This window comes from Microbulbifer maximicatervae (SeqCode), from assembly GCF_052467825.1.
In genome coordinates this window covers 7,501-63,621 of record NZ_CP174327.1, presented here as the reverse complement: position 1 = coordinate 63,621, position 56,121 = coordinate 7,501, and the positions used below count along the sequence as shown (strand labels likewise).

Sequence of the window (56,121 nt, the reverse complement as noted above, 5' to 3'; positions counted from 1 at the left end):
CCTCTCAGCAAGATATTGCCCAAGTTTGCCAATATCGATCCGCGCTGCACGCCAGGAAAATGCTACGGCTACCAGAATGTGTTGTTCAGTCTTATTGAAGATGTGATTTTTGAGGCGACCGGGGTCTCCTTTGCCAGCCAGCTGAAAAAGCGAATTTTTGTCCCGCTGAAAATGCAGAACGCATCGGTCGGCTGGGAGAGCTTTATGGCCTCCGACAACCGTGCGGCACCCCATATTCAGACAGGCAGCGGCTGGCGCCCGGTAAAAGTGGAGAAGGAATACTACTTTGCTGCACCGGCGGCGGGAGTGAATGCCAGTATTTCCGATATGGCCCAGTGGTTGAAAGCGCAGATGGGCTACTACCCGAAGGTGCTGTCACCGGAAGTGATCGCCGATATGACTACTGAGCGAGTCGCTACCCAGCGCCATATGCGCCATCGTATCTGGAGAGACTACCTGTCTCATGCAGGCTACGGCCTGGGCTGGCGCCTCTATACCATTGGTGACGATCGTATTATTTACCATGGCGGTTGGGTTGCGGGTTTCCGCGCGGCGGTGGCCTATTCGGAAAAGTTGAAAGTGGGTATTGCCATCCTGATGAATGCGGAGTCCCGAGTGATCTCAGATCTCACTGCCAATTTCGTGATCGATATTACTGGCAAAGGTAATCTCGCTACCGCTCAAACCAGTGGAGATCGCTGATCTCCACTGGTAAGTGATTGTCCCTCCCCCCTTGAAACCTGCTGGCTGATCCCAATATTTGCTCCCTGTTCCGATTGACGTTTACGGGGAGACCGAATAGATGACCGTTGAGGCCCAAAAAGAGAGCCATGGATTCCAGACGGAAGCCAAGCAGCTACTGCACCTGATGATTCACTCGCTCTACTCCAATAAGGAGATTTTCCTGCGCGAGCTGGTATCCAACGCTTCTGATGCCGCCGACAAGCTGCGTTTTGAATCGCTGTCCAAGCCTGAGTTACTTGGCGAAGATGCAGACCTGCGTATTCGCATCGAGTTTGACAAGGAAGAAGGCACGCTCACCATTACCGATAATGGTATTGGTATGAGCCGCGATGAAGTTATCGAAAACCTCGGTACTATCGCCCGCTCCGGCACCTCTGCATTTATGCAGCAGCTGACCGGAGATCAGAAAAAAGATGCGCACCTGATCGGCCAGTTCGGTGTGGGCTTTTACTCCGCCTTTATCGTCGCTGACAAAGTGGACGTATTCACTCGTCGCGCCGGTTTGAGTTCCGACCAGGGTGTGCACTGGGAGTGTCACGGTGAAGCGGAATACTCCGTAGAGACTGTTGAATGGCCCCAGCGTGGCACCCGGGTGGTTCTGCACCTGAAAGAAGAAGCGAAAGAGTTTGCCGATAACTGGCGCCTGCGCTCCATCATTAAAAAGTACTCCGATCACATCGCCATTCCGGTGGAAATGCTGAAAGAGGAAATGCCGGCGGCGGAAGAGGGCGAAGAGCCGAAAGAAGAAAAGGCGCCTGAGTTTGAAGCAGTAAACGCTGCCCAGGCCCTGTGGACTCGTCCCCGCTCCGATGTGAAATCTGAGGAGTACAAGGAGTTCTACAAGCATATCTCCCACGATTTCGACGATCCCTTAACCTGGAGCCACAACCGCGTAGAGGGTAAACAGGATTACACCAGCCTGCTATACATCCCTGCGCGCGCACCGTTTGATCTGTACCAGCGTGATGCCGCTCGCGGCCTCAAGCTGTATGTACAGCGCACTTTTATCATGGACGATGCGGAGCAGTTCCTGCCGCTGTACCTGCGTTTCGTGAAAGGTGTTCTGGACTCCAACGATCTGCCGCTGAACGTATCCCGTGAAATCCTGCAAAAAGATCGCAATACTGATGCGATCAAGAGCGCGCTGACGAAGCGTGTTCTGGATATGCTGGATAAATTGGCGAAGAAAGATGGCGATGAATACCAGAAGTTCTGGGATCTGTTCGGCAATGTATTGAAAGAAGGTCCGGCTGAAGATTTCTCCAACAAAGAGAAAATTGCCAAGCTGCTGCGCTTCGCCAGCACCCATACCGATACCGAGAAACAGGATCAATCCCTGGAAGACTATGTGGGTCGCATGAAGGATGGCCAAAAGGCGATCTACTACGTGTGTGCCGACAACTTCGCTACGGCCAAGTCCAGCCCCTACCTGGAAGTATTCCGCAAGAAGGGTATCGAAGTGCTGCTGCTCACCGATCAGGTGGACGAGTGGTTCGTGGGCCATATGAACGAGTTCGACGGCAAGCAGTTCCAGGACGTGGCCAAAGGTGCGCTGGATCTGGGTGAAGCCGAGAGCGACGAAGACAAAGCTGAGCGCGAAAAAGTTGAGCAGGAGTCCGGTGCCCTGGTTGAGCGGGTACAGGAAGTTCTGGAAGGTCGCGTTGAATCCGTACGCGCAACCACTCGTTTGGTGGACTCCCCAGCGTGTCTGGTGGTGAGCGAACAGGATATGGGCCCGCAAATGCGCCGCATCCTGGAACAGGCCGGCCAGGCCCTGCCAGATGCCAAGCCGATCTTTGAAATCAATCCGTCCCACCCACTGGTACAGCGTCTGGACCAGGAGGCGGATGAAGATCGTTTTGCGGACCTCACCAATATCCTGATGGACCAGGCTAATCTGGCTGCCGGTAACCAGTTGGCAGATCCGGCGGATTATGTGCGCCGCCTGAACACGCTGTTGCTGGAAATGCACGGCTAAGTCAGCGCTATTGATTGGTGCTAAGTGATGGCCAGCGGAGTTGTTTTAGATTTTGCTGGTCCCAGAAGCGGCCCCTGCCGGATCGAGCGGTGTTTTATCGGTTGGTCAAGGCAGAGGGCCGTTTTTGCTATTTACTGTGCCGTTTCGCACAATTGGCAGAAGTTTAAAACAAATTGACCCCATTGGGCTCAGCGGGTCATGCCTCTATAATCCGCAAGTCTTATAAGAAGCTTTATCGGTGTGACAATGCAAAAAGAAACTTCCAACCCCCTCGCTATTGCCGTATTGGGCGGCGGCAGTTTCGGAACCGCGATTGCTAACATTGTGGCGGGCAACGGCCACGACACCCGCCAGTGGATGCGCAATGCGGAGACGGCGGCTGAGTGTCGCGACACTCGAGAAAACCATAAATACCTGCCCGGCGTGCCGCTGCACCCGGAATTACAACTTACCAGCGACCTGGAGCAAGCGGTCGATGGTTGCAGTATCGTTTTTGTCGCGATACCCAGTAAATCCTTTCGCGAGGTGGTAAAAAAAGTAGCCCCGTTGTTGGCGCCGGGCACCATGCTGATCTCCACCACTAAGGGAATCGAGCACGACAACTTCCACTTAATGAGCGATATCCTGCGCGAGGAAACCACCGACATGCGTGTCGGGGTCTTGAGCGGACCAAATTTTGCAAAAGAAATTGTTGCGGGGCACTACACTGCAACGGTGGTGGCCAGTGAAGATGAGGCACTTTGCAAAGCGATTCAATCGGCACTGCACTCGGAGACTTTCCGGGTTTATTCCAGTAGTGATGTGTTTGGAGTAGAGCTTGCCGGTGCGCTAAAAAATATTTACGCGATCATCACTGGTATGGCTGCGGCACTGGAGCGCGGGCAAAATACCATCAGTTTATTGATCACCCGCTCCCTGGCAGAAATGATGCGTTTTGCCGAAGCGATGGGTGCCGATCCCATGACGTTTATCGGCCTCGCTGGTGTTGGCGACTTGATTTTGACCTGTTCCTCAGATCTCAGCCGAAATTACCGGGTGGGGTATATGGTCGGTAAGGGCAAGCCGCTCGATCAGGCTGTCGCAGAAATTGGTCAGGTGGCCGAAGGTGTGAATACGGTTCGTCTGATTAAACAGAAAGCGGACGAAATGGGTGTCTACATGCCCTTGGTTTCCGCGATTCACGCCATATTATTTGAACAGCGGCCGATTCCTGAGGTGATTCGCAATTTGATGTCGGGCGCACAAACTTTTGATGTGGCCTACTCGGCCAAGCCTTAAATGGAAGCCTCATATGAAAAATGACGATCTAAAGCGCAATCTTACTTCCGGCAACCAGTGGGTGCGCCTTATCTATATGGTGCTGTTTGCAGTGTGCCTTCAGGTTGCCGCGTGGTTACTGATGGCGGTAGTGATACTGCAATTCCTGTTTTCGATTATCAGTGGGAAATCCAACGATAATCTGCGTCGCTTTGGCGATCAGCTCGCCTCCTATGTTTACCAGGCGATCCAGTTCCTGATCTACAACTCCGACGAAAAACCTTTCCCGTTTGCCGAGTGGCCTGAATCTGAAGTAGAAGATTTGTCCGGTTACGAGGGCGCCGAAGATGTTTCTGCAGAAGTGGTTTCTACGGAAGTAAAGCGTGAAAAGGACAAGGCTGAAGACGAAGCCGAGGATGCCATTATCCTGGGTAGCTCCGAGCCCGAGAGCAGTGAAAAGCCCGAGCTGGTTGAGGAAAGTGCCGACGACGCCGACAAACCTGTCGACAAGAACTGATCGCTTTTCCTATCGCTAATTTATCCGGTGCCTTATCCGTGGGCACCGGATAAATATCTGCTGCCCTCCCTGTGAATATTCCCGCAGATATCAACAAAGTCACAACCTACCCTTGAGGAAGCCCCATGCAGCTGTTTATTTTGCGTCACGGTAAAGCCGAGCCCATGCTCGCCAATGATGCAGAAAGAGCCCTGACAGAGCGCGGGCGCAGGCAGGTTGCACAGGTTTGTAAAAAGCGCGCCGAGGAACTGGCAGCGGTAAAGGCTATTTGGGCCAGCCCATTTGTACGCACCCAGGAAACCGCTGAGATTGCTGCCGCCCAGTTGGGGTTGCCCGTTATTACCGAACCGCTGCTCATCGGCAATACTTACCCACAGCAACTGCTCGATCATTTGCAAACCCAGGATACCTTTCCGCTTCTGCTGGTTAGTCACCAGCCTCTGGTCGGCAGCCTGCTCAATGGCCTCTGTGGCAGCGGTAACGAGCACCCGATGGGCACTTCCAGCCTCGCCTGCGTTAGTGCGGATGTATGGGCTAATGGCTGCGCTGACCTGGAGTGGTTGCAGCACGCAGAGTAATTTTTCCGGTTGTGTCTGCCAGTAAATCCCTATTGCGCTGATCACAACTGTCATTGCGGATGTTGTTGGTGGGCCGCACCATTTCACCACCTGTTTTTAGTCACTATCCGGTGGATATCACTTTGGCGATAAATCAAATCACTCCCCGTGAAATCACCCTTGAGTTTGATCACAAGTCGATTGCTGCACGCCAGTGGGGCGATCCAGAGGGAGAGCCGGTAATTGCTCTTCACGGCTGGTTGGATAACTGTGCCACCTTCAGTCGGCTGGCTCCCCTGCTCAGCGGAATTAATCTGGTAGCGATAGATATGCCGGGCCACGGACGCAGCTATCACCGCTCACTCGATGCCAACTACAACATCTGGGAAGAGGCGGAAGATATTTTTGGGGCGGTGCACGCGCTCGGCTGGCGCAAGTTCTCCATTGTGGCGCACTCCCGAGGTGCTATCGCCGGGGTGATAACCGCTGGTGCTTTTCCCGATCGGGTAAAGCGCCTGGCACTGATCGATGGCCTGGTACCTCCCTCCACCGAAGATGAAACGGCTCCGGAGAACCTGGCCAAAGCTATTGCCCAGAGAGCCCGTTACGGCACGCGCAAGCTGCGGGTTTACGGTACCTTCGAAGAGGCGGTCGAAGCGCGCAAGAATGGCATGTTTCCGCTAACTGAGTGGGCTGCGCAGGTATTGACCGAGCGGGGCACCCGGGAAGTGGAGGGTGGCTATATGTGGAGTAATGATCCCCGGCTGATGGCGGCTTCCACGGCCAAGCTCAATGAGCCACAGATTAAAGCTTACTTATCCCGATTGAAGATGCCGGTGCAGTTGGTTCTCGCTGAAGACGGTATCGCAGATATGCTCAAGCGCCTGCGCCCTGTACTGCAAGAGTTTCCGGGTATTGAGGCGCGTGAGATTCCCGGAAGCCACCACTTACACCTGGAGGAGAGTGGTGCCCAGGCGATTGCAGAGTGGTTTGGGCCTTTCTTGCGCGGTGAAACCGCTTAGAAGGGAACCCGCTTGGAATAGCAGCTGGCATCCATCTCCCGCACCTCTACCGAGACTGCGGGAACTCCCTCGGCAAATTGGCACAGGCTGTTAAAAACCGCCGAGCTCAATGCCTCCCTTTCCCGCGTAGAGCGCCCTTCAAGCAAGCGGATCTCTGCGTGGATAAAGCTGTTGCCATTGTCCCCAGCGATAAATTGGTCGTAGGACTTGGCGCGGGTCTTGATATTGTGGGAGGCGAACAAACCGGAACGGTGCATCGCCTCCTGAGCCGAGCTGACCAGTGCAGCGACAGAAATCTTCTCTTCCAGATTTTTCGCATACTCTATGATCAGGTGAGGCATAGCGGTCACTCCTCGGTCAAAGCGGCCCTGGTGGCCGCTGGGTACCTGTGGCGTTTACTGGCGCAGCAGGGAGAGGAACTCGTTGCGGGTGGCCTGGTTGCTGCGGAAAGTACCGAGCATAGCCGAAGTCTTCATCACAGAGTTCTGTTTTTCCACACCGCGCATCATCATGCACATATGCTTGGCTTCGATGATCACGCCGACACCGGCAGCACCGGTAACGTTTTGCAGGGTCTCGGCGATTTCTACGGTCAGCTGCTCCTGGATCTGCAGGCGGCGCGCAAACATATCCACAATGCGTGCTACCTTGGACAGGCCAACGACCTTGCCATTGGGAATATAGGCTACGTGGGCGCGGCCGATAAACGGCAGCAGGTGGTGCTCACACAGGGAGTAGAGTTCGATATCCTTAACCAACACCATTTCGCTGCAGTCGGACGGGAAGAGCGCGTCGTTGACTACATCTTCCACGGTCTGTTTATAGCCGCGGGTCAGGTATTCCATGGCTTTGGCGGCGCGCTCCGGGGTGTCTTTGAGCCCAGGGCGTTGCGGATCTTCGCCGATTGCTTCAATAATTCGCGCGTAATGTTCGTTCATGCTGCTCTTTCCAACATCTCAGCCCGAAGGGCGGGTGCGCTACCCTAAGCGTTTGTAACCCGAGAGTAAAGATCCACGCGGCCCGAGGAGCTTGTTAGCTGTTATTTGACGACCACTGACGAAGGCTATTTTGTTAGCAGGGCGGAGCGAAGTTGGGCGGAAAAATGGCTTAGGGCCTTTAGGTAGCCGCTGTAAAATGGCCACTTAACCTTACTCGTCGCTTATTTGGTGTGAGCAAACTACACTCCCCGGGCATTGATTGGCCCCTCTGCAGCAACAACAGAGGGCACCTGCTAGTGATAGTGGGCCCCGACGAGATACAAAGCACTTAAGGATAGATTGATGATAGAAAGGCGTGAAACAAGCCTCCACGAACTGACCACGGTTTTGGACTATATCCGCTGGGGGACCAGCCGATTCAATGAGGCCGACCTCTACTACGGCCATGGCACCGACAACGCCTGGGACGAGGCCGTTTTACTGGTGACCCACGCCCTGCATCTCCCCCCTTACAGTAAGCCGGAGATACTCCAGGCCCGTTTGACCATGGAGGAGCGCCGCGACGTACTCACTATCCTGGAGCGGCGCTTTAGCGAGCGGGTACCGGCGGCCTACCTGACCAAGGAAGCGCATTTCTGCGATATGACATTTTATGTGGACGAGCGGGTACTGGTACCCCGTTCACCGATTGGCGAGATGATTCGCCACAACTTCCAGCCCTGGCTCAATGTTGAGCCCCTGGCGATTCTGGACCTCTGTTGTGGTAGCGGCTGTATCGGTATCGCCTGCGCCGAGGCCTTCCCGGAAGCGCGTGTCGATGTGAGCGATATTTCCGAGGACGCGATCGAAGTTGCACAGATCAATATCAATCGTCATGAGTTGAACGAACGCGTGCGCGCAGTGCAGTCGGACCTATTTTCCGGCCTGCACGGTATGAGTTATGAGTTGATCGTGTGCAACCCGCCCTATGTCGATGCCCACGATCTGGCCGAAATGCCCAAGGAATACCACGCTGAGCCGGATATAGCCCTGGGCTCTGGTGATGACGGTCTCGATTTTACCCGCCGCCTGCTGCGCGAGGCTGCCAACCACTTACAGCCCGACGGCCTGTTGATCTGCGAAGTGGGCAATAGCTGGGAAGCCCTGGAAAAAGCCTTCCCGGAGGTGCCGTTTATGTGGCCCGAGTTTGAGGATGGTGGCCACGGTGTCTTTGCAATCAGCCGGGAAGAACTACTCGCCTATCAACCCTACTTCGAAAAGGAATAATTCCTTTTGCCTCCCCGGCAATCTCGGTTGCCGGGTTATGGGTACAAGCCCGGTTCTGCGGACACTTGTGCTTTTTGCCCCAGTCTGCGCACTGGGGCGGGCAGATCATTTATAATGCGCGCCCCTATTGTGGGCCATCCTGTTTTACCACCTACTAGCTGGAAAAGTCGTCTATGTCGGGCAATACCTTTGGCAAGCTGTTTTGTGTCACCACCTTTGGCGAAAGCCACGGCCCCGCGCTCGGTTGTATCGTCGATGGATGCCCTCCGGGTCTGGAGATTAGTGAAGAAGAAATTCAGCGAGAGCTGGACCGCCGCAAGCCCGGCACCTCCCGTTATACCACCCAGCGCCGCGAACCCGACCAGGTAAAAATCCTTTCCGGTGTTTTCGAGGGAAAAACCACCGGCACGCCCATTGGCCTGTTGATTGAAAATACCGACCAGCGCTCCAAGGACTACAGCAATATCGCTGAACAAGTAAGGCCAGCCCATGCCGATTTCACCTATTGGCAAAAATACGGCATCCGCGACTACCGTGGGGGTGGCCGATCCTCCGCCCGTGAAACTGCCATGCGGGTTGCCGCTGGGGCCATCGCCAAAAAATGGCTGAAACAAAAATACGGCATTGAAGTGCGCGGTTATCTCTCGCAATTGGGCCCGATTAAAGTACAAAAACTGGATTGGGATCAGGTAGAACAAAACCCCTTCTTTTGCCCGGATGCCGATCGGGTCCCCGACATGGAGACCTATATGCAGGAGCTGATCAAAGAGGGGAACTCCATCGGTGCGCGTATCTCAGTACACGCCAGCGGCGTCCCAGCCGGACTGGGTGAACCTATTTTTGATCGCCTGGATGCAGATCTGGCCCACGGCTTAATGAGTATTAACGCGGTAAAAGGCGTGGAAATTGGAGCTGGCTTTGACAGCGTGGAGCAGAAGGGCACTGAGCACCGAGATGAAATCACTCCAGAAGAGGGGTTCCTGTCGAATAATGCTGGGGGTGTCTTGGGTGGTATTTCCAGTGGCCAGGACGTCATTGCCCATATCGCCCTGAAGCCGACTTCCAGTTTGCGCATTCCCGGCCGCAGCGTTGACCGCTCCGGCAATCCCATTGAAGTCGTTACCAAAGGCCGCCACGACCCCTGTGTTGGTATTCGAGCAACGCCTATCGCCGAAGCCATGATGGCCCTGGTTCTGATCGATCACGCACTGCGCCACCGCGCGCAAAACGGAGATGTAACACCGGGATAATTCGATCGGCTTTTTTCTATTGGATACCGGCGAAAGCCCGGTATCCAATCTCTTCGCTACTAAGATGCAGCCAATAAGCCAAGCCCCTGGGCTTCCCCCACCTTGCTCCCAACAAAATAGTTAGCTCCAGCCTCCTCAATTTTATTAATGTTGCGCAGTCGGTCTGAAGGGCTTAAAACGCCTTTATTTCCCCGATTAACGACATGGGTATAAATTTCAGTAGTACTAACATCCGAATGCCCTAGCAGTTCCTGAATCGTGCGCAGGTCATAACCCGCTTCGAGCAAGTGAGTCGCAAAGCTATGGCGAAATGCATGGCAACGAGCCGGTTTGTTGACTCCCGCTAGCTTGACAGCTATACGAACCTGGCGCGCTAAAGTTGACGCGTGCATATGGTGCCTTCTGTTTTCACCGGAGCGAGGACATTGGCCGATGGTGCTGGAAGGGAAAAGGTATTGCCAAGCCAGTTGTCGGCTTGCACTTGGATACTTTCGTTCCAAAGCGTTAGGTAAATAAACCGAACCAAAACCAGCCAAAAGATCTTGTTGGTGTAATAGGGAAACAGACTCCACCTGCCTATGTAGCTGCACAATTAACCCATTAGGTAATATCGTAGTGCGATCCTTATCCCCCTTACCACCTCGAACAAAAATATTATTGCTGTCGAAGTCTATATCCTTTATACGCAAAGAAAGCAGTTCGGCGCTGCGAAGGCCGCTACCGTACATTAGCTCAACCTGTAATCTGTAAGTGCCTTCAATATGATCCAAAATTGCTGATATTTCTCTACGGCTATAAACCACAGGCAAGTACTTTTGTTGTTTTGCCAGTTTAAAGTCCAATGCTTGAATATCCCTACCTAAGAATCTCTTGTACAGATATATCAAAGCGTTCAGAGCTATTCGCTGTGTATTTGCTGAGCAAAGGCCCTGAACTGCAAGGTGAGAGAGAAACGTCTCAATCTCAACAGCTCCCATATCGTCAGGGTGCTTCTTTTTATTGAAATGAATAAAGCGTTTAATCCAATGGGTGTAAGTTTGCTCTGTTCGGTACGATAGTCCTTGTTTTCGAATATGAAATCGCAGATTGTCCATAAATCGTTCAGGCTTACCTGGGATTTTGTGGCGAATGTCGTCCATGATATTGCCCTTAGACTGTTTTTATATACAGTGTTTACTCTTTTGTCTTGCTGTCAATATCAGAATTCAAGAGAAGCTTCTCCTATTTCTGGAGGTGACGATCTATCTCTTTGATTTTTATAGGGTTGGTAATGTTATAAAGAGCAGAAAAAGCAGGTAGATATATAGCGCCTGCTATATATCTACCTGTTGAGAAATATGCCAAAGTTCTTAACTTTTTGATATTATTGGGTTTTTAAGGTTATCTTGAAAGAAGTGAGTAGAATTATATAGAAGGGTGATATAAAGATGCTTCTTTTGAATTAACTGTTATTGTGGCGGTCGATTTTATTGATTTTTCGTAGTAACTGAAAGTTTAGCGCCACTAAATAGCAGCCAGTATTGAGCAGTTTTTATTGATTGCTATTCAAGCAGTTTCGCTCCTAGAGCGTTCGCTCAGATGTTGTAAAAAGAGGCAGTCCGCAGCAATTTCGTGGAGTGCCAGTAAGATAGGAATTGGTTGGGGAAAGTGCGGTATTCTTTCTTCGCAAATATTGAGCAGTGGCCAGCCAAAGTTGGCTGGCAGAGAGCAAGTAGGTTGTTCAGTGCGCGCCAGCTATAACCAGGCCAAGCAGGCTCGCCCAGCCCCTGTGGGGCTAGGCTGGACAGCCTACGCAGCGCGCTTCGCACGCCAAACGCTCCGGCTGCCCCTGTTGGCAACGTTATGTGGCCACATGAATTACTACATACTTTCAAAAGATTTTTACATAGGTCAATCGAGGCTGGAGCATGCTGATTTAGGTGTGGGCATGGTTCATGGACGTTTTATACAAGGTCCTGACTATCAAAAAGTAAAAAGTGTTTTTAAGCTATTCGCCAGCGAGCAATATGATGAGTATTATCAAAAGAGAGATGATCTGGAGTTGATGCTTCAAGATGAGTCAGGTAATAAAATTTCCACTGACTTTATTCATATTGAAGATTATTCTCCAGAATTTGAAGAGATTAGTGTAGAGGTCAAGTTAGTAAACGGCCAGTCATGGGCAGGTATTGAAAACACATAACTAGGCCAAGCAGGCTCGCCCAGCTGATAGCTGGGCTGGACGGCCTACGCGCTGCTTCGGCCGCCCCTGTTGGCAACGTTATTGTGGCGGTCAATTTTTAGATGGTTTGTAGTTGCTGCAAGTAACAATCTATACCTGAACACGCTTCGCCAGAAAGTTTTCCTGCAAGCTGGCACCGCAGTTTCGATCAAGTGCCGTCGTTTTAAGTCAACAAGCCCTGCAAGTCAGTTGCACCATTGTGAAGTGCCAGTCAGTTAGTTAACTGGTGGGGAAAGTATGGTATTTTTCCCAGTAAATTTATCGGGCAGTGGCCAGCCAAAGTTGGCTGACAAAGAGCAAGTAGGTCGTTCAGCGCGCGCCAGCTATAACCAGGCCAAGCAGGCTCGCCCAGCCCCTATGGGGCTAGGCTGGACAGCCTACGCGGCGCGCTTCGCACGCAAACGCTCCGGCTGCCCCTGTTGGCAACGTTATGTGCTTCAACGAAGAGATATGAACTTTGAGTAAATGGCTTTACCTAATAGTTGTTTTTGTCATGGCCGGTTTGCTTTATCCAATAATCTATCTCCTGGGCCTAGAAAGGTTAGGGGGCGGAGCTTTACTGAAGGTCCCGGAGTTCATCTTGTATAGCGTGCTAATAGGATTCTTCTTGTATCCGTTCATGGAGGGTTATAGACGCTATAAAATGGGTAGTCACTCATTGGCTGTTATTTTTCTTATCTCCGGAATAATTTTACCAGTTATAAGTGGCGCTTTTTTAATAATTTTATTTGAATCTATGTTGAAGTCTGGAAGCCATGGATGACACAGCAGCACATAACCAGGCCAAGCAAGCTCGCCCAGCTATGAGCTGGGCTGGACGGCCTACGCTACGCTTCGGCCGCCCTTGTTGGCAACGTTAAGTGAAAAATGAATATCTGGGAACTATACAACGAAGACGAAAAGTTGGCCGACTTAACACAAACAGACCTTGATCAGCCTTGGTTCATAGGTGTGTTGGTTCCAACTCCGGCTTTTGATGAATACCGTAATCTCTTTGAAAGAGCTCAGCGATTTATAGAAACCGAAGAATTCGATTCTGAAGAATCAGAAGATACCTTTGTCGAAATTGATAACTTAAAACTGCGATTGGTGCGTATGTCGGATAAAGGTGTATTTAAAGACGTAATGCTATGTGTATCTGGTGATGAGGTATGGTGGCGTATTTAGTAACTATATGTGAGTCACTTAACAAACGCAGGCACAATCGCACACTTCGTGTGCTGGACCTCCGGTGCTGCGGGCGTTAACTTTCCAGGAGATAAAATGGACTTCGGCAAAATCATCAAAAGCGATGGTGATATACAGCTTGCTCAATGGAGTAGCATAATCTCCAGTCATCAAGCCCTCGAGCAAGCTCCTGATAAGAAAGGAACTAACCCTTTTACCAATGAGGAGGTTCTTTTCTCTGGTGAAGGCATAGCTTTCTATCTAGAAGGCGGGGATAAAGTTGGCAATATAAGCCTGGAGAATGGTGTTCTACTGACCAGCGGGGTTCCTATGTCAATATGCTCTGAACTTGCATATTCCCTCAACGCGGAAGCTTTCGAAGATGACCGCAGTTAACAAGGGCCAGCACAATCGCCAAATGCAAAAAACGCATTTGGCTGGACTCGCTGAAAGCGCTCGCCTGTGTGGCCGGCGTTATGTGTAAGTACAGATGAAGAACATTAGCCTTGCATTAATTTTTGTCTCGGTGATATTTATTGCCAGGATGTACTCAATTGAAGAGGTAACTGTTTCCAATGTCTTTGGCTGGCTAGCTTTTTCAATTGCAGTTGGCTCTACGACATATTTCATGGTGTTCGCGCCATTTGGATTGCGAACTCATACAGAAGTATTTGGTCGTCGGCAAAAATATAGACATCCCGTAGCTGAAATCCCAATTAAGGTTGTGGGCCTAATATTGGTTCCGGTTGTTCTATGCTTGGCTCTTAGTTTTTGGTTCTACGCATATGCCACCTAAAACACATAACAAGGCCATGTTGCATCGCACCAGCAAGCTGGTGCTGGACCTCCATTTCGGCGCTTCGCGCCTACATTACGGCCGCAAATGGCGGCGTTATTGTGGCGGTCGGTTTTATTGATTTTTCGTGGTAACTGAAGGTTTCGTGCCACTAAATAGCATCTGGTATTGAGCAATTTTACTGATTGCTATTCAGGCAGTTTCGCTCCAAGAGTGTTCGCTCGGGTGTTGTAAAAAGGGGCAGTCCGCTGCAATTTCTCGGATTGCCAGTAAGATAGGAATTGGTTAGGGAAAGTGCGGTATTCTTCCCTCGTAAATATTGGGCAGCGGCCAGCCAAACTATGGCTGGCAAAGTGCTAGTAGTCGGTCTCGAGCGCGCCAGCCATAACCAGGCTAGGCAAGCTCGCCCAACCCCTTCGGGGCTGGGCTGGACAGCCTACGCGTTGCTTCGGCTGCCCTTGCTAGCGGCGTTAAGCACCAGAGAGAAATATGGTCCAGGCTATTGATCTAACAATGTTGCTAACCATCTACGGAGGTTCTGCGTACTTGGCATATCGCTATGCTTTGCGTGGCCTACTCGCTGGCGTCATCTTAGTTTGGTTTGGTGGTATTCTCTCAATGGAGGTCTTGATACTTCTTGATCCAGACTACAGTCCCGGGGTGTTGGGAGCCGCAAAATTTCTTTTTGGTGGGGTGGTTGGTTTACTTTGGTGTGCCCCTTTTTATGCAATTAACATTGCGGTAAAAAAACTAATTAAGCGCAAGGCAAAAAGGCATGCTTAACAAAGCCAAGCACGGACGCCAGCAAAGCTGGCTGGACCTACATTCCGCAGCTTCGCTGCTTCATTTCGGCCCGTGTTGGCGGCGTTAAAGTGCAACTATGATCAGGAGAGCAGCGAGTAGAGCGTTTATTATTTGTGGGGCCTTGCTCATACTAGCAATGGTCATAGCCACAATTTACGCAGTACTATCTGACACAATTACTGGTCGGGATATATGGGCAGCGCCTCTTCTTGGCTTCTTCACAGGGATTTATTACTTTATCTTTGTTTACCCCTGCGTCTTCGCTGGTTTGCTCTTATATAGTTTCATTAAAAAATAGGTAAGGCAGTGAATTCAAGCAATAGCACTTTAACAAATGCAGGCAACAGCGCCCCTTCGGGGCTGGACCTCCATTCCGCAGCTTCGCTGCTACATTACGGCCGTTGCTGCAGGCGTTAATTGTATGAAGGGACAGAGCTATTGATTAAGAGAAATGCCTTGATTGTATCGCTAGCTTTGGCGGTTTATCTAGCAGGTAATATGATTGGAGTTATAGGGATATTGTTAGCAATTCCATATTTCACCCTTATTACTGGTAGGCTTTACTTGTACAAGAAGAGAGGAAAGCTGTTGCATACATATCTGATGCTTTTCATATCTATCACTTCGTTGATTCTTCTGTTCTTACCAATCTGGGGAGGGCATCCAAGTGTCGGTAGAGACTACAATGGCCAACCTTATAAAGAGCATTCTCATTTCATTTGGCAAGTTGGTCACATACATTGAGCGGTATACAATTAACAAGTCAATCAACTTCGCTCCAGCTGCTACGCAGCTTCCGCCGGACAGCCCACGCTTCGCGCGGTCTGCCGGTTATTGAGAGCGTTATGTGCTTCAACGAAGAGATATGAACTTTGAGTAAATGGCTTTACCTAATAGTTGTTTTTGTCATGGCCGGTTTGCTTTATCCAATAATCTATCTCCTGGGCCTAGAAAGGTTAGGGGGCGGAGCTTTACTGAAGGTCCCGGAGTTCATCTTGTATAGCGTGCTAATAGGATTCTTCTTGTATCCGTTCATGGAGGGTTATAGACGCTATAAAATGGGTAGTCACTCATTGGCTGTTATTTTTCTTATCTCCGGAATAATTTTACCAGTTATAAGTGGCGCTTTTTTAATAATTTTATTTGAATCTATGTTGAAGTCTGGAAGCCATGGATGACACAGCAGCACATAACCAGGCCAAGCAAGCTCGCCCAGCTATGAGCTGGGCTGGACGGCCTACGCTACGCTTCGGCCGCCCTTGTTGGCAACGTTATGTGTAAGGTCACCCATGATCGATTCGAACCAAATTAAAGCCTTGTACGAAAGTGAAAGAAGACAGGACCTTCTTGATCTATTGCTAGAGGAATCCCAATACACGATTCCTTTGAGGGATTATGATGGTGATGAAACAAGGCTGACGTTAGAAGAAAAAGAGTTGCGTGGATGTGCTATCGATCATTTGCGATTCGTCATCAGCTATGGTTTCGTACAAAGCGTGGTAAATGATAATGGTAAAATATACGCACCACGCTACCAAGAGTTCGAGAATTGGTTAAAAGCTGGATGTCCGGGGCTAATCAGCCTAGAAGTAGAAGCGTATTTAAATGATAACTCAGTCAACACATAACAAAGTGCAGCACAGCGCGGCTGCGCCGCTCGGACAAGCTACACTGCGTTTCGCTTGCCAGTGTGCACGGCGTTATACGAAAAAGAGATTATGAGATTTAGCCAAGCACTTGAAATAGTATCTAAATGGGTTGAAGTAACTACTGAGGGTGTAGCCGAAGTTAGTGCCGTTGAAGATAAACCTTATGGCTGGGTGTTTTATTATCAAGCTAAGAATTACAATCCGAATGATATTTCAACTTATCTAGGCGGCAACGCGCCCATAATTTTCGATCGTATAGATGGAGAAATTCGTGTCACAGGCACGGCCTATGAAACAGAGCAATACCTTAAAGAATATGAAACAACATTGCCTGAAGCTCGGCTACTAATGTCGCCAGAAGTTTCAGGATTCAAAAACAAGTATGAGTAATCGTATAACCAGGCCAGGCAAGATCGCCCAGCCGGAGGCTGGGCTGGACAGCCTACGCTCCGCTTCGGCAGCCCTTGCTGGCAACGTTATGCATACAGAGATCCTAAATGACCAACAAAGAGATTGATTTTTTCTTAAGTCTAAAAAAAGACATTAAATATGCACCATTTATGGCGGGATTCTTTATCATACTTTTTATTTCAAATGCATACTTTGAGTTTAGTTCTGTAGTTAATAGATCAGCGTCCATTGTTGGTGTTGCCGCACTCCTACCTTGGTTCGTTCAAAGTATTTTAAGGGAAACGAGCAGCTCAAGATCCTTCGCAATTATTGAGAAGTTTGTCAATAAAGACCCAGAACTAATTGAAAGAGTTAATAATCGTCGGAGTAACAAACGCAGAAATGCATAACCAGTCAATGAACTTCGCGCCTACGGCGCCCGACAGCTTACACTCCGCTTCGCTGCGTTCCAGCTGCGGGTTATTGAGGCGTTAAGTGTTAGTCATGTCAGAACAAGAGATAGTTTTTTTACTGGTTGCTCTAGTTTGTTTTTTATGTGTCACAATATATGCTCACAAAAAGATCAGCAAACCATGTGAAAAGTGTGGTGGAAAAATGAGTCTTGTAAAGATTAGAGACCCAGCTGGCATTAATATAAAGCCAAAAATTACTCTGTCATTTTATGTGGGACCAAGAAAGTACGAAGAAACTTGGAAGTGCAAAAATTGTGGGGCGTCAAAGTTTATAAAGTACTGGGGGAGCTAGCAAGTGCTTTCCACAACACTTAACAAGCACCAGCAATCCGACATTTATTCCGGTGCATGTTTTTTGTTCGCTACGCTCATAACACAAAACATGCACCTCCATAAATGCGGTTGTGGTGGGCGTTAAGCACAATATGAAATCTGCATTTTTACTACAGCACTTACACGTCATCGCAGAAGATAATGAATGTGTAAAAGTCATTGGTCTCTACGCAAGTAAAGAGGATGCCCTAAGCGCCATTGAAAGGTTAGCTTCTCAACCAGGGTTCTCTGGTTGCCCAAAGCTAATTGATCCTCTTGAGGACGATGAGGAAAGTGGGTTTTATATTGATGAATATGAGATAGGCAAAGATCATTGGTCCGAGGGGTACGTTACAGTCTAATGCTTAACAAGCCAAGCACGGACGCCAGCAAAGCTGGCTGGACCTACATTCCGCAGCTTCGCTGCTCCATTTCGGCCCGTGTTGGCGGCGTTATGTGCAGTCATAAATTCAACGATCGGATCTAGTCTTGAAGTCACTATCTGAAAAAATTGCATGGTATTGTCAGAAAGAGAAAAGGCACTGGAAGCGTATTTATCACTGTGCTGAAATCGCTTTCATTTCAGTATCCGCACTAATTTTAACTGTACTTATTCAGATGTATGGCAACGGTACTAAGCTTCAAATTGGGGTTGTTGCACTCACTTCGGCTTTAACTATCACATCAGCCTCATTAGTCCCTCTCGTATTTAAATCCAATACTCTCAATCGCTGGCAAACTCAAATGGTTACTATCGGACTTGGTTGCGGAGTCGGAATCTCTGCGATATGCACGCTGTTTCTATTTGAGTTGCAGCTTGCTAGCACATAACAAGTCGATGAATTTCGTTCCGCCCTTACAGGGCTCCACCGGACATGCTACGCTGCGCTTCGCATGCCGATTATCAAAGCGTTAGCTGTATACGAGTAAGAGCATCACATTGAAATATTTCGTGTATTTTAGCGTTATAAGTCTCAATATTTTAGGCTGGTTCATAATGCTAATGATTCCAGCTTTGGAAATTACTACTTGCACAATGGGTAGCGAAGATGCTTGGCAATTAACAGGCATTTTCTACATGCCGACAATGCTATTAGTGTCTGTACTTCTGCTATTCACAAGAAGAGTAAGATGGGCGAAATGGCTAAGTATTCCCCAAGCTGTTCTTGTTCCCTGGGCCGCGTGGGTTGTTGGAAAATATTTAATAGGTGTAACTTTTAAGGGGTATCACTTCTGTACGGTGCTTAAAGATGCTGGTTTTAATGATTACACTTCGTCATGGTGGGCGCCGTTTTGGGCACCCGTCATGTTAATAGTTATATGTATACTTTGTGTTAGTTATTGGCAGGTATGGCGTGGTGTTCGTAGCTAACAAGTTGCTGCACCAGGACATTTTTATTTTTGCGCCTTTTGTGGCCGCTTCGCTAGTACCACAAAACACACAAAAACAAAAATGCCTGTGAGCAAGGCGTTATTGTGGCGGTCAATTTTTAGATGGTTTGTAGTTGTTGCAAGTAACAATCTCTACCTGAACACGTTTCGCCAGAAAGCTCTCCTGCAAACTGGTACTGCAGTTTCGTTCCAGTGCCTTCGTTTTAAGCCAACGATCCCTGCAAGTCAGTTGCACCATTGTGAAGTGCCAGTCAGTTAGTTAACTGGTGGGGAAAGTATGGTATTTTTCCCAGTAAATTTATCGGGCAGTGGCCAGCCAAAGTTGGCTGACAAAGAGCAAGTAGGTCGTTCAGCGCGCGCCAGCTATAACCAGGCCAAGCAGGCTCGCCCAGCCCCTATGGGGCTAGGCTGGACAGCCTACGCGGCGCGCTTCGCACGCAAACGCTCCGGCTGCCCCTGTTGGCAACGTTAGGTGTACGGATGGAGTATCGTGACAATCAAGATGTTCGGCTCGGGGATATCGTAGAATTAGATATGCCAGATGGCCGAGAAAAAGCGAGAGTAGTTATGCTAGGTGATACCTATAAGCATCTTGAACTTGAGGCCTCTTTTAAGTCGTGGGTAAAAAAAGATAAAATTTTAAAATCTGATTCAATTGTAATTGAATGGCTTGGGAAAAACCCTTTAGCTCATAGTGACCCAAACTATGCTCCGGTTGGTAATTATATGTTTACCGGCATTAGTGAAGATTTAAAACTCATTGGTAGGGCTAGGCATGAGTAAAACACCTAACAAACAGCAGCACGCAAGCCCGGTAAAAGACGCCGGGCAGGACGGCCTACATTGCGCTTCGCTTCATTTCGGCCGCCCGTGTGCTGGGCGTTATGCGTAAAGAAGTTCAGTAGAAATGAATGATTGGAAAGTCACAGATAGCGATCGGTTTGGACCAATCTCTAAAATTGTAGCAATTTTTGAAGTTGGGCCACCGCTTAAGGATCTCGAAATCCCTTGTTTGAAGGTTAAAATTTTAGAAAAGGAAAATGGAAGGTTTGCTGGCATTCCAAACATGGCGGTATTAGGCAAAGATAATTTTCCTGAGTGGACCAGTGGCTTCGGAAAATCGCCAGAAGAAGCATTGATAGACACACTGGAAGAATTCTATAAAATTGCTAAAGAACTTAATAAGGTAAGTGAAGAGCATTTTGTTTATAGTGAAATTGGTGATTTTATTTAACCTAAGTGCGCATAACAAAACAATTAATTTCGGCCACATAAATCGTGGCCGGGACCTCGGCACAAAGCGCCTCGGCCTATTATTTCAGCGTTAGTTTAAATATGAACCGAAAGAAATCGTTATCGATTCTAGTTTTAACAACTCTATTAATAGGGGTTGTTTTCTCTATGGTGCCTTTTTTTTCATCGCTTCAGCCTAATTCTAGAGCTGAAGCAGCCCTGTTTAGGCTAGATATATCAAAGATTAATAATGGCGAATTTATAATTTTTGATCACCCAAACTACGGTGATTCAATCAGAGGCTATAAATGGAGCGTAATGATCTACAAAAGCCATAGTGGCTCCATTACTGCTTTTGATATTCCCCGCAAAGGCAAAGCAACAGGGCTTCCCGATATGTACTGGTGGAGGCCTACTTGGCCATGCTTTAATTTTGGGCCAACCTTTTCAGGACGCAAGGTTGATGAAAGCATGCCCATTAAGTGCCACGACAACAGAGAGGAGCTTGACTATTGGCTTCCCCAGGTTGAATGGGACTTAAGCGGAAAAACCATAAAAGGAGGCATGGATAATATGCTCCCAACATTAGGTACAGTTGAGGGAAAGCACTTTGTATTTGGAAAACGAAACTAACAAAGGCCAGCACAATCGCCGAATGCAAAAAACGCATTTGGCTGGACTCGCTACACTTCGTTTCGCTCGCCTGTGTGGCCGGCGTTATAGGGCTAGAAATTGAGCCAAATTCACAAAGACCAAAAATTAAGTGTATATCTGTGGAAATTCATGGTTTGTCTTTTTGTCTCAAGCTTGATTCCCATGGCATATGTACTTTGGGCAGTTTCACCAGGGTTAAAGGGAAATTGGTTTGGTGTTGCTGTGGTTTCAGCAGTTTGTTCAGCATTATTGACTGCGGCTTTACCGGTAAATAACGCTCGTTACTATGTCCCAAGTAGTGTTGTGGTGGGCGTGTTATTTTATGGGATAATTCAGGGTTGCTTATTATACAATGGGGGCCCATAACTAGGCCAAGCAGGCTCGCCCAGCCCCTGTGGGGCTAGGCTGGACAGCCTACGCGGCGCGCTTCGCACGCAAACGCTCCGGCCGCCCCTGTTGGCAACGTTATGCATAGGGAGCGAAATGGCGAATAAGCTTGATGCTATAGAATTAGATTCATTGAACGTCGATGGCGTTGGAATTGTGAGGCCAGGAATGAGTCTAGAGCATCCCATGTTCGGCTTGGGTAAGGTCGAAGCTATATTTGAATTTATAAAATCAGGTGAAATTACTGTCCGTGTGAATTTTAAAGAGTATGGTTCCAAAGCGATAGTGCCAGAATATGCAAATTTTTCTCTGCCAAAAACTGGAAAAGCTAAAAAAAGCTCTTTATTCAGCAAACTGCTTAAGAAAGGAAAATAATGCATAACAAAGGTAGGCAAGTTCGCGCTTCGCGCTGGACCTCGTCGGAAACCTTCCCCCATTGAGTAGACGCCTACCTTTTGAATAGGGTAGGAAAAAATGCCGAAAATACTGAGTGAAGAGCGAGTTGTTGAATATTCAACAGAATTCAAAGTTAGAGTGGTAGCTCTCACTAATCAACTGAAAGTAGATACGACTACTATCGCCAACATTATTGGTTTGCATCCAGTAATGGTGTATAGATGGCGACAGGAAAGTAGAGAAGGCAAGCTGGTCGAGAAGCCCAGTCGTAGAATAAGTATGACAAAAACAACGAAAAATCGGTCTCAAACCGATGATAAAGAGATAAGACGTCTAAAAAAGCAGGTCGAGAAATTGCAAAAGGAGAATGATTTCCTAAAAAAGTGGGAAATGTACCTGAAAGATCCAAAGCTGAAAGATTCTCGTTCATAGCTCTTAATCGATCAGACTTTGGTGTCAGGTACTTATGTAGATACTTGAATGTTTCACCCCAAGGGTTTTATAAGTGGCTCAATCGAGATGAGAGCACTCGTGACATAGAGAATAGGCGAATTCTAGGGTGTATCGAAGCTATCTATACACAGCATGATGGTAATTATGGAAGTCCAAGAATTAGCGCAGAGCTGAAAGCTAATGGTGAACGAATAAATCACAAACGCGTTGAACGCCTTATGAGAGAGGCTGGAATCGTGGGGAAAGCTGGAAGGATCTATCGTCGACGCCCTTTGCCTGGAAATCCTTATATTAAGGTTGAAAACCTACAAAGAGAGCATGGTATGCCGAGTAAACCAGACTCTCAATGGGCTGGTGATGTAACCTATCTGAAGATCAATGGACAATGGCAATATTTAGCTGTGATTATTGATCTTTACTCCCGGAAAGTGTTGGGTTGGGAGTTGTCGGATACTCGAACTGTTGAGCTAACACTGTCAGCGCTAAAGAAAGCTGTTCGTCGCAGAAATATAGAATCAGATCTAATATTTCACAGTGACCGAGGTTCTGAGTACGGTGCTTATGCATACCAAAGTCGACTCAAAGAACTGGGTATTGAGCCGAGCATGAACCGTCCAGGATTTATGAATGATAATGTGTATGTAGAATCATTTTTTCAAACACTGAAAACTGAGAGTTTCAAAGGATTTAATTTTGAATCCGTTGAGGAACTAAGAGCTAACTTAGCTTGGTATCTTGATAGGTACTATAACTTTAAAAGAAGACATGGTTCACTTGGGTTCAAAAGCCCAGATGAATATGAAAGAATGGCCGCATAAGATGAATATAAGGTGGCGTCTACTTTAAGGGGGGAGGCTTCCCGCTTAGGCTCCTCGGCCCTTGCTACCGACGTTATGCATCATCACTATGAGAGTTAAGTTTAAGAAGAAGTTAGACGATCAAGCGGATAATATGACCGTCGATAAAGAGTATGTCGTTCTTGGTATAGAAGGTGATTCCTATCGAATTATTTGTGATGAAGGAGAACCTTATTTATATGAGCCTGAGCAGTTTGATATCGTGGATTCAAGAACGCCCGATTTTTGGGTGCGTGAGCTAGGCGACGATGGAGAGCTTTACGCTTACCCAATGGCATGGTTTCATAACTATTTCTTCGAAAGTTACTTTGATAATGAACCTGGCTTCGTTAATTCTTTCTGGAAGGATTGTTCACGTTTATATGGGATTAAATCGAATGCATAACAAGTCGATGCATTTCGTTCCGCCCCTTCGGGGCTATACCGGACTGTCCCCGCGTTGCGGCGCCAGCCGATGATCGAAGCGTTATGCATAGAGTATTTAGCGGATGAGTAATGAGGCTGAAAGGGTATACCTTGAAGAAATCAATAGATCCTTCAATATTTTTCGTAACGATGATAGATTTAAAGAATTTCTTTGTAAATTTAATGTGGAAGAGGGTATCTCGTCTTCCGATGTAACCAGTATCTACAATAATATGGTTAATATTTACAATAGATCTCAAGAAGGAGCGATAATTGATGGGCGAAAGCTCAAAAGAATATGGAACACTCTAGAGTATTTAACGCTAAAAAATATTCAGCTTGAAGAAAAGTTGTCAGTTCTAAAAAAAGACCACTAATGCACGAGATAGCTCCCGGCTTTTGCATGGGAAAATGCATAACAAACAGCGGCAGAGCGACGGCCAACGCTACGCACATTTTGTGTTACTCGCTGGCGCTCAAACATTAACACAAAATGCGCTCCGCGCTGGCTGCGCCTGCGCTGGGCGTTAAATTCTGAATCACGAAGTATCAGGACAAAAATATGAAAATAGTTTCTCTTTCTGTTTTAGTATTTGCCGTGTCGCAAACACTAGGGTGTGGGGTGAAGGTAGGCGTTGGCTCTGAGGATATCGGCCAGAGTGAAGGAGAGGCTCAATGTAGGGAGTTGGTCAAGAAAGAAAACTACTTGGAAGCAAGGGGGGCTTGCGAGGCCAGTGCAAATCAGGGTAGTGCTTACTCTATGTATGCGTTAGGAACAATGTATTCTAATGGTTTGGGTGGTAAAGAGAGTAAAGAAGCAGCATATACCTTTTATAAGAAAGCCTCAGATAAGGGACATGCACCGAGTCAATATAACCTGGCCGCTTTCTATCAACAAGGCCTCATAGTGGAACAATCGAGCCAGAAGGCATTTGCTCTTGTAGGAAAAGCGAGTGAAAAAAATTACGAGGTAGCCCTTGCAGATCTGTCGGTCAGATATAAGAGCGGTGTAGGGGTAGAAGTGAACGAGCAAAAAGCTCTGGCTTACTTGAAGCAAGCTGCCTACATTGGCGATGGACAGTCCATGTACAATTACGGCTATGCAATGATTGAAGGAGCATATGGCGAAAAGGACTCCGATGGCATAGTTTGGATGGTCGCTGGACTGGAGTTAGGTGCTAATCAAGGGTTGTCAAGTACTGAGTTATTTAATGAATTCGGTTTGTCGAGCTCAGAAGGTCAACAGATCCATGTTTTCGCAAAGCAATGCATAGACATGGTTCAAAAGAACCAGGCAATTGCCAGATCTAAGTACTTATAACCAAGCTACGGAATTTAACAAGAGCCGGCACAAGCGCGCACGTAGTGCGCTGGACTCGCAACAAGTTGCTCGCCTGTGCGGCAAGCGTTATTGTGGCGGTCATTTTTTAGATGGTTTGTAGTTGCTGCAAGTAACAATCTCTACCTGAACACGCTTCGCCAGAGAGTCCTCCTTCAAACTGGTACCGCAGTTTCGTTCAAGTGCCTTCGTTTAAAGCCAACAAGTTCTGCAAGTTAGTTGCCGCATTGTGGAGTGCCAGTAAGATAGGAATTAGTTGGGGAAAGTGCGGTATTCTTTCCTCGTAAATATTGGGCAGTGGCCAGCCAAAGTTGGCTGGCAGAGAGCAAGTAGGTTGTTCAGTGCGCGCCAGCTATAACCAGGCCAAGCAGGCTCGCCCAGCCCCTGTGGGGCTAGGCTGGACAGCCTACGCAGCGCGCTTCGCACGCAAACGCTCCGGCTGCCCCTGTTGGCAACGTTATACCTAATGGGTAAGTCATGTCGCTGAAATCAAATTTCGAGTTGATGGCAGATTACAATCAGTGGATGAATGAAAGCATCTATGAATCTGCTTCCAATTTGAGTGCAGAGGAACTATCTAAAGATCGCGGGGCTTTCTTTGGATCAATCATTGGCACGCTTAATCATGTCCTGGTTGGTGACACAATTTGGCTCAAACGATTTGCCAATCATCCATCAGCATTAAAGGCGCTTGACTATGTTTGTGGCCTTGAAAACCCACAAGCTTTGAATTCCATCATACACGCTAAATTTGAAAGCCTTAAGAGTGCCAGAATAGAAATGGACAGGGCTATACAAAATTTCGCACATGAACTTACTGACGAGGCGCTATCATCTGTGCTGTCGTATAACAACACTAAAGGTGAACCGTTTGCTAAAAATTTTGGGTATCTCATCCAGCATTTTTTTAACCACCAAGCGCACCACCGAGGTCAGGTTTCTACTCTTCTAAACCAGGCAGGCATAGAAATAGGGGTAACAGACTTGCTAGTGAGTATTCCAAATGAGTGATAGGTATAACAAGCGCATGTTGTCGGACTGTTTTTCCGCTACGCTCCAATCCAGCCGCAAATGCGGGCGTTAGGCATACAAGATGATTCCCGCAGGTTACATGTATAAAGCAGTAGTATCTAAACCTGATTGGCTTAAGACCGATCAGGTAAAGGATATATATTCTGTTAGCGGCTGCGTATCTGAAGACTTCGACGAATGGATCAATTATTGGAAGCATAATGGCTATTGGTTTTTTGATTCTCCTGAAATTATCGAAAACCTAGCTAAAGAACATAAGATTGATCTGAATGAAATGAAGTTGTTCTTTTATAAGGTATATGAACAGCAATGGAATGATGAAGTTTTAGAGTGGGAGCAATTCGAGCCTGAAGAGTCATTTGAAACCAATGTTCAGCTTCCAGAGTCGCCAATACTCGAGGGCTACGATGTAACCACATTTACGGCTCAAACATACGCTGAATGTTCTCCACTTTCATGCAACCATATGGCCGAGGAGTTTAAGGTCAGCTCACACTGCTTATTAAATTCATTTGAAGAGGCAAAGCATCTTATTGAATCAGGGGCTTTCAACCAGTGTGAGCCTGGCCCGTATCGTATATTCGAGGTTTATCGTGTTGCAAATGCCTAACAAGTCAATCAACTATGCGCCTACGGCGCCGGACGCAGCAAAGCTACGCCGGTTATTGAGGCGTTAGCCATACATGAGAACGAATAAACTTATTGTCGCGTTTCTATTTATAAATACATCAGGGTGTGTTTATTATCCAAGCTTGGATTATGTTGAGTATTATGGAGTGGACTATGGGTATGCACATGGATCTCAAGAAAAGATCTACTACCGAGATCATAGCCGGGTCACTAAGAAAACCGATACTATCTTCCACTTTGCAATCGGGGCAAAAAAGCTAGATGAATATGGTGGGAATAGGGGGGTGGCTTCAAGCACAATAACGCGCGAAGTCACACGGAAAGAAGGTTATTGCCCTAATGGCTATAAAATTGATTTTCACCCAACAATAACAACTGGGGACCATGGTTTTGCTTGGAAAGTATTCTGCCAATGAATGGCTAACAAGGCGCTCAACCGGACAGCAAAAGCTGCGCTTTTGTTCCCTCCGCTTCGCTCCGGCTGTCCAGTTAGCTTGGCGTTAACTTTGGGAGCTACCGAGAGACAGTGGACATACTGTATAGTTAGGCTTCCTAATTACTGAAGAAAATTAATAGGTAAATTTTAATGATTAAATTTGGGATATTTATTGCTGTTGCTTTAGCTTCTATATTAGCGTTTTTGATTTTCTACCCATTTCATTTGGCGCATAAAAAGAAGGCAAATAAAGCTAAGACAGCCATCTCAGATTATTTGGATTCAAACTACATTGATAGAGATATTTCAAGAAAAATATTTTCTGTAAATGGTGATGTGGCGGTAGCGGAGATTGAGCGCGAAAACAAGTTAGCAGTACTTGTTTTGGGGGGCGATGGAGAAGTTAGCGCTAGGGAGTTCTATGCAAAAGATCTCTATAAATACGAAATAATTACCAATGATAAAGTAATAGCAAAAAATGGCGAAACTGTTAGCGTTGAATCTGTTTTCAATTCATATAAAAAGGGTGCTGTATCCGGTGATGTATATTGCCTAATCAAAATATATTTTAAAGATGGGCCGATGAGGCCATATCACCTTGAGCTGGCTAACAATTCAGCTGCCACGCTAATGTTAAGCGACGAACGAATTAAGGCCGTAATCGAGAGTAGTATGGAGTTTTTCCAAGAGATATTTAGCAAGCCTAACCCGTCATAGAAGTTAACAAGGCGCTGCAGGCCGACGGTCAATTTTGCTCACTTTGTGCGCGGTCGCTGCGCTCGCATTCTCGCGCATAAAGCGCACAAAATTGGCCGCAGCTGAGCGCGGCGTTAAATGTCATATGAATATGATCGGTAAATACACAGTACTAGTGGTCACTATGATGAGTGCAATGTTGTGTTCGTCACTTTACTTTCGCCCGCCAGGCCTGTTCGATTTACCGCGCTATTTGGACGTCTTCCTAAATATTAAGAGCTATTTTACTCAAGGACTACTTTCAGGGATGGTGGGCTTGGTTCTTGCTAAGAAGTTAGGGGTTTCTAAGTACGTTGTCTTAACTTTAGGTCTTGCTATCTCTGTTGTGCTTTTGGCCTTAAATAGTCTAAGAGTTCAATCTATGGATTTTTATCATGCGCAATTTGTAGCATTGCCACTGATTGGTGGTATTGCAGGCGGAATCACAATAGGCGAATATGTGCAACATTTAACTAGTTTAGGCACCCGACGCCTGCGGCGCTGGTGCTAAAAGCGTTAGACAGTGAAAATGAAAAAACTACTTTACGTACTTTTATTTATGTCGGCTTATAGCTCTTCTTGGGCGCATCAAGATAGACTCATTGAGTTGCGAGGGAATCTGCTTATCGGGCTACCAGAAAAGTATCAGCCTGCAGTCTTGGATTTAAAGAAACATTCATTTTCTATCGCTGGGAAACGACTAGTAATACCTGATTGCTATGGTCAATTTTTCCCAAAGACCAACAATTACAAAATTTCTATAACTGCATCTTGGTATCACAGTGAAATTACAGATCTGCCGCCATATATGGGAATACGCATTACTGAAAATGGAAAGTCATTTGGACATTTCATTCAGCTAGAGCCCTTAGATTTATTTTGCAACAATGAAAACAAAGATTTCTGTGATAATATTCTCAACTATAAGAGCATTGAAGATTCGTGCTACAAGAAAGTAGAGGTGGTGGAGGAAAGTCCCGCTGCCTAACAATGCAATGCAGCCGACGCCTTAATTTGTGCATTTTTTGCACGGTCGCTGCGCTCCCATTTTCATGCAAAAAATGCACAAATTAATCCGCGTCTGATTACGGCGTTATGGTTCTCGCAGAAAAAATAAATTATGAATATAAAGAATGAACCTATTATTTTCTTTTACTTGACTGCAGCTATCTTAGTGGGCCTTGTTTATGCGTTTCAGCATACTAGCGTCAACCATATGCGTGAGACACCTGATGGGAAGGCTTATGGAACTGGTCACATAGAAAATGATTTTTGTGATGTCTTTACGGGTGAAAGTCTCGAAGATGCGTATGCATACTTTAAGGAGCAAGAGTTAGAGAAAGCAGAGAGCGCTTACCTTAACGTACTTAGTCAAAACCCAGAATGCTTCTCAGCACTAATAAGTCTACTCCACTATGGAGAGGCTGCCTGAGGCGAGAGACTTATATTTCCGAGCACTAGATATAAATGAGAATAACGCCGCACTTCAGCAATCACTAGGTGTACTTATTTTTAAATCTATTGGTGCAAATGAAAGTCTCCCATATTTTCAAAGAGCGATCGAACTAGACCCTAAATTAGATGCAGCTCAATGGAGCATTGGGAATAGTTACTATTTTTTAGCTGAGTATGAGCGATCCAAGTTTCATTTGAGGAAGTTTGTAGAGCTGCAGCCCTCTTCAAACTTAGCTAAATTTGCTAATCAACGTATCGCGGAGATTGAGCAACGAGGTTACTAGGTGGCACCACCATACAAGGCGCTGCAGGCCGACAGCTTACTTTGTGCACCTTTTGCATGATCGCTGTCGCTACCATTTTCGCGCAAAAAGGCGCACAAAGTAAGCTGCGGATGAGCGCGGCGTTAAGGTCAATTGAGATCGCATGTATAAAAATCTGTTAATTTCGGTTTTATTTATTTTTGCTGTGATCGGTAGTGGCTCGTATGGCTATCACCTTGCAGATGAAAGAGTTGCGAAATTCATACAAAAAAATGCTGTTGATAATGCAGTTTTTCACTATCTGAAACTTACTGGAATTATTGAGGCAATAGAGCAGGGAAACGAAGAGTTTGCGATTAGGGAGCTTGAGGCGCTAAAAAGTTCTGAAGCCGTACTTTTTGATTCATGCTTAAACTCTGATTGCCCAAAGAGATTAAGGTCAAAAATTGAATCAGCGGTCAAGCCTTAACAAGTGCCGGCACGACCGCAAATGCTGCGCATTTGCTGGACCTTCGGTGCTTCGCACCTCCGGCCCGTGCGGCAAGCGTTATTGTGGCGGTCGGTTTTATTGATTTTTCGTGGTAACTGAAGATTTCGTGCCATTAAATAGCACCCGGTATTGAGCAATTTTTTTGGTTGTTATTCAGGTAGTTTCGCTCCTAGAGAGTCCGCTCAGGTGCTGTATAAAGGGACAGTCCGCTGCAATTTCGCGGAGTGCCAGTAAGATAGGAATTGGTTGGGGAAAGTGCGGTATTCTTCCCTCGTAAATATTGGGCAGCAGCCAGCCAAACTATGGCTGGCAAAGTGCTAGTAGTCGGTTCCGAGTGCGCCAGCCATAACCAGGCTAGGCAAGCTCGCCCAACCCCTTCGGGGCTGGGCTGGACAGCCTACGCGTTGCTTCGGCTGCCCTTGCTAGCGGCGTTAGGGAGCTTATGAAACTATTGCTCGCGTTCATATCAGCAGCGGCATCTCCTGCCTTACTGATGGTCATATGGTATCTGTATGGGCAATTTCAGATATTTGAGGCGGATGATCCATATATCTGGGTTCGCACAGGAAATTTTGCTGTGATTTGCTTCTTTGTGTCTGGTGCATTTGTGTTGTTACTCGGGCTACCTGCCTATTTTCTTTTGCGTAAGTTTCGGTTGGTTCGCTGGTGGTCGACTTTGGTTGTTGGTTTTTCTTTGGCTGCAATCCCAATGGCAATTTTCACATGGCCTCTGAAGTATCCTGAGCTTAAAACAAGCGCTTCCGTAAACGGTGTGCAAACAATGGTAGATGGTGTGCCCACAATAGCTGGCTGGCTTCAGTTTACGCAGGGAGTTCTTTTTCTTGGGGTGTGCGGCCTCGTGGGTGCATTAGCATTCTGGCTGACCGCCCCTAACAAGTTTAGGCAAGGGACGCAGTAAACTGCGCCCCTGTTAAAAGCGTTATGTGCTGTGTGCCGGAATAATGAAATATGAATAGAAAGAAATTTATAGAATCACTAGGGGCAACGTGTAAGAACTGGAATTGGAGCTGGTCTTTTATAAATGAAAATGAAAAGACAGTTATATTTGGCGCTTGGGACATACATAATGACGGAAATATGTCTTTAATTCTTTGTGAGAAATGGAAAATTAAACATGATGGTAAAAAAGCTCTTGGGTATAAGCAATCAAGAGAGCATATAAGGCTGATAGAAGAGGAAGGTTATAAGTTGTTAACTTTTCCGATGAAGTATTCTGATGCAAATAAGGATATTGATGGATCTGGACCAGCTAAAATAGGTGGCTTCACTGCTAAAGCTACCCCAAAAGAACTTATTAAATTAGAAGGTGCGTGGTATGCCTCTGATGAGAAAGTTCCAAATAGGATTCCAGAAGAAATTCCAACCCAGCAAAAATATGCTGAAGGTAGTGTCACAAAAATAGCTATAAATGCATATGAACGAAATGGCGAGGCCAGAAAGGCTTGCTTAGAATTTCACGGATATTTATGTCAGGTGTGTGAGTTTGATTTTGAAGAAAAATATGGAGATATAGGGAAAAAATATATTCACGTTCATCACATAATACCAATTAGTGAAATACAAACAGAATATTTCATTGATCCAGTGAAAGACCTGATTCCAGTTTGCCCTAATTGTCATGCGATGCTTCATCGAACTGAACCTGCTCTAACAGTTAATGAGTTGAAAAAAATTGTTTCCAGAAATCGCACATAACAAACTGTTGAAGCGGACCAAAGCAAGCGTGGTTCGCTATCGCTCACTTTACCACGCTTGCTTTGGCCGCTTAACAGGGCGTTAGCAATAAGACTTCCCCACGTTTAGTAGACACCCTGTATAGTTAGGTTTAGGCCTAACACGGAGGTGTGTCATGGGTAAGAAAAGAGCTCAGGTGTATACGGAGGAGTTCCGCAGAGAAGCAGTTAAGAGAGCGGAAAAGCCTGGAGCAACAACGGCTTCTGTGGCGCGAGAGCTAGGAGTCAGCGCACAGTAGATCTACAACTGGCATCATCAATTTAATCGACTGTCTGATAAGCAGTTCAATAGTTTAGATGGTGTCGACTATTCCAAACAGGAACGCGCTGAAGTTCGCAAGCGCAAGAAGGAGCTGCATGAAGCTCGTCAAGAGGCTGAGTATCTTAAAAAGATAGCTGCGTACTTTGCGAACCACCAAGAGTAAAGTACGCACTGATACAAGAGCATTTAGGGGCATTCCCGGTTAGCTTGATGTGTCGGTGTTTAAAAGTTTCAAGATCGGATTATTATCGATGGCGGGGCGGTTGCTACCTTATGTGCTTTGCTATTCGGGTTATGCCTAGTGAGTGTCTGTCACATTCATACTTGTTTACGGTCTTTATAAGCCGGCTCAGTAGCGAAATTTGGCATACAAGGCCTTCGGTGGCCGCCGAAGATGCGGCTCAATTTATCCATGAGTGGAACGGGTTTTCAAAATTAGAGTTAGGCAAGAATAAATATATAAACGTATATTGTTTTCCTCTATTGCAGCTGGACAACATACGTTATGTACCAGTTGCCGCAAATATGAATGTTGGAGCTAATATTGGAAGGTAAATATCTTATTTTTTACCAATAATAAAGAATTGAGTAGTTTAAGAGTTAAAATGCTATTTTGTAACTTCTGGGGAGCGAAATTTTGAGATTTATATTGTGTTTTTTTATTATTATGACTGCCTCTTGTGTTACTAAAGTTAGTAATGGTTCTGGTTGGGTAAAACCAGAAACTACAACTATCAGCTGTGAAAATTTTCATAATGTACCTACCAAGCTGGGTATCTTGACTAATAACGTCTGGAATAAATATGCTGCAGAAAATGACCCTTGGTCCCAATGCTTGGAGAACCGACTGGTAGAGGGGGAGTTGCAATTTGGTTGGTCATGGTCTTGGCCTTTGGGTCGACGGGTAATTTACTCCCAGCCACAAATAAAAATAGGATCTTCCCCCTGGGCGCCAGAACCTAAGTTTGATGATACATTCCCCTTAAAGATATCCAGTCTGGCGAATCTTGATATTTCACATCATACAGAAAGCAAGTCGAGTGGAGATTATAATACGGCTACGACGATGTGGTTAATTTCTGAAGCTTATAGGGGGCGTAAACCAAATCGTTCAGTAATAGCTGCTGAAATTATGATCTGGACATATTTTACTGAGGGACATTTCAATCCTGCAGGGATAAAACATAGTGAGGTATCAATTAATGATGCAGTATGGGAGGTTTGGTACCATAAGAATTGGAAGGATATGTCAGGAGTAAATGATAATAATTGGGTGTATGTATCATTTAGGGCCAAGAAACCTTCCATGATTGCCACTATTCCTGGTTTGGAACTGCTAAATTACGCAGTTCGAAATAGTTTAATTCCCAGGGAGCTATTTATTGCCGACATAGAACTTGGGAATGAAGTTATGAGTGGCTCTGGAATTACATGGGTAAAAGATTTTACAGTTGATTATCAAGTTAGAGAATTGTGAGTTTGTAGATACTGTTGATTATATATTGCTATACGCTTCTTCTCTTTTGAAGATCGAGATACTTATGCTGCCAGATAAAATCTATTTAACTGATAAATCCAAGGAGCTTGTGGAAGCTTAGAGTGAAGTATTTGAAGATGTTGAAATTGTAGACGTTATCGAGGGTGATTTCTTTTCCCAGTCAGCTGATGCAATGGTTAGCCCTGTCAATAGCTTCGGAATTATGGATAGTGGGTTGGATCTACCAATTAGGGATAGGCTCGGTTTTAAAGTAGAGGATCGGGTGCAAGAACGGATCAAATACGACTTTCATGGCGAACTTCCGGTAGGATCAGCAGTAGTAGTACCTACCTCCCATGAAAATTGGCCATATTTAATATCATCTCCAACTATGCGCGTGCCGGAAGATTTTTCCAATACGCTAAATGCATATTACGCTTTTCGAGCAATCTTAAACTCTGTGCAGCTATTTAACCGATCAAACTCCCCGGAGAGAATTAACTCAATTCTATGTTCTGGCCTGGGAAAAGGTATAGGTATCTTATCGACTAGGCGTTGTGCAGGCCATATGCGAGCAGCCTATAACTCCTTATCCAAGCCTTCAAGAATACCCAGTTATACAGAAACACATGCAACATATAGAGGGCTGCAATTAGCGTGCTAGTGCATAGCAAGTATCTTTATAGAAAGTGAGTGAAAAACAGTCAGGAAAGCCTTAAGCTGCATTGAGTTGAGAAGTACATCTTCTTTTAGCAGATTAAGGCTTTAGGCATAAGTACCAGTACTAAGGGGATACTCTATGGCGTTTGATTACGGCTCGATTGATTTGGGCCTGAAGAACCCTTTTAAGAAAGAAGGCCGGGTTACCGCAATTAGGGGGGGAGTTCAGTTCATTGTTGCCCTAATCTTGCTGTTTATCGCTGCTGGCCAAGTGAAGTCGGACCCCGTAAGTGGTTGGGTGCTTGTCGTAGTGGGGGCAATCCTGCTGGTCGGCGGTATAAGGGCTCTATCAGGCGGCATTTTGGCCTTATTGCGCTTCTTTGTTGGTCGAAATCATCCGGTATCATTAGCTTTTAACCATTCTAAATCTGAAACGAGTACGGCATCAGAAGAGAAAAATGAAGTGGCTTATACCGCTTCCGGCTTAGAGGAGATGTTAGTTGGCCGTAAGAATCCAACCTTTCTAGAGCCTAAGGGCTTCTTGGCTCGGGTATTACACAGTATCTTCCCTAAATTGCTTTATATGCCATACCCCATTCGAAATATGGCTCAGGCACAGTTTGGCGCATGGGTAAGTACATTAACTGTCTTGCTCTCTTATGTCATTGTCGCTTTTATTTGTCTCAGTGGTTTTGCTGGTGATATGGGAGAAAAGCTATTCCCGATGTACTCTGCCATCGCTTTACTTTATACATTGATTGTATGGCACTCTGCGAGTAAAGGTATTTCACGGGAAGCCCAGAAAAGTGTAGCGAGCCTTACGGGGGGAAGTATTGCAAAAACGATATTATTCTCGATTGTGGTGCCTCTGTTGCTAGGATTGGGGTTAAGTTTAGGCGTTGAGGCTTTTAAGGGGGAAGGTACCACTTCCCTAGATGACATAATCAGTGTGTCCGGTGTATTGACTGAGGCTTTACCGAGCTTTAGCCCGTTCTTGTATATTCTTGGGGTTATATTTGTAGGCGCTGCTTGTAGTTTCGCTGTTGTCTATATGCTGCGCTTTAGAAGCGAAATTGCAAACCCGGTCACTGAGGTTTCTGAATTAAGGGATAACTGGCAGGAATCGGTTCACCCGAAGGAAATCTTTATAAACTTGGATAACCTTGTGATGGCAAATCGTCGTTATAAGGAAGTGCCCAATCGTATTTACAGAGAGCTTGATCCAAAACTTGAAGAGCAAGTGGATGGTAAAGGTTCATTCAATGGGGAAATGATCCAGGAAGTACAACCTACCGTTCGTCCTGTTGATTTGGGTGATGAATTCAAGCTGATTCGCGATATTAGTCTTTTCGCAGGTAATGCGCTCTATATCGTTGTTACTACGCTAGCTATTTGGCTGGCATACTCTTTGATTGATGTTATTCACTTCTTTCAGCCGGAATCTATTACAGCCATTAAGCAGGAGTTTGGCGCCTTAGGGGGGGAAGCTGGCCGCTTAGCTCTGCTAGAACAGTATATTTCAGCAGGCGGTGCTCTCTGTATGACGCTAATTCACCTACTTTTGATAGGATTTATTCTTAATACATTTGCTCGATTGTTGGTCAATGCGGCACATATCTTCTTTGCTGAGATGCAGTTTGAATCACTATTGGTGTATTTTAAATGCGAGGGGACGTTCACTGAGTCTAAGATCTCAACGGGCACTGGAATACATGACAGTACTCGTTCTGAAAATGTGCTTGTCAGAAGTTCGATTACGCCTTGGGTGATTGTAACCAGGGTTGTCTCCAGTACATTTGCGGCTTCTGGCATGAGAAACTTGGAGTATCCAAGGCATATACTTGAAATGCATAAGTCTGAACGCGACTTATCTGAAATCAGGGATGACGTAATTAGTTTCTTGAAAGATAGAGAGTCTATTGCCTCCATTACAAGCAGTAGAGACTTGGAAAACACTTCGAATATTCATGCTATTAATCAGCAAAGTCGTGCTCTGCCAATGACAGAACAGGGACAATTAGCTCAAGATGAAAATGCGGCTGGTTATTTGAGGCAAGAAGATAAGGACATGGTTGAGTAGGATTTACTGTCTTTTCTTTGGTTCTACTGTCACTTACTTTGAGTCAAAGTGATAAAAAAAACTGGCAAGGTTCGGAGTCTCTGGACCAGAAAGAGAATTCCTGGTACCCCTTGCCAGCTGAGGGTACTAGGCTAGCAAATTACGTATTTTTAGTAATACTGAGCCCCTAAGATTGACCGTATTTGCTGGTAGAATTACAGAAAAGTACTGTTTTATCTTTATTGTTAGATACACAAGACGACTTTTGTTGGTATTTAACAAGCTAGGTTATTATTCTGGAAGCAGCTCTAACACTGTGTGAGACTCTTCTTTTGTGACTTTCAGGTTATAAGATTTGCTCAGACAGAGGACGGTATCTTCTATATGATTCAGGTCATAAACCCCACTAACAAGTAGTCTACTAGTGCTCTGGTCTTTCGTCACAAGCGGGGTATTTGTAAAGCGATTTAGCGATATTAGGAGTTCTGTTAATCTGATGTTATCAGCCTTTGTAAATCCACTTCCCCAATCCTTATAGCTGGAAACCTCAAAATCTTTGATTGCACCGGTGTTGTGCTCAGTTACTTTGAGCATCTCCCCTTTCTTTATTTCGGCGCGATTTTTATTTTGTTTTATCGGGCTGACAGTGATATTCCCTTCGAGAACAGTGACTTCTGTTACTCCATATCGCTGGTCAATATTGAAAGTGGCTTTATGTGTACGGATCAATGCTTGTCGTGATTCTACTATAAATGGCCAGGTTACCTCTTTACAAATACTTATTTGGGCCTCCCCATTTAATAGACGTATGCGTCTGCGTGTCTCTGAATAATTGACGAGTACTTTAGTTGTGGCGCTCAACTTTATATGGCTGCCATCGGGGAGGGTTTGTTTAGATATTTCCTTGGGAGCTGTTTGGTAACGGCATTTAAATGGCTCCCGTGTCTTTAAATCTTCCATACTTTTCCCCTCGGCTTGGCTCGAATGCAGAATTGGTCCTTATAACTGGGACCTTAGTTCGCTTTATATATTTTATTGTTTGCGCCTGACTTTTTATTATTCCACCTAATTGGAGAATTAATAGGGCATGCTTGTCTCCGATACTGGCTCTTATCTTGCGACGCTTTCTTTTCTTTTTTAAGGGGGATTTGTTGTGATTTTATTAAATGGTAAAGATATTTCGTTGTGGTTTTTCCGTACTACGATAAATTTTATCTGTTTGGAGGTAGGTTATCTTGGCCTGAACCGGGGATTGTTGCTGTTTTGTGAAAAAAACAGGGGGCTTATTAGGGGGCCTGGGTTACTTTGTGATAGGCGATTCAGAGAGTTTCCACGGGGACACTTACTATTTCGATGTAAAAGAGCTTTAAACGCCATCAGGGACTAAAGTTGGAGGCGTATGAGTTTGGTACATGTGTGATATTTGGCATAAAGATTGCTCCTTTTATCTTGTGGGTAGAAGTTCATATTGTGGGAATCGTAAAGGAATTGTTCATCAAGGGAGCTGAAAATGTCGTCACTCTATTTTTCATCGCATGCCATGCCACTTAGAGTCCCAAGTTACTGCTGCTTTGAACTTGGGTCCTGTTCGGACATAGAGTATGAAAGTTATAAGATAGCCTTGTTTAAAAAGGGGATTGCGCTTATCCATCTAAAATTTTCTGATGATTCTGCTGAAGTGATGGAGGATATTGTCAATACCATTGGGTTGGTACATGAGCATGATTCTATGGGGCGAACGGTTTGGGATGTGAGGATTGGTGGTGAGACAGGCGATGAGGCATTGGCTATATCTCATAGTGATAGAGAATTCTTCTTGCACAATGACGGTGCTTTTGAATCGGAGATGCCTGGCTACTTTGGTCTCTTCGTTGTGCACGCTGATATGCATGGAGGTGGAGAAAATATTCTTGTCTGTGCCGACAGGATAATCGAGAGCCTCTCCGATAAAACTTTCCAGGTGCTTTCAAGTAGTAAGTTTAAACTGCGTGTTCCTGAAGAGTTTCGCAAGTCGTCTGAGTTTATAGAGGCATCCTTAATTGATGAGAGCCATGGTTTCAGATACAGGTATGATATTATCGAGCGTGAGTATTGCTCATCAGATGAGCTTGATGCTTTACGTGAGCTGGAGCTAAAAATATCGTTGCCACATAATATGTTTAAGGTTAGGTTGAATAATAATCAGATATTGTTATTGGATAATCGACGATACCTTCACGCAAGAACAGGAATTAAGGATAGGAAAAGGCACCTTAAACGAATACGTTTTAATATGCCTGCTATATCGAGGGTTGCTTAACGGGTGGTCATAGAGATAGTTATAGTTGGGTTGTTGCTTATTCTGGTAGCAGGTATGGCTCACGGAGCATTGGGATTTGGTTTCCCAATGCTTGCGACGCCTATTCTGGCACTTGCTTATGATTTGAAAACGGCAGTAGTGTTAACCATCCTGCCGTCGCTTTTGGTAATTATATCCAGTCTTTATAAGTGTCGAGATTATAGGATTAATTTTCCCAAATATAGTTTAGTAATATTGTTGGTGTCTCTTGGAAGCCTTACCGGAACATGGCTGTTAACCTGGGCAAATCCGGATATTCTCAAGTTGTTACTGGCAGTATCAATCTTGATTTACCTGTTTTCCAATCGTTTAAGGGGTTATCTGTCCAAATTCTCTAGTCGGCCAGTACTTTTTCCTGTCATTATGGGCGGCTTGGCTGGGGTGATTGGTGGCGCGACTAATGCGATTGCGCCTCTACTGATGATTTACTTATTGGAAGTTGCCAAGTCTTCAAAGGAAGTAATCCTTATTTCCAATATTTGTTTTTTGATTGGCAAGCTGATACAGCTTTCTGTGCTTTCAGTTTACTTGAGTTTTGATGATTTGGAGTTGATGTCGCTATCTGCAATTACCGTATTTGCATATTTTGGACTAATTATCGGATTTAAGCTTCAATCGAGGATTGATGAAGAGCGATATCGATCAATTATTCGATATGCCTTATCAATTTTTATGTGTGTGCTGACCTATCAGGGGATTTCTAATTTGATATTTCCTGGTGGTGTGATTGTTTAGGTTCTCTGCTTGAGGCCTCACTGACTGTGATAGCCAAATGCCCTAAGCCGGCTCTACTGAATAGCTCTGCTGTTGCAGGCTAATCATCTTTTCAAATGGTTGCAGAAGCTTGGAATACTCATTTTTATCTTCAAGTTGAGTCATAGCCAAGGCAATACTTTCAATGGTTGACAGACCATCCGCAACGGTGGTTTTCCGAATAGTGTAGTTGGATTTCAAGTCCCCACTGAGATTGATTCTTGGAAGTTGTTGTAGCTTGGGGTTCAGGTGAAGAATCTTTTTAGATTTTTTCCAAGTCGCATCAATAACAATTAGCTGTTCAATCTTTTCCAGCTGATTCTGGTGGCTAGGGGTATTATTCCCTTCAGCTAATAGGGGTGTTTGGGGTAGCCATGATAGTGACGGATAGAGTAGAGCGCTGGGTGTATCGAGTAGCCTTTCCAGCTGTTGATTAGGAAGAGTTTCAGAAATAAGCATTTCACTGTTATTTAAACACAGGTTCGCCATACGCCCGGTATTGAACGGGTGCTTCTCTTCATGTGGGTGCTGTATGATCACCACTTTTATGGTATTAGCCAGGCTCACCAACGCACTGCAGTAGCAGACATTGGGGGGGCGCAGGCAGGTGCTACAGGTCTCTCTGGGCATTTTTCTACTTCAAGGGTACAGGGGCAGGTTTATGGCGAAAACGCAGCCTTCTAATAGTGTTCAGTGGCTGGCAGATATAGAGATTCCGCTAGCGAACAAATTTTATCGCATGTATGGATTTCGTGGCAAAGCCAAACGCCATGAGGACTGCGGGATAGTACGCGGCGAACGGGGGGAGGTGATTGCCTGCGGTTATTTGCGGCGCTATGAGAACTTTAAGCTCCTGGCCGGAGTTGCTGTTGCACCAGATCATCAAGGACAGGGTGTTGCAAGGCAGCTGCTGACGCTCCTTGCTGAACGTTTTGATAGTGACACCTATACATTTCCCTACGACCACTTAGAGCCTTTTTACTGCTCTTTGGGGTTTGAGAGGATTGAAGTGAATGAGTTAATTGGCCCTGTTGGGGATTTATTCCGCGGTTACGTGAAGCAGGGGCGCTCGATTCTGGCGATGGTCTACCGTTAGCCTTGGGAAGGTTATTATTTTCAGGTTGGCTTTGAATTAGAAAGAATTACTGTGAAAAGGTGTGTAGTACCTCTAGCTTTGGAATTTTAGTTCTTTCGGGGACAAATTATAGGTAGGGCAGCACTGTAAAAGTGCTGCCCGAGTTGCTACTACCAGCTGCTATTAGTAAGTGCTAATTTCCCAAATGGAGTAGCCGTACACGGTATTGCGTTCGATGCAGTCAATCTTCAGGTAACGGTAGTTTCCCTCTACGGTGATTGCGTCGGTGCGTTCACCGGTTCCCATTCCAGAAAATGACTCAACAGTTGTCCAGTTGCTGCCATCGGTACTGCCGAGCAGAGTGTAGGCAGCCGCATTGGCCGTTTCCCAGTCGATATTGAGGGTGCCAATGGACTGTACAGAGCCCAAGTCATAAGTCAGGCTGACATTGTCTACACCGTGGGCGCTCTCCCAGCGGGTATTGCTATCTCCGTCGATTGCCAGTTCAGCACTTTGCAGTTCAGAGGTCGCAGAGATACTTGAAGCCTGACCGTCGCCACCAGTTAAGCCCAGTTCCCAGATGGAGTAGCCATAGCTTGTGCTGCGCTCAGTGAAGTACAGGCGCACATATCGATAGCTTCCACTCAGGGAGTGCTCATCGGTTCTCTCTCCAGCGCTACCACCACTAAAGCTGGCCAGTGTGGTCCAGGAAATAGTGTCGTTACTGCCTTGTACCGTATAGGTCGCAGCGTTGGCTGTTTCCCAGTCGATTGTCAGGGTGTTCAGAGCTTCTGCCTCACCCAGGTCCAGTAGTACCCATACTGAGTCACCGCCATGGGCGCTTTCCCAGCGGGTGCTGCTGTTGCCATCAACTGCATTTGCGATTGGCTGGATTTCGTTGCTGGCGGTGACGGTAGCCTGTGCAATCAGGTCCTGGCTGCCAGCTTCACCGCTATCGCCAGAGTCTTCGCTGTCGCCCTCCTCGCCTCCACTATCGGAATCGTCACCGGAGTCATCGTTGCCGCCAATACCACCGGAGAAGTAGATATTGTCGATCTCGATATCGCTGATTTCTCCATCTACGCCTAGAAGCTCGAATAGTTGAACCACGTTAGACATGTCTACTTCGTCACTGAAGTCGCTTACGGGGATAGAGATCTGGTGCCACTGGCCATCCCGTGCGAAACCGTAGGGATCGGCGCCATTGGCAAAGTCAATCCACTTTTGTTCTACATCCTCAATGCTGCCGCTCTTCATGCCGATCTTAAAGGTCGTGGTGGAGCTGCTTTTCAAAGCAAAATTGAGCGTGGCGGTATCGTTGTCGAAGGCTGACATGTCGTAGTAATAGTCAGCAGTGAAAGCCATACCAAACCAGCCAGCACCTGCGGAGGTGTAGGACAGGGATTCAGAGCCTTCGTAGGGGGAAGGAGAAGTCTCGATCAGGGTTTCGCCCCAGATATAAAGATTGCCATCAGTGCCCAGTTCGAAACTGGAGTCGGCTTCGGTGTTTTCACTGTATAGGGAGAAGGTGCCGCTTGGCGTGGTTTTTTCGACGCTCTCACTAAAGTAAATATCGTCAATGGAAAGGGTAAAGGCTTCTGACGGTCCATCGCCGCGTACCATAAATGCCTGGCTAATGGTGTTGTAGTCCACCCCAAATTTGCTCAGGGGGATACTCACCTCGTGCCATTGCCCATCCCGTTCCAGGCCAAAAGTATCGCCTTCTACGCTCAGGTCCACCCAGGACTCACCACCGCTGGTACTGTTGATACCGATGCCGATAGTCTCTTCGCTAGTGGTTTTCATGCGGAAGTTCAGGTGACCATTTTGATAGTTCATCAAATTCAGGTCGTAGTGCATCCATACACCCATGCCATACCACTCGCCGGTATCGATTTGGAACTCCAGGGCATCACTCTCGTCGACGCTGGATTGGCTTTCCATATTGTTCCAGACGTAGAGCTCAATATCAGTTCCAAACGTCAGGGATTCGGAAATATCGCTGCTGTCCCCGAACACGCCCAGGTTGCCGCTTTTTGCGGTATCGGTAGCCAGGGAGAGCTCGGTGCTGTAGCTGCTGTCATCGTTGTCGTAGATACGTACGTAGTCAACATACATTTTCGCGGGCATTGGGGCAGTGATCTCGCTGTTGTCATAGATCTGCGGGAAGATGCCACCTACTGCCAGGTTGAGAATTAAAAAGTTATGCTGGCGAAATTCATCGAATACGGAATCACTGGTATCCGTCAAAGCTGCGATTTGGTTGGATTCGTCATCCACCCACATAACGATGCTATCGGGCGTCCAGGTCATACCGAAGATATGGTAATCCTCGGTGAGGTCGGAGCTGGAACCGAAGTCCTCAACCAGGTTTTGCGATACACCATAATCTGCTTGCCCGGTGTAGTCGTCGGACTCGTGCCACCAGTGGAAGGCTCCGGAAATTTCAGAATTTACGACGCCGGCTTCTAGCGCTTCGGCCATACCCGCTTCGAGAATATCCAGTTCGCCACAGGCAGGCCAGCCGGCTTGACCGTAGTCGCTACCCAGTTGCCAGAATGCTGGCCATAATCCCGCATCCAAATCCGGCAATTTAATTCGAGCTTCAATGGTTCCGTATTTGTAGGACAGACGCCCGAGAGACTTTAGGCGAGCAGAAGTAAAACTGCCGTCACTTTCCTGTACGGCCTGAATAATCAGGTTACCGTCTTCGACATAAGCGTTGTCGCTATCATCGGTATAATTTTGTAACTCGTTGTTACCCCAGCCGGAGTTGCCAACATCGTAGGTCCAGACGGAGGTGTCGATAGTGTCTCCGTCAAAATTATCTTCCCAGACCAAAGTTTTTGCATTGGCTATTGAGGACACAAAGGTGCCGACAATAGCTGCGGCTATCGCTGATTTTTTAATAATCATAATTTTCTTTCGTTGTTAATTATTTATAAGAATAAAACGCCTGATAGGAATGGTGTGGCTCAGTCAAATGTTGCTTGTGGATTTAATGAATGCAGATTACTTAAATTGTAATTGCCTGAAATTCACGCGAAAAACAGGTGCTGGTCACGGGCAAAGCCTAGCAAAACGATTGTTCCACAGGAAAGCGAATCTGGCCCCCTTGTCGTAGTTGTAGTCCTGTTTGTCGCATACGCTTGAAAATTTATTTTCTTGTAATTTTTTTACAAGAAAATAAATTCCTTTTTGTGTTTTTGTTTGCAAATGTTTTGTGCGGGAATTCTGTTTTTGATCTTTCTGTGTTGGGCAAAAGTGCAAGCAAATTTAATCTGGATTTATTGTTGTTGTGCTTCCCCTCACACAGGATCATATCTTTAAAAGATAATATCTGCCGGCAGACAGGGCGGGTTTTGATGCTGGTGAAAAAATTGGGTGACGTAAAAAAGAAAAGAGCGCTGCTATTTAGCGGCGCCCTTGTTTTTTTAATGTCTACGGGGTCCCTGTGCGCATCGTGCAGGCGGGATGCAGTTCCCATGGCGATGCTTGTGCCTTTTATGATGAGGGTGGCACTTATGGGAGTGAGGACGGCAGTTGCCATTGCTATCGCTGTCTGAGCTTCCGCCAGAGAAATAGATATCGTCAATCTCAATATCGCTGATATCTCCATCGACGCCCAGTAGTTCAAATAACTGAATAACATTTGACATATCTACCTCGCTACTGAAATCAGTAACGGGGATTGATATCTGGTGCCACTCGCCATCCCGCGCGAATTCATAAGGATCGGAGCCGCTGGCAAATTCAATCCACTGCTGGCCAATATCGCTGACGCTACCGCTCTTCATGCCAATCTTAAAGGTGGTTTCTGAGCTGGTTTTCAGGGCGAAATTCAGCGTTGCAGTATCATTATCGAAAGCGGATAGATCGTAGTAGCTGTCGGCAGTAAATGCCATTCCAAACCAGCCGGCCCCGGAGGAGTAATAGGAGAGGGATTCTTCACCTTCGAATGGGGTTTGAGTGGCCTCCAGCAGGGTATCGCCCCAAATATACAGGTTGCCATCAGTTCCCAGTGTGAAAGTTGAATTGGCCTCTGTAGTTTCGGTGTAGAGAGAAAAGACACCGGTCGGGGCTGTTTTCTCAACACTTTCGCTAAAGTAGATATCGTCAATGGACAGAACAAAATCTTCAGAGGCGGCATCACCTCGAATCATAAACGCCTGACTGATAGTGTTGAAGTCCACTCCCAATTTACTCAGGGGGATACTTACCTGATGCCATTCGCCATCGCGCTCCAGGCTGTAGGTATCATCACCATCCACCAGATCTACCCAGGCATCTCCGCCACCAGTACTGGAAATACCAATGCCGATAGTCTGGCTGCTGGTGGTTTTCATTTTGAAATTGAGATGACCGTTTTCGTAGTTCATTAGGTTTAGGTCATAATGCATCCAGAAACCCATACCGAACCATTCACCAGCGGTAATATCAAACTCGAGGGCTTCATCACCCTCGGCAGCTTCGGCGCTGACAGTAGCTGACATGCTGTTCTGGTTCCAGACATACAGCTCGGTATCGGTGCCGAGCTCCAGGGATTCGGAGAGGTTACTGCCCTCGGAAAATACGCCGATATCACCTGTTTTGGCAGTGTCTTTTGCCAGGGAGATTTCTGTGCTGTAGCTGCTGTCGTCGTTATCGTAGATGCGAACATAGTCCACATACATTTTGGCGGGCATGGGGGCAGTGACGTCGCTATTGGCATAAATCCCCGGGAATTTGCCACCTACCGCCAGGTTTAGAATCAGGAAGTTGTGCTGGCGGAATTCATCTAGCGTCTCGGGTCTATCCTCGGGTTCAGTGTTGAAGCTGATGATTTCATTGGCTTCGTCGTCGACCCACATAATGATGCTGTCCGGGGTCCAGGTCATGCCGAAAATATGGTAGTCCTCGGTAAGGTCTGTGCTGAGGCCGAAATCGTCAACTAGATTTTTTGATAGGCCGTAGTCCGCTGTGTAGTTTATACCTTCATCGGATTCATACTGCCAATGAAAAGCGCCAGAAACCTCTGAGTTGACCGTGCCGGCGTTGAGCGCATCTGCCATGCCTGCCTCAAGAATATCCAGTTCGCCGCAAGCGGGCCAGCCCACTTGGCCGTAGTCGCCACCCAGCTGCCAGAAGGCGGGCCACAATCCGGCATCCAGGTCGGGTAATTTAATGCGGGCTTCAATGGTGCCGTATTTATAAGTCATACGACCCAGGGATTTCAGGCGGGCAGAAGTAAAACTGCCGTCGTCGTTTTGCAGTGCTTGAATAATAAGGTTGCCATCTTCGACATAGGCATTGGCGCTATCATCGGTGTAGGTTTGCAGCTCATTGTTACCCCAGCCTGAGTTGCCCACATCGTAAGTCCAAACGGACTTATCAATACTGTCGCCGTCGAAATTATCTTCCCAGACCAAAGTTTTTGAATTGGCAAGTGAGGACACACAAGCGCCTACAATAGCAGCCGCGATCGCTGATTTTTTTAAATTCATGATTTTGTCTTTCTTTAATTATCTATGGGGGTGCCAACTTCATTGTATTTTTATAATGGCGGTGATCTGCCACGATGATTAATGCTTGTTGGGCTTGGGGATTTATCTGCTTTTTTATTGTGATATTTATATATTCAGTACAGCAGTAACAGACTAACAAAAAGCCGATTGTTGCATAGGGAAAGCCCGGGCCCTTTATCGTGAGACTGGTCCAACTTATCGCATATACAAAATTTTTCTGCTTTAAAATTAGAATCAGCCAGTGCCTATTAATGTGTTTTTACATTGTTTACGTTTTTATTTTTAAATTTGCTGTTGCTTATTGGATTGCCCGCTTGAAATTATTTGCTGAATTAAGGCCCCTTTTAAAATTTAAATTCTAATTTGAAGGTGGACCGGCGGCGGAAATTAGAATTGGCAACCCGGCTCCCATAGGTAGTTTATTTTCTAGAGTGTTGGCGTCGCTTGCGAGCGCTTCGGCAGCGTGAGATTTATCTTTTGGTGTCGGCGCCGGTGTGCAGCCGGCGTGGATTGAGTTTTTAAAGGGGGTTGCGGCTTCACCACTGAGAGGCGGTTGTATATTCGGTATGGGGCAGTTTACTTAAAATGGAATTTGTAAGATTGCCGCAAGTCGGCACCCAGAATAAGAGCCCGCTTCTGTGCTGTAATATTTGGTTGTGGCCCAGGAGCGGTTGAATAGGAAGAAACGGTGGAATACAGAGAGATAACTGAGCTTGCCAGAGAGTTGGGCGGGGAGCTGGAAAAGAGAGATTGGCGTGTGACGTCAGCAGAATCTTGCACCGGTGGTGCGATTGCGGCGGCTATTACCTCTATAACGGGTGCTTCGAATTGGTTTGATGGATCGATCGTGAGCTATGCGAATCGTATCAAGAACGGTGTTCTGGGTGTCGACAGCAATGATCTCAAGCAGTTTGGGGCGGTGAGTGAGCCGGTCGCCCGGCAGATGGCTTGTGGTGTTCTGGCGATGATGGATGCCAATCTCGCCGTTGCGGTCAGTGGTATCGCGGGGCCTGATGGTGGCACTGCCGAGAAGCCGGTAGGTACGGTTTGGATTGCCTGGGCCCATGCGGAGGGGCAAGAGCCAGTGCAGATTGATGCGAAGTGTTTTCTGTTCAGTGGTAACCGGGCAGAGGTGCAATCGCAGACGGTCGTTGAGGCGCTAAAGGGAATGTTAAGGATTGTCCGTGAGCACCCGGTTTGAACTTGTCCGCCGGGTCAAACTTTGTTCGTTTGCCTCAGCTTTAGGCTTCTTTTTGAGGCGTGGCTCGCTCAGCCTGAAGCTGGTACTCAGTATGAGGAATTACTGGTTGCCTATACAGTAATCCTTCGTTAAGCTTGCCACCACTCAATTCAGCTCAGAAATACGGGAATGGTCATGGATTCCAATAAAGACAAGGCATTAAAAGCGGCGCTATCTCAGATTGAACGTCAGTTCGGTAAAGGCACTGTGATGCGTATGGGAGACAAGGAGCGCGAGCGTATTCCTGCGATCTCCACCGGCTCCCTCGGCTTGGATGTGGCCCTGGGTATAGGCGGCTTGCCGCGTGGCCGTATCGTTGAAATCTATGGACCAGAATCCTCCGGTAAAACCACCCTCACCTTGCAGGTGATTGCCGAGGCCCAGCGCAATGGTGGCACTTGTGCTTTCGTGGATGCTGAGCACGCCCTCGACCCTATCTACGCTGAAAAACTGGGTGTTAACGTCGATGAGCTGATCGTATCCCAGCCGGATACCGGTGAGCAGGCGCTGGAAGTTGCCGATATGCTAGTGCGCTCCGGTGCCGTTGATGTGCTGGTAGTGGACTCCGTTGCGGCCCTGACCCCGCGCGCTGAGATCGAAGGTGAGATGGGTGATTCCCACGTGGGCTTGCAGGCTCGTTTGATGTCCCAGGCTCTGCGTAAGCTCACTGGTAATATCAAGAACACCAACACCCTGGCGATCTTTATCAACCAGATCCGCATGAAGATCGGTGTTATGTTCGGCAGCCCTGAAACCACCACTGGTGGTAATGCCCTCAAGTTCTACTCTTCTGTACGCTTGGATATCCGTCGTATCGGCTCCGTTAAAGATGGCGATGAGGTGGTCGGTAACGAAACCCGAGTGAAAGTGGTTAAGAACAAGGTAGCTCCTCCGTTTAAGCAGACCGAGTTCCAGATCATGTATGGCGAAGGCATTAACATGATTGGTGAAATCGTCGATTACGGCGTGAAGATGGGACTGGTGGATAAAGCTGGGGCTTGGTACAGCTACAAGGGCGACAAGATTGGCCAGGGCAAGGCGAACGCTACCAAGTTCCTGCGCGATAACCCCGACATTCGCAACGAGATTGAAGGTCAGTTGCGTGCGCAGCTGCTCGGTGATTTAGTGCCTGCGACCCCTGAAGAGGCTGCGGAATTACCGGAAGAGTAAATGCCGTACTCAAAAGCGGATTTTTCCGCTGATCCAGCTCAAGCGCTTTTCAGCGCGGCGCTTGAGCTGTTGACCCGCCGCGAGCACTCCCGCCATGAATTGAGGCAAAAGCTCGCGGCAAAATTCCCCAGCGCCGATTTCGACACGCTTTTTGAGCGCCTACACGAACTCAACTATCAATCCGATCAACGCTTTGCCGAAGTTTTTGCCCGCTCCCGTGTCCAGCGCGGTCAGGGGCCGATGCGTATTCGCCATGAGCTACAGCAGCGCGGCGTGCGCGGTGAACTAATTGCCCAGGCGCTGGATCAGTTGGAAGTGGATTGGTTTGAGTTAGCTGCGGAAATGCTTCAGAGAAAATACCGGGCCCCTATGAGCGCAGAGCTTCCACGGGATCAGTGGATGAAGGAGCGAGCGCGGCGCCAGCGATACCTGGCTTACCGGGGCTTCCCCACGGACGCGATTAGCTGGGCGCTGGACGGCAATTAATCGGGCTTATACTCTGACTACTACCTGAATGACTGGTCGATAGGTTTCGGCCATTTTTCAGGTACAGAAAGAGACTAAAAGAATAAGCGCGAGAACCCTATGATCCTGTCTATTGACCAGGGCACCACTGGTACCACAGCTTTTATCTTCGATAGTAAGGGCCACCTGATTGGTCGCAGTTACTCGGAAATTCCCAATCGTTATCCCCAGCCTGGCTGGGTTGAGCAGGATGCGGAAGAGATTTGGTCGGTAACTCTCCGGGTCTGTGCCGCAGCACTCCAGCGCGCTGGTGTTCGCGCGTCGGATATCACCGCAGTGGGAATTACTAACCAGCGCGAGACCACGATCGTCTGGGATAGGTATACCGGCGAGCCGGTTTTTCCTGCGATTGTGTGGCAGTGCCGGCGCTCGGCGGAGGTATGCCGGGAGTTGGGGGAACTCGGCAGGTCTGATTGGTTGCGAGAGCGCAGTGGCCTATTGCTGGATGCTTACTTTTCCGCAAGTAAGTTGACTTGGCTGTTCCGCCGTAACCCGGATTTACTAACCCGAGCTCAAAATGGCGACCTGTGTTTCGGCACCGTAGATAGCTGGTTGATCTGGAAAATGAGCGGTGGCAAAGCCCATCTCACCGATCACACCAATGCTAGTCGTACCCTCCTGTACAACATAAAAGATAAAGCCTGGGATAGTGAGCTGCTGGATTTTTTCCAGTGCCCTGAATCCATTCTTCCCAGAATTCTACCGTCGGCTGGCCACTTTACCGATACAGACCCCCACGCTTTTCTCGGCACATCGGCTCCGATTTGTGGTGTTGCCGGGGATCAGCAGGCAGCACTGTTTGGCCAGGGTTGTACCGAGCCCGGTAGTATAAAAAACACCTACGGAACTGGCTGCTTTATGCTGGCTTTTGCCGGCGAGGATCGCCCTGAGCTACCCCAGGGGTTGCTGGCTACAGTGGCCTGTGATGCCCAGGGTAATCCGGCCTATGCCGTAGAGGGTTCAGTTTTCACAGCGGGCTCCGCTATACAGTGGCTGCGGGACGAGATGGGAATGATCCAGCAGGCGGTGGATACCGAAATTATCGCCCAGAGTATTCCTCATACCCGTGGCGTTTATCTTGTGCCTGCATTTAGTGGACTGGGTGCGCCGCACTGGGACCCATCGGCACGGGGGACTATTTGTGGCTTGAGTCGGGGGGCTGGTCGAGCTGAGGTGGTGCGTGCCACTTTGGAATCTATAGCTTACCAGAGTGATGAGCTGGCCCGCTTGATGGAGCAGGCCCTGGGCTTGCCGATTACCCATATGCGTGTGGATGGGGGTGCTTGCGCGAATAATTTCCTGATGCAATTCCAGGCGGATGTTTCCTCTTTGCGTGTTGAACGGCCCCGGCAGATTGAGTCCACAGCTATTGGTGCTGCGTTGCTGGCTGGTATTGGAAGTGGAACCTGGCGACCAAAGGAATTACCGGAGTGTTTGCAGGAAATTGAACGGGACTTTATGCCGGCAATGACTCAGGCGGAGAGGGAGCAGTTGTTGACTGGTTGGCGGAGGGCGGTAAAAGCCTGTAAAGCTTTTTAGGCTGGACCGCCTATCCTCTTAGCGTAATAACCTAAGGGAGGGGTAGAGATGTCACATATCGATATGCTGGAGGAAACTGTAGCAACTTTGGTCGATGGTCAAAGAGGCATCCTGGCTGCCGATGAGAGTGGCGGCACTATTGCCAAGCGCTTTGCCACGATTGGAGTGGATTCCACTGAGAAAAACCGGCGCGACTACCGTGCTGCGCTGCTGTCCTGTAAGGGGTTGGGTGAATGTATCAGTGGCGTTATTTTGTTCGAGGAAACTCTGGGGCAAAAAGATACTGAGGGCCAGCCCTTGCCCCAAGTCGCTGCGTCACAGGGGATAGTGCCGGGCATTAAGGTGGATAAGGGCAAGGGCCCTCTGCCTGGAGCGCCTGGGGATATGATCACCTACGGGCTGGACGGATTATCTGAGCGATTGCAGCAATATAAAAAGCAAGGAGCTCGCTTCGCCAAGTGGCGTGAAATCTATCCTATAGGCCATCACAACCCCACGGGCCTGGGGCTTACCGCAAATGCTGAGATGTTGGCCCGCTATGCAGCGGTATGCCAGGCCGAAGGGGTGGTTCCTATTGTCGAGCCAGAGGTTCTGATGGACGGTGAGCACGATATAGAGCGCAGTGCGGCGGTAAATGAGCGGGTTTGGCACTCTGTGTTCCACGCTCTCCACCAGCACGGGGTAATACTGGAACTGATGTTGCTCAAGCCCAGTATGGTAACCCCTGGTGCGGAGGCGGAAACGGCTGATCCTGAGCAGGTGGCCGAATATACCCTGCGCAGCTTGCGGCGAACGGTCCCCGCAGCAGTGCCGGGAATTAACTTTCTTTCCGGGGGGCAGGGGGCAGAAGAGGCCACAGCCAATCTTAATGCAATGAATCAGCAAGGTGGTGGCCCCTGGCAGCTGAGCTTTTCCTATGGGCGCGCACTTCAAGAGCCAGCACTCGCTGCTTGGCAAGGGCGCCTGGAGAATGTTGAAGCAGCCCAGGAAGCGCTACTTAAACGGTCCCGTATGAATCATTTGGCCATGCTGGGCAGGTACCGCGAAACCCTGGAATAGCAAATAGCTAGCAAAATAATAATCAATAAGGAGATTGCAATGGAGTTTGTCACCAGGGGAGTGACGCTGTATTACCGGCGCTGGTGGGTAGAAGAAGCTGTGGGTGTGGTGGTTATATCCCACGGGTTGGGAGAGCACAGTGGGCGTTACATTGAGCTGGCAGAAGATCTCAATCGAGCAGGGTACAGTGTCTATGCCCTAGATCATTATGGCCATGGATTGTCGGATGGGAAGCGCGGGGATATTGAGGATTTTGCACTTTATAGTGAGGATCTAAATGAATTTATCTCTTTGGTAAAAAGTGGAAACCCCGGACTTGGGATGCACCTTCTTGGCCACAGTATGGGAGCTGTTATCGCTTGTGGCTGTGCTATTCGATATAAATCTGTCGACAGTTTAAATCTTTCCGCACCGGGTTTTCGCGGTAAAAGTGAGCCGAAAGGCCTTCTGCTATGGCTCGCGCTATTTTTGGCTCGCTGGCTTCCGGGGTTGGCTCTTTCCAGCCAGATAAATAGTCAGTGGATATCTCGTAGTCCAGATGTGGTCAAGCAGTATGTCAGTGATGAACTTGTACATCACAGTATCTCTCTGCGCTGGTTTAAGACTTTTTTGCAGGAGCGGGAGTTTTTATCTGGCCGGTTGGATGGGATATCCATGCCTTGCCTTCTGTTATTGCCGGAATCAGACCATATTGTCGATGTGGAACTCAGTCGCAAGTGGTTTGGTCAGGTGGGGTCAAAAAACAAGCAGTTGCACTGTTTCTCAAGGTCTTACCACGAGGTATTTAATGAAATAGAGGAGGGACGTTTAGCTCGGGAGCTGCTACTTAGCCATCTCAATTCTGTTTCAGTAGAGACTGCTTCTGTCATATAAGGGTAAAAAAGCGCAAAGCTAACAGGTGGCGCAGCAGAAGCTATGGCGAATACCGTGTAAAAGCGTATGAAGCATTGTATGATACGCGGTCATTTTTGCCCCTCGGAAGTATTACCGAGGGAAAATAGTGGGGTGGAACATGGATAAAAAGTTGCTGAGCCTGTTGGTATGTCCGGTGAGTAAAGCGCCGCTTGAATACCGGGAGGACACTCAGGAGTTGGTCTGCAAGGCCAGCGGTCTAGCCTATCCGGTGCGGGACGGTATACCGGTAATGCTGGAATCTGAAGCGCGGCAGCTGACAGCCGAGGAAAAGCTGGAAAAGTAAACCAATGGGTGAACCCAGCGTTTTCAGTCAAATTATCTCGGGAGATATCCCTGCTGAGATGATCTACGAGGACGACCAATGTGTCGTTATTGAGGATCGCGCGCCACAAGCGCCGACCCATCTCCTCATTATCCCACGCAAACCCCTAGTGAATTTATCCGCTGCTCAGGCTGAAGATAAATCCCTGCTCGGCCACCTTATGTGGCTGGCGGCAGAACTGGGGCGCAAGCTGGGGCTCGAGGGCTATCGACTGGTAGTTAATAACGGTCGAAGCGCAGGTCAAACCGTTTTTCACCTGCATGTTCACCTGCTTGCCCAAAAAAGAATGCCCGAACAGGGGCTGGCACTGTAGTGGAACAGAAGTGACACCGTGTCACTGACGCCAATCAAATAAAACTCAACTAACGAAGTGGAATTACGCCGGATGAAAAGCGCACAGATTCGCGACGCCTTTCTGAATTATTTTGCTGAGCAGGGCCATGCCATTGTGCCCTCCAGCTCCCTGGTTCCGGGCAATGACCCGACGCTGTTATTCACCAATGCCGGCATGGTGCAGTTTAAGGACACCTTCCTGGGGCAGGAAAAGCGTTCCTACAATCGCGCCACCAGTTCACAGCGCTGTGTACGTGCAGGAGGCAAGCATAACGACCTTGAAAATGTCGGTTACACCGCACGGCACCACACGTTTTTTGAAATGCTCGGTAACTTTAGCTTCGGCGACTACTTCAAGCGCGAAGCGATTCGCTTTGCCTGGGAGTTCCTGACCAAAGTATTGAACTTGCCGGAAGAGCGTCTCTGGGTAACCGTACATATCAGCGATGATGAAGCCGCTGATATTTGGCTGAAGGAAATGGGAGTGAGTGCCGAGCGCTTCTCCCGTCTCGACGAGGATAACTTCTGGCAGATGGGTGACACTGGTCCCTGCGGTCCAAGTTCTGAGATTTTCTACGATCACGGTGCCGATGTGCCCGGCGGCCCTCCCGGTTCCGATAATGACGACCTCGATCGCTATATCGAGATCTGGAACCTGGTATTTATGCAGTATGAGCGCACCGCTGATGGTGAACTGCACCCACTGCCCAAGCCCTCAGTGGATACCGGCATGGGGCTGGAGCGTATTGCCGCCGTAATGCAGGGAGTACACTCCAATTATGAAATTGACTTGTTCCAAGCGCTGCTGAAAGCGGCGGGAGAAGTGGTTGGCTGCAGCGACCTGGAAGAGAAATCCCTGCGAGTGATCGCCGACCATATTCGCTCTTGTTCATTCCTGATTGCCGATGGCGTAATGCCTTCCAACGAAGGCCGTGGATTTGTACTTCGCCGCATTATTCGCCGCGCAGTGCGCCATGGCCACAAACTTGGGCACAAAGATATCTTCTTCTACAAGCTGGTAGAAGCGCTTGCCGAGCAGATGGGTGACGCATACCCGGAGCTGCGTGAAAAGCAGCAGCTGATTGAGAATGCGCTGCGCAAAGAGGAAGAGCAGTTTGCGAAGACTCTGGATAAGGGAATGGCGCTGCTAGAAGACGCCCTGGCTTCCCTCGAAGGCAGTGAGATCCCCGGTGAGTTGGTATTTACTCTGCATGATACTTACGGCTTCCCGACAGACTTAACCCAGGATATTGCCCGTGAGCGCGGTCTATCCCTGGATATGGATGGATATGAAGCTGCTATGGAAGCCCAGCGCCAGAGAGCTCGCGCTGCCGGTAAATTTAAACAGGACTATACCGATGTCCTCGAACTGGAAGGGGCTACAGAGTTTCTCGGTTACAACGCGACCGAGGCAACAGGCAAAGTGTTGGCCATCGTTAAAGGTGGTGAGCAGGTTGAACGCCTGGAAGAAGGTGAAGAGGGTGCAATTGTTCTGGATCGGACACCCTTCTACGCAGAGTCTGGTGGTCAGGTAGGTGATAGTGGCTATTTGAGTTCCAGTGATGCCCGCTTTGAAGTGCGTGATTGCACCAAGCAGAGCGCGCACCATTTGCATACTGGTAAGGTGTTGAAGGGGGGCATCGCTGTGGGCGAAACCCTTGAGGCAGTCGTATCTGCAGATGTTCGTCAATCCACCGCCCTGAATCACTCTGCAACCCATCTATTACATGCCGCCTTGCGCAAAGTGCTGGGCGAGCATGTTACCCAGAAGGGCTCCCTGGTGGACTCGGAGCGCCTGCGCTTTGACTTCTCCCACCCCGAAGCTGTAACGGCAAAGCAGCTGCACGCGATTGAATCCCTGGTTAATAGTCAAATTCGCGCAAATACCCCAGTTGAAACTCACGAAACCGATATTGAGTCTGCAAAAGCGATGGGCGCTATGGCTCTGTTTGGCGAAAAGTACGGCGATACTGTGCGTGTACTTTCCATGGGCAAAACCGATGACAAGGCTTTTTCCGTTGAGTTGTGTGGCGGTACTCACGTGAAGCGCACCGGTGATATTGGTTTGATTCGCATTGTTGGGGAAAGCGGTATTGCTTCCGGCCAGCGCCGAATCGAAGCGGTTACTGGCGCTCACGCAATGTCTTTGTTTGATCAGGCGCAGCAGCGTCTGGAGCATGTAGCGACTCTGCTTAAGGCGCGTCCGGACTCCTTGGCTGACAAAGTTGAACAGTTGCTGCTTAACAATCGAAAACTGGAAAAAGAGATTGCCCAGTTAAAAACCAAGTTGGCCAGTGGTGCTGGCGGAGACCTTTCCGCTCAGGCCATTGAGTTGGCGGGCTTTAAGTTGCTGGCAACCTCTATTGATGGAGCTGACCCCAAATCACTGAGAGATCTGGCGGATCAAATGAAGAATAAGCTGGGCAGTGGCGTGGTGCTGCTGGCGGCTCCGGGAGACGAAAAGGTGGCTTTGGTTGCCGCAGTGACCCAAGACCTGACAGATCGTCTTTCTGCGGGTGACCTTATGCGCTTTGCTGCCGGGAAACTGGGCGGCAAGGGTGGCGGTCGAAAAGACATGGCCCAGGGTGGTGGAACCGATGTGTCCGCGCTCCCTAATATGCTGAAAGAAGTGCCAAATTGGATTGAGCAATCCTTAAACTAGTTAAGTTTTGTCAAATTCGTGGTCTGAATTCGTAGTTGAGTTGATTTCGCAGAGGTTTGGTGATTAAGTGCGCGCCTGCACGAGTTGGGCAGGAAGCGTACTTATTGTGGAGCTAAGGAAACACAGTAAGTTATGAGTTTGTTCGTGCAGAAGTATGGCGGGACTTCAGTTGGCTCAATTGAGCGAATTGAAGCTGTGGCCGATAAAGTCGCCGCGTTTCGCGCTCAGGGACATGACATGGTTGTCGTTTTGTCTGCCATGAGTGGTGAAACTAATCGCCTGATTGATCTCGCTTATCAAATCCAGGAAAAACCAGATCCCAGAGAATTGGATGTTCTGGTTTCCACAGGAGAGCAGGTCACAATTGCCCTTTTGAGCATGGCTCTGAAGAAGCGTGGTTATGACGCCTGTTCCTACACGGGTGGGCAGGTAAAAATTCTTACGGATAATGCTCATACCAAAGCTCGCATTCAAAGTATCGATGTGGAGCGAATGCGCACCGATCTCGATGAAGGCAAAGTCATAGTTGTGGCTGGTTTTCAGGGGGTGGATGACGACGGCAATATCACCACACTTGGGCGCGGCGGGTCTGACACGACGGGTGTGGCGTTAGCTGCGGCGTTAGATGCTACCGAGTGCCAGATTTATACCGACGTGGACGGGGTCTATACCACTGACCCTCGAGTGGTCGACAGTGCACGCAGACTCGATCGAATCACATTTGAAGAAATGTTGGAAATGGCCAGTCTTGGCTCCAAGGTTCTGCAGATCCGCGCCGTAGAGTTCGCCGGTAAATACAAGGTTCCCCTGCGCGTACTCTCAACTTTTGAAGAGGGTAACGGAACCCTGATTAGCCTGGATGAGGAAGATAACGATATGGAACAGCCAGTTGTATCCGGTATCGCGTTTAATCGCGATGAAGCAAAACTGACAATTCGTGGAGTGCCGGATACCCCTGGGGTTGCATGCCGAATCC

General features: G+C 47.7%; 64 protein-coding genes (2 of these 64 cut by a window edge). 57 read left to right on the top strand and 7 right to left on the bottom strand.

Annotated elements, in window-relative coordinates; genetic code table 11:
• The 6 genes from ACJJII_RS00355 to ACJJII_RS00330 all read left to right on the top strand — a co-directional run.
• Positions 1-702, top strand: the 3' portion of a protein-coding gene (locus tag ACJJII_RS00355) for a serine hydrolase domain-containing protein (protein WP_444917917.1). The gene continues 501 nt to the left of window position 1, outside the view; only the last 702 of its 1,203 coding nucleotides appear in the window; its start codon lies beyond the left edge, outside the window; its stop codon occupies positions 700-702.
• A gap of 100 nt (positions 703-802) precedes the next feature.
• Complete coding sequence (gene htpG, locus ACJJII_RS00350; protein ID WP_444917916.1) at positions 803-2,722, top strand: molecular chaperone HtpG; 1,920 nt, start codon at positions 803-805, stop codon at positions 2,720-2,722.
• 246 nt (positions 2,723-2,968) lie between these two features.
• Positions 2,969-4,000: an NAD(P)H-dependent glycerol-3-phosphate dehydrogenase gene (locus tag ACJJII_RS00345; protein ID WP_413662953.1), complete on the top strand. Its 1,032-nt coding sequence runs from the start codon at positions 2,969-2,971 to the stop codon at positions 3,998-4,000.
• Between the two features lie 13 nt (positions 4,001-4,013).
• Positions 4,014-4,496, top strand: coding sequence for a DUF4389 domain-containing protein (locus ACJJII_RS00340; RefSeq protein ID WP_282933779.1), 483 nt, complete (start codon positions 4,014-4,016; stop codon positions 4,494-4,496).
• 125 nt (positions 4,497-4,621) lie between these two features.
• Positions 4,622-5,074: a phosphohistidine phosphatase SixA gene (sixA, locus tag ACJJII_RS00335; RefSeq protein ID WP_444896453.1), complete on the top strand. Its 453-nt coding sequence runs from the start codon at positions 4,622-4,624 to the stop codon at positions 5,072-5,074.
• 68 nt (positions 5,075-5,142) lie between these two features.
• Entirely contained in the window at positions 5,143-6,075 is a 933-nt protein-coding gene (locus ACJJII_RS00330) for an alpha/beta fold hydrolase (RefSeq protein ID WP_444917915.1), read from the top strand.
• On the opposite strand, the gene ACJJII_RS00325 is transcribed toward ACJJII_RS00330, so the two are convergent.
• Positions 6,072-6,416: a 5-carboxymethyl-2-hydroxymuconate Delta-isomerase gene (locus ACJJII_RS00325; RefSeq protein WP_282933776.1), complete on the bottom strand. Its 345-nt coding sequence runs from the start codon at positions 6,414-6,416 to the stop codon at positions 6,072-6,074. The genes ACJJII_RS00330 and ACJJII_RS00325 overlap by 4 nt on opposite strands.
• A gap of 54 nt (positions 6,417-6,470) precedes the next feature.
• Positions 6,471-7,013, bottom strand: a complete 543-nt coding sequence (gene folE, locus ACJJII_RS00320) for a GTP cyclohydrolase I FolE (protein ID WP_282933775.1) — start codon at positions 7,011-7,013, stop codon at positions 6,471-6,473.
• A gap of 342 nt (positions 7,014-7,355) precedes the next feature.
• On the opposite strand from folE, the gene prmB reads away from it, so the two are divergent.
• Both prmB and aroC read left to right on the top strand, forming a co-directional pair.
• Positions 7,356-8,279, top strand: coding sequence for a 50S ribosomal protein L3 N(5)-glutamine methyltransferase (prmB, locus tag ACJJII_RS00315; RefSeq protein WP_444893090.1), 924 nt, complete (start codon positions 7,356-7,358; stop codon positions 8,277-8,279).
• 173 nt (positions 8,280-8,452) lie between these two features.
• Positions 8,453-9,529 (top strand): chorismate synthase, encoded by a 1,077-nt coding sequence (gene aroC / locus ACJJII_RS00310; protein WP_444917914.1) that lies wholly within the window; start codon positions 8,453-8,455, stop codon positions 9,527-9,529.
• Positions 9,530-9,588: 59 nt separating this feature from the next.
• Here aroC and ACJJII_RS00305 read toward each other — a convergent pair whose 3' ends face one another.
• Positions 9,589-10,668 (bottom strand): integron integrase, encoded by a 1,080-nt coding sequence (locus ACJJII_RS00305; protein WP_444917913.1) that lies wholly within the window; start codon positions 10,666-10,668, stop codon positions 9,589-9,591.
• 395 nt (positions 10,669-11,063) lie between these two features.
• Here ACJJII_RS00305 and ACJJII_RS00300 point away from each other — a divergent pair, with 395 nt between their 5' ends.
• The 36 genes from ACJJII_RS00300 to ACJJII_RS00125 all read left to right on the top strand — a co-directional run bounded on the left by ACJJII_RS00300 (position 11,064) and on the right by ACJJII_RS00125 (position 35,731).
• Positions 11,064-11,711, top strand: a complete 648-nt coding sequence (locus ACJJII_RS00300; RefSeq protein ID WP_444917912.1) for a hypothetical protein — start codon at positions 11,064-11,066, stop codon at positions 11,709-11,711.
• A gap of 276 nt (positions 11,712-11,987) precedes the next feature.
• A complete protein-coding gene (locus tag ACJJII_RS00295; RefSeq protein ID WP_444917911.1) occupies positions 11,988-12,215 on the top strand; it encodes a hypothetical protein in 228 nt (75 codons plus the stop codon).
• Between the two features lie 402 nt (positions 12,216-12,617).
• Positions 12,618-12,917, top strand: coding sequence for a hypothetical protein (locus tag ACJJII_RS00290; protein ID WP_444917910.1), 300 nt, complete (start codon positions 12,618-12,620; stop codon positions 12,915-12,917).
• A 96-nt stretch (positions 12,918-13,013) separates the two neighbouring features.
• Positions 13,014-13,313: a hypothetical protein gene (locus ACJJII_RS00285; RefSeq protein WP_444917909.1), complete on the top strand. Its 300-nt coding sequence runs from the start codon at positions 13,014-13,016 to the stop codon at positions 13,311-13,313.
• 94 nt (positions 13,314-13,407) lie between these two features.
• Positions 13,408-13,713 carry a hypothetical protein gene (locus tag ACJJII_RS00280; RefSeq protein WP_413662303.1) on the top strand — a complete coding sequence of 102 codons (306 nt, stop codon included), beginning with the start codon at positions 13,408-13,410 and terminating at the stop codon, positions 13,711-13,713.
• A gap of 489 nt (positions 13,714-14,202) precedes the next feature.
• Positions 14,203-14,496, top strand: a complete 294-nt coding sequence (locus ACJJII_RS00275) for a hypothetical protein (protein WP_444917908.1) — start codon at positions 14,203-14,205, stop codon at positions 14,494-14,496.
• A 1,310-nt stretch (positions 14,497-15,806) separates the two neighbouring features.
• A complete protein-coding gene (locus ACJJII_RS00270) occupies positions 15,807-16,145 on the top strand; it encodes a hypothetical protein (RefSeq protein ID WP_444911325.1) in 339 nt (112 codons plus the stop codon).
• A 90-nt stretch (positions 16,146-16,235) separates the two neighbouring features.
• Positions 16,236-16,556, top strand: a complete 321-nt coding sequence (locus ACJJII_RS00265) for a hypothetical protein (protein WP_444917907.1) — start codon at positions 16,236-16,238, stop codon at positions 16,554-16,556.
• The gene (locus ACJJII_RS00260; RefSeq protein WP_444917906.1) at positions 16,549-16,683 is read left to right on the top strand and encodes a hypothetical protein; all 135 of its coding nucleotides are present in this window, start codon (positions 16,549-16,551) and stop codon (positions 16,681-16,683) included. The genes ACJJII_RS00265 and ACJJII_RS00260 overlap by 8 nt, the downstream gene beginning before the upstream one ends.
• Complete coding sequence (locus tag ACJJII_RS00255; RefSeq protein ID WP_444917905.1) at positions 16,664-16,966, top strand: hypothetical protein; 303 nt, start codon at positions 16,664-16,666, stop codon at positions 16,964-16,966. The genes ACJJII_RS00260 and ACJJII_RS00255 overlap by 20 nt, the downstream gene beginning before the upstream one ends.
• A gap of 488 nt (positions 16,967-17,454) precedes the next feature.
• Positions 17,455-17,703: a DUF7336 domain-containing protein gene (locus tag ACJJII_RS00250; RefSeq protein ID WP_444917904.1), complete on the top strand. Its 249-nt coding sequence runs from the start codon at positions 17,455-17,457 to the stop codon at positions 17,701-17,703.
• 1,307 nt (positions 17,704-19,010) lie between these two features.
• Positions 19,011-19,205: a hypothetical protein gene (locus ACJJII_RS00245; RefSeq protein ID WP_444917903.1), complete on the top strand. Its 195-nt coding sequence runs from the start codon at positions 19,011-19,013 to the stop codon at positions 19,203-19,205.
• Positions 19,206-19,213: 8 nt separating this feature from the next.
• A complete protein-coding gene (locus ACJJII_RS00240; RefSeq protein ID WP_444917902.1) occupies positions 19,214-19,516 on the top strand; it encodes a hypothetical protein in 303 nt (100 codons plus the stop codon).
• Between the two features lie 124 nt (positions 19,517-19,640).
• Positions 19,641-19,967: a hypothetical protein gene (locus ACJJII_RS00235; RefSeq protein ID WP_444917901.1), complete on the top strand. Its 327-nt coding sequence runs from the start codon at positions 19,641-19,643 to the stop codon at positions 19,965-19,967.
• A gap of 101 nt (positions 19,968-20,068) precedes the next feature.
• The gene (locus tag ACJJII_RS00230) at positions 20,069-20,599 is read left to right on the top strand and encodes a hypothetical protein (RefSeq protein WP_444917900.1); all 531 of its coding nucleotides are present in this window, start codon (positions 20,069-20,071) and stop codon (positions 20,597-20,599) included.
• Between the two features lie 504 nt (positions 20,600-21,103).
• Positions 21,104-21,382 carry a hypothetical protein gene (locus ACJJII_RS00225; RefSeq protein WP_444917899.1) on the top strand — a complete coding sequence of 93 codons (279 nt, stop codon included), beginning with the start codon at positions 21,104-21,106 and terminating at the stop codon, positions 21,380-21,382.
• Between the two features lie 99 nt (positions 21,383-21,481).
• Complete coding sequence (locus ACJJII_RS00220) at positions 21,482-21,835, top strand: transposase (RefSeq protein ID WP_413662312.1); 354 nt, start codon at positions 21,482-21,484, stop codon at positions 21,833-21,835.
• Positions 21,787-22,674, top strand: a complete 888-nt coding sequence (locus ACJJII_RS00215; protein WP_444917898.1) for an IS3 family transposase — start codon at positions 21,787-21,789, stop codon at positions 22,672-22,674. Before ACJJII_RS00220 ends, ACJJII_RS00215 begins: the two co-directional genes overlap by 49 nt.
• Positions 22,675-22,762: 88 nt before the next feature.
• Positions 22,763-23,098 carry a hypothetical protein gene (locus ACJJII_RS00210; RefSeq protein ID WP_444894573.1) on the top strand — a complete coding sequence of 112 codons (336 nt, stop codon included), beginning with the start codon at positions 22,763-22,765 and terminating at the stop codon, positions 23,096-23,098.
• Between the two features lie 103 nt (positions 23,099-23,201).
• Positions 23,202-23,495, top strand: a complete 294-nt coding sequence (locus ACJJII_RS00205) for a hypothetical protein (RefSeq protein ID WP_444917897.1) — start codon at positions 23,202-23,204, stop codon at positions 23,493-23,495.
• Positions 23,496-23,680: 185 nt separating this feature from the next.
• Positions 23,681-24,439 carry a tetratricopeptide repeat protein gene (locus ACJJII_RS00200; RefSeq protein ID WP_444917896.1) on the top strand — a complete coding sequence of 253 codons (759 nt, stop codon included), beginning with the start codon at positions 23,681-23,683 and terminating at the stop codon, positions 24,437-24,439.
• A 495-nt stretch (positions 24,440-24,934) separates the two neighbouring features.
• Entirely contained in the window at positions 24,935-25,468 is a 534-nt protein-coding gene (locus ACJJII_RS00195; RefSeq protein WP_444917895.1) for a DinB family protein, read from the top strand.
• Between the two features lie 82 nt (positions 25,469-25,550).
• Complete coding sequence (locus tag ACJJII_RS00190; RefSeq protein ID WP_444917894.1) at positions 25,551-26,099, top strand: hypothetical protein; 549 nt, start codon at positions 25,551-25,553, stop codon at positions 26,097-26,099.
• Between the two features lie 73 nt (positions 26,100-26,172).
• Positions 26,173-26,535, top strand: coding sequence for a hypothetical protein (locus ACJJII_RS00185; protein WP_444917893.1), 363 nt, complete (start codon positions 26,173-26,175; stop codon positions 26,533-26,535).
• Positions 26,536-26,705: 170 nt separating this feature from the next.
• On the top strand, positions 26,706-27,272 hold the full coding sequence (locus ACJJII_RS00180; protein ID WP_444917892.1) for a hypothetical protein: 567 nt from the start codon (positions 26,706-26,708) through the stop codon (positions 27,270-27,272).
• 91 nt (positions 27,273-27,363) lie between these two features.
• Positions 27,364-27,801, top strand: coding sequence for a hypothetical protein (locus ACJJII_RS00175; RefSeq protein ID WP_444917891.1), 438 nt, complete (start codon positions 27,364-27,366; stop codon positions 27,799-27,801).
• 18 nt (positions 27,802-27,819) lie between these two features.
• Positions 27,820-28,278 carry a hypothetical protein gene (locus ACJJII_RS00170; RefSeq protein ID WP_444917890.1) on the top strand — a complete coding sequence of 153 codons (459 nt, stop codon included), beginning with the start codon at positions 27,820-27,822 and terminating at the stop codon, positions 28,276-28,278.
• Between the two features lie 132 nt (positions 28,279-28,410).
• Positions 28,411-28,722, top strand: a complete 312-nt coding sequence (locus ACJJII_RS00165; protein WP_444917889.1) for a hypothetical protein — start codon at positions 28,411-28,413, stop codon at positions 28,720-28,722.
• Positions 28,706-29,029, top strand: coding sequence for a tetratricopeptide repeat protein (locus ACJJII_RS00160; protein WP_444917888.1), 324 nt, complete (start codon positions 28,706-28,708; stop codon positions 29,027-29,029). The genes ACJJII_RS00165 and ACJJII_RS00160 overlap by 17 nt, the downstream gene beginning before the upstream one ends.
• Before the next feature lie 142 nt (positions 29,030-29,171).
• A complete protein-coding gene (locus tag ACJJII_RS00155) occupies positions 29,172-29,477 on the top strand; it encodes a hypothetical protein (RefSeq protein ID WP_444917887.1) in 306 nt (101 codons plus the stop codon).
• 463 nt (positions 29,478-29,940) lie between these two features.
• Positions 29,941-30,417, top strand: a complete 477-nt coding sequence (locus ACJJII_RS00150; RefSeq protein WP_444917886.1) for a hypothetical protein — start codon at positions 29,941-29,943, stop codon at positions 30,415-30,417.
• A 50-nt stretch (positions 30,418-30,467) separates the two neighbouring features.
• Entirely contained in the window at positions 30,468-31,214 is a 747-nt protein-coding gene (locus tag ACJJII_RS00145; RefSeq protein ID WP_444917885.1) for an HNH endonuclease, read from the top strand.
• A gap of 154 nt (positions 31,215-31,368) precedes the next feature.
• The gene (locus ACJJII_RS00140) at positions 31,369-31,491 is read left to right on the top strand and encodes a transposase (RefSeq protein ID WP_444917884.1); all 123 of its coding nucleotides are present in this window, start codon (positions 31,369-31,371) and stop codon (positions 31,489-31,491) included.
• A 660-nt stretch (positions 31,492-32,151) separates the two neighbouring features.
• Positions 32,152-32,991, top strand: a complete 840-nt coding sequence (locus ACJJII_RS00135; protein ID WP_444917883.1) for a GH12 family glycosyl hydrolase domain-containing protein — start codon at positions 32,152-32,154, stop codon at positions 32,989-32,991.
• 193 nt (positions 32,992-33,184) lie between these two features.
• On the top strand, positions 33,185-33,655 hold the full coding sequence (locus ACJJII_RS00130) for a macro domain-containing protein (protein ID WP_444917882.1): 471 nt from the start codon (positions 33,185-33,187) through the stop codon (positions 33,653-33,655).
• A gap of 135 nt (positions 33,656-33,790) precedes the next feature.
• On the top strand, positions 33,791-35,731 hold the full coding sequence (locus ACJJII_RS00125; RefSeq protein ID WP_444917881.1) for a hypothetical protein: 1,941 nt from the start codon (positions 33,791-33,793) through the stop codon (positions 35,729-35,731).
• 270 nt (positions 35,732-36,001) lie between these two features.
• Here the strand turns inward: ACJJII_RS00125 and ACJJII_RS00120 are convergent, their stop codons facing one another.
• The gene (locus ACJJII_RS00120) at positions 36,002-36,670 is read right to left on the bottom strand and encodes a FecR family protein (protein WP_444917880.1); all 669 of its coding nucleotides are present in this window, start codon (positions 36,668-36,670) and stop codon (positions 36,002-36,004) included.
• Between the two features lie 550 nt (positions 36,671-37,220).
• Between ACJJII_RS00120 and ACJJII_RS00115 the strand changes: the two genes are divergently transcribed.
• On the top strand, positions 37,221-38,009 hold the full coding sequence (locus ACJJII_RS00115; protein ID WP_282933761.1) for a TauD/TfdA family dioxygenase: 789 nt from the start codon (positions 37,221-37,223) through the stop codon (positions 38,007-38,009).
• Between the two features lie 3 nt (positions 38,010-38,012).
• Positions 38,013-38,783, top strand: a complete 771-nt coding sequence (locus ACJJII_RS00110) for a sulfite exporter TauE/SafE family protein (protein ID WP_444917879.1) — start codon at positions 38,013-38,015, stop codon at positions 38,781-38,783.
• Positions 38,784-38,825: 42 nt separating this feature from the next.
• Here ACJJII_RS00110 and ACJJII_RS00105 read toward each other — a convergent pair whose 3' ends face one another.
• The gene (locus tag ACJJII_RS00105; protein ID WP_444917878.1) at positions 38,826-39,431 is read right to left on the bottom strand and encodes a tRNA-uridine aminocarboxypropyltransferase; all 606 of its coding nucleotides are present in this window, start codon (positions 39,429-39,431) and stop codon (positions 38,826-38,828) included.
• 31 nt (positions 39,432-39,462) lie between these two features.
• Between ACJJII_RS00105 and ACJJII_RS00100 the strand changes: the two genes are divergently transcribed.
• On the top strand, positions 39,463-39,897 hold the full coding sequence (locus ACJJII_RS00100) for a GNAT family N-acetyltransferase (protein ID WP_444917877.1): 435 nt from the start codon (positions 39,463-39,465) through the stop codon (positions 39,895-39,897).
• 162 nt (positions 39,898-40,059) lie between these two features.
• Here ACJJII_RS00100 and ACJJII_RS00095 read toward each other — a convergent pair whose 3' ends face one another.
• Together ACJJII_RS00095 and ACJJII_RS00090 are read right to left on the bottom strand one after the other, a co-directional pair.
• On the bottom strand, positions 40,060-42,792 hold the full coding sequence (locus ACJJII_RS00095; protein ID WP_444917876.1) for a discoidin domain-containing protein: 2,733 nt from the start codon (positions 42,790-42,792) through the stop codon (positions 40,060-40,062).
• Between the two features lie 518 nt (positions 42,793-43,310).
• On the bottom strand, positions 43,311-45,359 hold the full coding sequence (locus ACJJII_RS00090; protein WP_444917875.1) for a glycoside hydrolase family 16 protein: 2,049 nt from the start codon (positions 45,357-45,359) through the stop codon (positions 43,311-43,313).
• Positions 45,360-46,068: 709 nt separating this feature from the next.
• On the opposite strand from ACJJII_RS00090, the gene ACJJII_RS00085 reads away from it, so the two are divergent.
• The 10 genes from ACJJII_RS00085 to ACJJII_RS00040 all read left to right on the top strand — a co-directional run.
• A complete protein-coding gene (locus ACJJII_RS00085; protein ID WP_444917874.1) occupies positions 46,069-46,581 on the top strand; it encodes a CinA family protein in 513 nt (170 codons plus the stop codon).
• A gap of 174 nt (positions 46,582-46,755) precedes the next feature.
• Positions 46,756-47,790, top strand: a complete 1,035-nt coding sequence (recA, locus tag ACJJII_RS00080) for a recombinase RecA (RefSeq protein ID WP_108735301.1) — start codon at positions 46,756-46,758, stop codon at positions 47,788-47,790.
• On the top strand, positions 47,791-48,276 hold the full coding sequence (locus tag ACJJII_RS00075; RefSeq protein WP_444911307.1) for a regulatory protein RecX: 486 nt from the start codon (positions 47,791-47,793) through the stop codon (positions 48,274-48,276).
• Positions 48,277-48,375: 99 nt separating this feature from the next.
• On the top strand, positions 48,376-49,854 hold the full coding sequence (gene glpK / locus ACJJII_RS00070; protein WP_444917873.1) for a glycerol kinase GlpK: 1,479 nt from the start codon (positions 48,376-48,378) through the stop codon (positions 49,852-49,854).
• 48 nt (positions 49,855-49,902) lie between these two features.
• Positions 49,903-50,913 carry a class I fructose-bisphosphate aldolase gene (locus ACJJII_RS00065; RefSeq protein WP_444917872.1) on the top strand — a complete coding sequence of 337 codons (1,011 nt, stop codon included), beginning with the start codon at positions 49,903-49,905 and terminating at the stop codon, positions 50,911-50,913.
• A gap of 39 nt (positions 50,914-50,952) precedes the next feature.
• A complete protein-coding gene (locus tag ACJJII_RS00060; RefSeq protein ID WP_444917871.1) occupies positions 50,953-51,786 on the top strand; it encodes an alpha/beta hydrolase in 834 nt (277 codons plus the stop codon).
• Positions 51,787-51,925: 139 nt separating this feature from the next.
• Positions 51,926-52,111, top strand: coding sequence for a Trm112 family protein (locus ACJJII_RS00055; protein WP_108734085.1), 186 nt, complete (start codon positions 51,926-51,928; stop codon positions 52,109-52,111).
• Between the two features lie 4 nt (positions 52,112-52,115).
• Complete coding sequence (locus ACJJII_RS00050) at positions 52,116-52,463, top strand: histidine triad nucleotide-binding protein (RefSeq protein WP_444917870.1); 348 nt, start codon at positions 52,116-52,118, stop codon at positions 52,461-52,463.
• Between the two features lie 72 nt (positions 52,464-52,535).
• A complete protein-coding gene (gene alaS, locus ACJJII_RS00045) occupies positions 52,536-55,145 on the top strand; it encodes an alanine--tRNA ligase (RefSeq protein ID WP_444917869.1) in 2,610 nt (869 codons plus the stop codon).
• Positions 55,146-55,277: 132 nt separating this feature from the next.
• A protein-coding gene (locus ACJJII_RS00040; protein WP_413662880.1) for an aspartate kinase crosses the window boundary here: on the top strand, positions 55,278-56,121 show its 5' portion. 389 nt of this gene lie beyond the right edge of the window; only the first 844 of its 1,233 coding nucleotides appear in the window; the start codon lies at positions 55,278-55,280; its stop codon lies off the right edge, out of view.

What these genes read in the sequence shown, in the direction of transcription:
- htpG (WP_444917916.1), top strand. Translation starts at nt 803, where the DNA reads ATGACCGTTGAGGCCCAAAAAGAGAGCCATGGATTCCAGACGGAAGCC.
- ACJJII_RS00345 (WP_413662953.1), top strand. Translation starts at nt 2,969, where the DNA reads ATGCAAAAAGAAACTTCCAACCCCCTCGCTATTGCCGTATTGGGCGGC.
- ACJJII_RS00340 (WP_282933779.1), top strand. Translation starts at nt 4,014, where the DNA reads ATGAAAAATGACGATCTAAAGCGCAATCTTACTTCCGGCAACCAGTGG.
- sixA (WP_444896453.1), top strand. Translation starts at nt 4,622, where the DNA reads ATGCAGCTGTTTATTTTGCGTCACGGTAAAGCCGAGCCCATGCTCGCC.
- ACJJII_RS00325 (WP_282933776.1), bottom strand. Translation starts at nt 6,416, where the DNA reads ATGCCTCACCTGATCATAGAGTATGCGAAAAATCTGGAAGAGAAGATT.
- folE (WP_282933775.1), bottom strand. Translation starts at nt 7,013, where the DNA reads ATGAACGAACATTACGCGCGAATTATTGAAGCAATCGGCGAAGATCCG.
- prmB (WP_444893090.1), top strand. Translation starts at nt 7,356, where the DNA reads ATGATAGAAAGGCGTGAAACAAGCCTCCACGAACTGACCACGGTTTTG.
- aroC (WP_444917914.1), top strand. Translation starts at nt 8,453, where the DNA reads ATGTCGGGCAATACCTTTGGCAAGCTGTTTTGTGTCACCACCTTTGGC.
- ACJJII_RS00305 (WP_444917913.1), bottom strand. Translation starts at nt 10,668, where the DNA reads ATGGACGACATTCGCCACAAAATCCCAGGTAAGCCTGAACGATTTATG.
- ACJJII_RS00295 (WP_444917911.1), top strand. Translation starts at nt 11,988, where the DNA reads ATGGTATTTTTCCCAGTAAATTTATCGGGCAGTGGCCAGCCAAAGTTG.
- ACJJII_RS00290 (WP_444917910.1), top strand. Translation starts at nt 12,618, where the DNA reads ATGAATATCTGGGAACTATACAACGAAGACGAAAAGTTGGCCGACTTA.
- ACJJII_RS00285 (WP_444917909.1), top strand. Translation starts at nt 13,014, where the DNA reads ATGGACTTCGGCAAAATCATCAAAAGCGATGGTGATATACAGCTTGCT.
- ACJJII_RS00280 (WP_413662303.1), top strand. Translation starts at nt 13,408, where the DNA reads ATGAAGAACATTAGCCTTGCATTAATTTTTGTCTCGGTGATATTTATT.
- ACJJII_RS00275 (WP_444917908.1), top strand. Translation starts at nt 14,203, where the DNA reads ATGGTCCAGGCTATTGATCTAACAATGTTGCTAACCATCTACGGAGGT.
- ACJJII_RS00270 (WP_444911325.1), top strand. Translation starts at nt 15,807, where the DNA reads ATGATCGATTCGAACCAAATTAAAGCCTTGTACGAAAGTGAAAGAAGA.
- ACJJII_RS00265 (WP_444917907.1), top strand. Translation starts at nt 16,236, where the DNA reads ATGAGATTTAGCCAAGCACTTGAAATAGTATCTAAATGGGTTGAAGTA.
- ACJJII_RS00260 (WP_444917906.1), top strand. Translation starts at nt 16,549, where the DNA reads ATGAGTAATCGTATAACCAGGCCAGGCAAGATCGCCCAGCCGGAGGCT.
- ACJJII_RS00255 (WP_444917905.1), top strand. Translation starts at nt 16,664, where the DNA reads ATGACCAACAAAGAGATTGATTTTTTCTTAAGTCTAAAAAAAGACATT.
- ACJJII_RS00250 (WP_444917904.1), top strand. Translation starts at nt 17,455, where the DNA reads ATGAAATCTGCATTTTTACTACAGCACTTACACGTCATCGCAGAAGAT.
- ACJJII_RS00245 (WP_444917903.1), top strand. Translation starts at nt 19,011, where the DNA reads ATGGTATTTTTCCCAGTAAATTTATCGGGCAGTGGCCAGCCAAAGTTG.
- ACJJII_RS00240 (WP_444917902.1), top strand. Translation starts at nt 19,214, where the DNA reads ATGGAGTATCGTGACAATCAAGATGTTCGGCTCGGGGATATCGTAGAA.
- ACJJII_RS00235 (WP_444917901.1), top strand. Translation starts at nt 19,641, where the DNA reads ATGAATGATTGGAAAGTCACAGATAGCGATCGGTTTGGACCAATCTCT.
- ACJJII_RS00230 (WP_444917900.1), top strand. Translation starts at nt 20,069, where the DNA reads ATGAACCGAAAGAAATCGTTATCGATTCTAGTTTTAACAACTCTATTA.
- ACJJII_RS00225 (WP_444917899.1), top strand. Translation starts at nt 21,104, where the DNA reads ATGGCGAATAAGCTTGATGCTATAGAATTAGATTCATTGAACGTCGAT.
- ACJJII_RS00220 (WP_413662312.1), top strand. Translation starts at nt 21,482, where the DNA reads ATGCCGAAAATACTGAGTGAAGAGCGAGTTGTTGAATATTCAACAGAA.
- ACJJII_RS00210 (WP_444894573.1), top strand. Translation starts at nt 22,763, where the DNA reads ATGAGAGTTAAGTTTAAGAAGAAGTTAGACGATCAAGCGGATAATATG.
- ACJJII_RS00205 (WP_444917897.1), top strand. Translation starts at nt 23,202, where the DNA reads ATGAGTAATGAGGCTGAAAGGGTATACCTTGAAGAAATCAATAGATCC.
- ACJJII_RS00200 (WP_444917896.1), top strand. Translation starts at nt 23,681, where the DNA reads ATGAAAATAGTTTCTCTTTCTGTTTTAGTATTTGCCGTGTCGCAAACA.
- ACJJII_RS00195 (WP_444917895.1), top strand. Translation starts at nt 24,935, where the DNA reads ATGTCGCTGAAATCAAATTTCGAGTTGATGGCAGATTACAATCAGTGG.
- ACJJII_RS00190 (WP_444917894.1), top strand. Translation starts at nt 25,551, where the DNA reads ATGATTCCCGCAGGTTACATGTATAAAGCAGTAGTATCTAAACCTGAT.
- ACJJII_RS00185 (WP_444917893.1), top strand. Translation starts at nt 26,173, where the DNA reads ATGAGAACGAATAAACTTATTGTCGCGTTTCTATTTATAAATACATCA.
- ACJJII_RS00180 (WP_444917892.1), top strand. Translation starts at nt 26,706, where the DNA reads ATGATTAAATTTGGGATATTTATTGCTGTTGCTTTAGCTTCTATATTA.
- ACJJII_RS00170 (WP_444917890.1), top strand. Translation starts at nt 27,820, where the DNA reads ATGAAAAAACTACTTTACGTACTTTTATTTATGTCGGCTTATAGCTCT.
- ACJJII_RS00165 (WP_444917889.1), top strand. Translation starts at nt 28,411, where the DNA reads ATGAATATAAAGAATGAACCTATTATTTTCTTTTACTTGACTGCAGCT.
- ACJJII_RS00160 (WP_444917888.1), top strand. Translation starts at nt 28,706, where the DNA reads ATGGAGAGGCTGCCTGAGGCGAGAGACTTATATTTCCGAGCACTAGAT.
- ACJJII_RS00155 (WP_444917887.1), top strand. Translation starts at nt 29,172, where the DNA reads ATGTATAAAAATCTGTTAATTTCGGTTTTATTTATTTTTGCTGTGATC.
- ACJJII_RS00150 (WP_444917886.1), top strand. Translation starts at nt 29,941, where the DNA reads ATGAAACTATTGCTCGCGTTCATATCAGCAGCGGCATCTCCTGCCTTA.
- ACJJII_RS00145 (WP_444917885.1), top strand. Translation starts at nt 30,468, where the DNA reads ATGAATAGAAAGAAATTTATAGAATCACTAGGGGCAACGTGTAAGAAC.
- ACJJII_RS00140 (WP_444917884.1), top strand. Translation starts at nt 31,369, where the DNA reads ATGGGTAAGAAAAGAGCTCAGGTGTATACGGAGGAGTTCCGCAGAGAA.
- ACJJII_RS00130 (WP_444917882.1), top strand. Translation starts at nt 33,185, where the DNA reads ATGGTTAGCCCTGTCAATAGCTTCGGAATTATGGATAGTGGGTTGGAT.
- ACJJII_RS00125 (WP_444917881.1), top strand. Translation starts at nt 33,791, where the DNA reads ATGGCGTTTGATTACGGCTCGATTGATTTGGGCCTGAAGAACCCTTTT.
- ACJJII_RS00120 (WP_444917880.1), bottom strand. Translation starts at nt 36,670, where the DNA reads ATGGAAGATTTAAAGACACGGGAGCCATTTAAATGCCGTTACCAAACA.
- ACJJII_RS00115 (WP_282933761.1), top strand. Translation starts at nt 37,221, where the DNA reads ATGTCGTCACTCTATTTTTCATCGCATGCCATGCCACTTAGAGTCCCA.
- ACJJII_RS00105 (WP_444917878.1), bottom strand. Translation starts at nt 39,431, where the DNA reads ATGCCCAGAGAGACCTGTAGCACCTGCCTGCGCCCCCCCAATGTCTGC.
- ACJJII_RS00100 (WP_444917877.1), top strand. Translation starts at nt 39,463, where the DNA reads ATGGCGAAAACGCAGCCTTCTAATAGTGTTCAGTGGCTGGCAGATATA.
- ACJJII_RS00095 (WP_444917876.1), bottom strand. Translation starts at nt 42,792, where the DNA reads ATGATTATTAAAAAATCAGCGATAGCCGCAGCTATTGTCGGCACCTTT.
- ACJJII_RS00090 (WP_444917875.1), bottom strand. Translation starts at nt 45,359, where the DNA reads ATGAATTTAAAAAAATCAGCGATCGCGGCTGCTATTGTAGGCGCTTGT.
- recA (WP_108735301.1), top strand. Translation starts at nt 46,756, where the DNA reads ATGGATTCCAATAAAGACAAGGCATTAAAAGCGGCGCTATCTCAGATT.
- ACJJII_RS00075 (WP_444911307.1), top strand. Translation starts at nt 47,791, where the DNA reads ATGCCGTACTCAAAAGCGGATTTTTCCGCTGATCCAGCTCAAGCGCTT.
- glpK (WP_444917873.1), top strand. Translation starts at nt 48,376, where the DNA reads ATGATCCTGTCTATTGACCAGGGCACCACTGGTACCACAGCTTTTATC.
- ACJJII_RS00065 (WP_444917872.1), top strand. Translation starts at nt 49,903, where the DNA reads ATGTCACATATCGATATGCTGGAGGAAACTGTAGCAACTTTGGTCGAT.
- ACJJII_RS00060 (WP_444917871.1), top strand. Translation starts at nt 50,953, where the DNA reads ATGGAGTTTGTCACCAGGGGAGTGACGCTGTATTACCGGCGCTGGTGG.
- ACJJII_RS00055 (WP_108734085.1), top strand. Translation starts at nt 51,926, where the DNA reads ATGGATAAAAAGTTGCTGAGCCTGTTGGTATGTCCGGTGAGTAAAGCG.
- ACJJII_RS00050 (WP_444917870.1), top strand. Translation starts at nt 52,116, where the DNA reads ATGGGTGAACCCAGCGTTTTCAGTCAAATTATCTCGGGAGATATCCCT.
- alaS (WP_444917869.1), top strand. Translation starts at nt 52,536, where the DNA reads ATGAAAAGCGCACAGATTCGCGACGCCTTTCTGAATTATTTTGCTGAG.